General features: G+C 62.4%; 59 protein-coding genes and 1 tRNA gene (1 of these 60 cut by a window edge). 28 read left to right on the top strand and 32 right to left on the bottom strand.

What is annotated here, in order from left to right; all coding sequences use genetic code 11:
* Positions 1-930, bottom strand: the 5' portion of a protein-coding gene (locus tag AC0L3E_RS00300) for a hypothetical protein (RefSeq protein ID WP_473603861.1). Its footprint begins 765 nt before the window's first position; only the first 930 of its 1695 coding nucleotides appear in the window; it begins with the start codon at positions 928-930; its stop codon lies off the left edge, out of view.
* A 44-nt stretch (positions 931-974) separates the two neighbouring features.
* Positions 975-2030 (bottom strand): dsDNA nuclease domain-containing protein, encoded by a 1056-nt coding sequence (locus tag AC0L3E_RS00295; RefSeq protein ID WP_473604357.1) that lies wholly within the window; start codon positions 2028-2030, stop codon positions 975-977.
* A gap of 847 nt (positions 2031-2877) precedes the next feature.
* On the opposite strand from AC0L3E_RS00295, the gene AC0L3E_RS00290 reads away from it, so the two are divergent.
* The 3 genes from AC0L3E_RS00290 to AC0L3E_RS00280 all read left to right on the top strand — a co-directional run bounded on the left by AC0L3E_RS00290 (position 2878) and on the right by AC0L3E_RS00280 (position 4635).
* On the top strand, positions 2878-3129 hold the full coding sequence (locus AC0L3E_RS00290) for a helix-turn-helix transcriptional regulator (protein WP_473603860.1): 252 nt from the start codon (positions 2878-2880) through the stop codon (positions 3127-3129).
* Between the two features lie 65 nt (positions 3130-3194).
* Positions 3195-3452, top strand: coding sequence for a helix-turn-helix domain-containing protein (locus tag AC0L3E_RS00285; RefSeq protein WP_473603859.1), 258 nt, complete (start codon positions 3195-3197; stop codon positions 3450-3452).
* Positions 3445-4635 carry a tyrosine-type recombinase/integrase gene (locus AC0L3E_RS00280; protein WP_473603858.1) on the top strand — a complete coding sequence of 397 codons (1191 nt, stop codon included), beginning with the start codon at positions 3445-3447 and terminating at the stop codon, positions 4633-4635. The genes AC0L3E_RS00285 and AC0L3E_RS00280 overlap by 8 nt, the downstream gene beginning before the upstream one ends.
* Before the next feature lie 107 nt (positions 4636-4742).
* On the opposite strand, the gene AC0L3E_RS00275 is transcribed toward AC0L3E_RS00280, so the two are convergent.
* Positions 4743-4818 (bottom strand) — tRNA-Ile (locus AC0L3E_RS00275).
* 135 nt (positions 4819-4953) lie between these two features.
* Between AC0L3E_RS00275 and AC0L3E_RS00270 the strand changes: the two genes are divergently transcribed.
* Positions 4954-5664: an SIMPL domain-containing protein gene (locus AC0L3E_RS00270; protein ID WP_128307554.1), complete on the top strand. Its 711-nt coding sequence runs from the start codon at positions 4954-4956 to the stop codon at positions 5662-5664.
* A gap of 243 nt (positions 5665-5907) precedes the next feature.
* Here AC0L3E_RS00270 and AC0L3E_RS00265 read toward each other — a convergent pair whose 3' ends face one another.
* Entirely contained in the window at positions 5908-6264 is a 357-nt protein-coding gene (locus AC0L3E_RS00265) for a hypothetical protein (RefSeq protein ID WP_127326311.1), read from the bottom strand.
* A gap of 254 nt (positions 6265-6518) precedes the next feature.
* The gene (locus AC0L3E_RS00260; protein ID WP_127318366.1) at positions 6519-6965 is read right to left on the bottom strand and encodes a YcgN family cysteine cluster protein; all 447 of its coding nucleotides are present in this window, start codon (positions 6963-6965) and stop codon (positions 6519-6521) included.
* Positions 6966-7163: 198 nt separating this feature from the next.
* Between AC0L3E_RS00260 and AC0L3E_RS00255 the strand changes: the two genes are divergently transcribed.
* Positions 7164-9221, top strand: a complete 2058-nt coding sequence (locus AC0L3E_RS00255; RefSeq protein ID WP_473603857.1) for an OmpA family protein — start codon at positions 7164-7166, stop codon at positions 9219-9221.
* 305 nt (positions 9222-9526) lie between these two features.
* A complete protein-coding gene (locus AC0L3E_RS00250; protein ID WP_127269030.1) occupies positions 9527-10042 on the top strand; it encodes a TIGR00645 family protein in 516 nt (171 codons plus the stop codon).
* A gap of 125 nt (positions 10043-10167) precedes the next feature.
* Here the strand turns inward: AC0L3E_RS00250 and AC0L3E_RS00245 are convergent, their stop codons facing one another.
* From AC0L3E_RS00245 to AC0L3E_RS00235, 3 genes are all read right to left on the bottom strand, one after another.
* On the bottom strand, positions 10168-11034 hold the full coding sequence (locus AC0L3E_RS00245; RefSeq protein ID WP_127326308.1) for an SDR family oxidoreductase: 867 nt from the start codon (positions 11032-11034) through the stop codon (positions 10168-10170).
* A 110-nt stretch (positions 11035-11144) separates the two neighbouring features.
* Positions 11145-11780 (bottom strand): helix-turn-helix transcriptional regulator, encoded by a 636-nt coding sequence (locus AC0L3E_RS00240; RefSeq protein WP_128364826.1) that lies wholly within the window; start codon positions 11778-11780, stop codon positions 11145-11147.
* Positions 11781-11788: 8 nt separating this feature from the next.
* Positions 11789-12661, bottom strand: a complete 873-nt coding sequence (locus AC0L3E_RS00235) for a S1C family serine protease (RefSeq protein WP_473603856.1) — start codon at positions 12659-12661, stop codon at positions 11789-11791.
* A 168-nt stretch (positions 12662-12829) separates the two neighbouring features.
* On the opposite strand from AC0L3E_RS00235, the gene AC0L3E_RS00230 reads away from it, so the two are divergent.
* On the top strand, positions 12830-13777 hold the full coding sequence (locus tag AC0L3E_RS00230) for a S1C family serine protease (RefSeq protein ID WP_352582650.1): 948 nt from the start codon (positions 12830-12832) through the stop codon (positions 13775-13777).
* A 76-nt stretch (positions 13778-13853) separates the two neighbouring features.
* Here the strand turns inward: AC0L3E_RS00230 and AC0L3E_RS00225 are convergent, their stop codons facing one another.
* Positions 13854-14957 carry a helix-turn-helix transcriptional regulator gene (locus AC0L3E_RS00225; RefSeq protein ID WP_128307549.1) on the bottom strand — a complete coding sequence of 368 codons (1104 nt, stop codon included), beginning with the start codon at positions 14955-14957 and terminating at the stop codon, positions 13854-13856.
* 130 nt (positions 14958-15087) lie between these two features.
* Positions 15088-15513, bottom strand: a complete 426-nt coding sequence (locus tag AC0L3E_RS00220) for a VOC family protein (protein ID WP_127270139.1) — start codon at positions 15511-15513, stop codon at positions 15088-15090.
* A 66-nt stretch (positions 15514-15579) separates the two neighbouring features.
* On the opposite strand from AC0L3E_RS00220, the gene AC0L3E_RS00215 reads away from it, so the two are divergent.
* Entirely contained in the window at positions 15580-16200 is a 621-nt protein-coding gene (locus AC0L3E_RS00215; RefSeq protein WP_352582654.1) for a TetR/AcrR family transcriptional regulator, read from the top strand.
* Here the strand turns inward: AC0L3E_RS00215 and AC0L3E_RS00210 are convergent.
* Positions 16139-17089: a LysR family transcriptional regulator gene (locus AC0L3E_RS00210; RefSeq protein ID WP_127326301.1), complete on the bottom strand. Its 951-nt coding sequence runs from the start codon at positions 17087-17089 to the stop codon at positions 16139-16141. The two genes, AC0L3E_RS00215 and AC0L3E_RS00210, sit on opposite strands and share 62 nt — an antisense overlap.
* 111 nt (positions 17090-17200) lie before the next feature.
* Here AC0L3E_RS00210 and AC0L3E_RS00205 point away from each other — a divergent pair, with 111 nt between their 5' ends.
* The 3 genes from AC0L3E_RS00205 (at position 17201) to AC0L3E_RS00195 (ending at position 18543) form a co-directional block, all read left to right on the top strand.
* On the top strand, positions 17201-17836 hold the full coding sequence (locus AC0L3E_RS00205; protein WP_127268106.1) for an FMN-dependent NADH-azoreductase: 636 nt from the start codon (positions 17201-17203) through the stop codon (positions 17834-17836).
* 170 nt (positions 17837-18006) lie between these two features.
* A complete protein-coding gene (locus AC0L3E_RS00200) occupies positions 18007-18246 on the top strand; it encodes a CopG family ribbon-helix-helix protein (protein ID WP_127256140.1) in 240 nt (79 codons plus the stop codon).
* A gap of 3 nt (positions 18247-18249) precedes the next feature.
* Positions 18250-18543 (top strand): type II toxin-antitoxin system RelE/ParE family toxin, encoded by a 294-nt coding sequence (locus AC0L3E_RS00195; protein WP_127268105.1) that lies wholly within the window; start codon positions 18250-18252, stop codon positions 18541-18543.
* 20 nt (positions 18544-18563) lie between these two features.
* Here the strand turns inward: AC0L3E_RS00195 and AC0L3E_RS00190 are convergent, their stop codons facing one another.
* Both AC0L3E_RS00190 and AC0L3E_RS00185 read right to left on the bottom strand, forming a co-directional pair.
* Complete coding sequence (locus AC0L3E_RS00190) at positions 18564-18863, bottom strand: AzlD family protein (protein ID WP_127326299.1); 300 nt, start codon at positions 18861-18863, stop codon at positions 18564-18566.
* Positions 18860-19594, bottom strand: a complete 735-nt coding sequence (locus tag AC0L3E_RS00185) for an AzlC family ABC transporter permease (protein WP_127399415.1) — start codon at positions 19592-19594, stop codon at positions 18860-18862. Before AC0L3E_RS00185 ends, AC0L3E_RS00190 begins: the two co-directional genes overlap by 4 nt.
* Before the next feature lie 170 nt (positions 19595-19764).
* Between AC0L3E_RS00185 and AC0L3E_RS00180 the strand changes: the two genes are divergently transcribed.
* The 5 genes from AC0L3E_RS00180 to AC0L3E_RS00160 all read left to right on the top strand — a co-directional run bounded on the left by AC0L3E_RS00180 (position 19765) and on the right by AC0L3E_RS00160 (position 23118).
* On the top strand, positions 19765-20223 hold the full coding sequence (locus AC0L3E_RS00180) for an Lrp/AsnC family transcriptional regulator (protein WP_127268102.1): 459 nt from the start codon (positions 19765-19767) through the stop codon (positions 20221-20223).
* 126 nt (positions 20224-20349) lie between these two features.
* A complete protein-coding gene (locus AC0L3E_RS00175; RefSeq protein WP_127326297.1) occupies positions 20350-21552 on the top strand; it encodes an MFS transporter in 1203 nt (400 codons plus the stop codon).
* A gap of 296 nt (positions 21553-21848) precedes the next feature.
* Positions 21849-22112, top strand: a complete 264-nt coding sequence (locus tag AC0L3E_RS00170) for a YMGG-like glycine zipper-containing protein (RefSeq protein ID WP_127268100.1) — start codon at positions 21849-21851, stop codon at positions 22110-22112.
* Positions 22113-22162: 50 nt separating this feature from the next.
* On the top strand, positions 22163-22798 hold the full coding sequence (locus tag AC0L3E_RS00165) for an outer-membrane lipoprotein carrier protein LolA (protein ID WP_473603855.1): 636 nt from the start codon (positions 22163-22165) through the stop codon (positions 22796-22798).
* Positions 22799-22890: 92 nt separating this feature from the next.
* Positions 22891-23118, top strand: a complete 228-nt coding sequence (locus AC0L3E_RS00160) for a hypothetical protein (protein ID WP_473603854.1) — start codon at positions 22891-22893, stop codon at positions 23116-23118.
* Positions 23119-23179: 61 nt separating this feature from the next.
* On the opposite strand, the gene AC0L3E_RS00155 is transcribed toward AC0L3E_RS00160, so the two are convergent.
* Together AC0L3E_RS00155 and AC0L3E_RS00150 are read right to left on the bottom strand one after the other, a co-directional pair.
* Entirely contained in the window at positions 23180-23479 is a 300-nt protein-coding gene (locus tag AC0L3E_RS00155; protein ID WP_127268097.1) for an HlyU family transcriptional regulator, read from the bottom strand.
* A gap of 112 nt (positions 23480-23591) precedes the next feature.
* Entirely contained in the window at positions 23592-24281 is a 690-nt protein-coding gene (locus AC0L3E_RS00150) for a PadR family transcriptional regulator (RefSeq protein WP_473603852.1), read from the bottom strand.
* Positions 24282-24549: 268 nt separating this feature from the next.
* On the opposite strand from AC0L3E_RS00150, the gene AC0L3E_RS00145 reads away from it, so the two are divergent.
* Positions 24550-24807 carry a DUF2798 domain-containing protein gene (locus tag AC0L3E_RS00145; RefSeq protein ID WP_256747974.1) on the top strand — a complete coding sequence of 86 codons (258 nt, stop codon included), beginning with the start codon at positions 24550-24552 and terminating at the stop codon, positions 24805-24807.
* Positions 24808-24873: 66 nt separating this feature from the next.
* Here the strand turns inward: AC0L3E_RS00145 and AC0L3E_RS00140 are convergent, their stop codons facing one another.
* The 7 genes from AC0L3E_RS00140 to AC0L3E_RS00110 all read right to left on the bottom strand — a co-directional run bounded on the left by AC0L3E_RS00140 (position 24874) and on the right by AC0L3E_RS00110 (position 32079).
* On the bottom strand, positions 24874-25242 hold the full coding sequence (locus AC0L3E_RS00140) for a thiol-disulfide oxidoreductase DCC family protein (protein WP_127326291.1): 369 nt from the start codon (positions 25240-25242) through the stop codon (positions 24874-24876).
* Positions 25243-26307, bottom strand: coding sequence for a DMT family transporter (locus tag AC0L3E_RS00135; protein ID WP_256747976.1), 1065 nt, complete (start codon positions 26305-26307; stop codon positions 25243-25245).
* A 26-nt stretch (positions 26308-26333) separates the two neighbouring features.
* Entirely contained in the window at positions 26334-26603 is a 270-nt protein-coding gene (locus tag AC0L3E_RS00130) for a putative hemolysin (protein ID WP_127326289.1), read from the bottom strand.
* A gap of 106 nt (positions 26604-26709) precedes the next feature.
* Positions 26710-27003, bottom strand: a complete 294-nt coding sequence (locus tag AC0L3E_RS00125) for a GYD domain-containing protein (RefSeq protein ID WP_127396265.1) — start codon at positions 27001-27003, stop codon at positions 26710-26712.
* Between the two features lie 180 nt (positions 27004-27183).
* The gene (gene rpoD / locus AC0L3E_RS00120; RefSeq protein WP_013530149.1) at positions 27184-29205 is read right to left on the bottom strand and encodes an RNA polymerase sigma factor RpoD; all 2022 of its coding nucleotides are present in this window, start codon (positions 29203-29205) and stop codon (positions 27184-27186) included.
* Positions 29206-29627: 422 nt separating this feature from the next.
* Complete coding sequence (gene dnaG, locus AC0L3E_RS00115) at positions 29628-31562, bottom strand: DNA primase (RefSeq protein ID WP_292459983.1); 1935 nt, start codon at positions 31560-31562, stop codon at positions 29628-29630.
* Positions 31563-31698: 136 nt separating this feature from the next.
* A complete protein-coding gene (locus tag AC0L3E_RS00110) occupies positions 31699-32079 on the bottom strand; it encodes an RcnB family protein (RefSeq protein ID WP_127270906.1) in 381 nt (126 codons plus the stop codon).
* A 388-nt stretch (positions 32080-32467) separates the two neighbouring features.
* Between AC0L3E_RS00110 and AC0L3E_RS00105 the strand changes: the two genes are divergently transcribed.
* Together AC0L3E_RS00105 and AC0L3E_RS00100 are read left to right on the top strand one after the other, a co-directional pair.
* A complete protein-coding gene (locus AC0L3E_RS00105; RefSeq protein ID WP_127326288.1) occupies positions 32468-34132 on the top strand; it encodes a Na/Pi cotransporter family protein in 1665 nt (554 codons plus the stop codon).
* A gap of 146 nt (positions 34133-34278) precedes the next feature.
* Positions 34279-35463 carry an MFS transporter gene (locus AC0L3E_RS00100; protein ID WP_127321555.1) on the top strand — a complete coding sequence of 395 codons (1185 nt, stop codon included), beginning with the start codon at positions 34279-34281 and terminating at the stop codon, positions 35461-35463.
* Positions 35464-35469: 6 nt separating this feature from the next.
* Here AC0L3E_RS00100 and AC0L3E_RS00095 read toward each other — a convergent pair whose 3' ends face one another.
* Positions 35470-37656, bottom strand: a complete 2187-nt coding sequence (locus AC0L3E_RS00095; protein ID WP_473603850.1) for a heavy metal translocating P-type ATPase — start codon at positions 37654-37656, stop codon at positions 35470-35472.
* Positions 37657-37761: 105 nt separating this feature from the next.
* On the opposite strand from AC0L3E_RS00095, the gene AC0L3E_RS00090 reads away from it, so the two are divergent.
* Together AC0L3E_RS00090 and AC0L3E_RS00085 are read left to right on the top strand one after the other, a co-directional pair.
* The gene (locus AC0L3E_RS00090) at positions 37762-38178 is read left to right on the top strand and encodes a MerR family transcriptional regulator (protein WP_128308050.1); all 417 of its coding nucleotides are present in this window, start codon (positions 37762-37764) and stop codon (positions 38176-38178) included.
* Positions 38179-38350: 172 nt separating this feature from the next.
* Positions 38351-38593, top strand: coding sequence for a hypothetical protein (locus tag AC0L3E_RS00085; protein WP_164898572.1), 243 nt, complete (start codon positions 38351-38353; stop codon positions 38591-38593).
* A 44-nt stretch (positions 38594-38637) separates the two neighbouring features.
* On the opposite strand, the gene AC0L3E_RS00080 is transcribed toward AC0L3E_RS00085, so the two are convergent.
* Together AC0L3E_RS00080 and katG are read right to left on the bottom strand one after the other, a co-directional pair.
* On the bottom strand, positions 38638-39195 hold the full coding sequence (locus AC0L3E_RS00080; protein ID WP_473603849.1) for a GNAT family N-acetyltransferase: 558 nt from the start codon (positions 39193-39195) through the stop codon (positions 38638-38640).
* A gap of 183 nt (positions 39196-39378) precedes the next feature.
* A complete protein-coding gene (gene katG / locus AC0L3E_RS00075) occupies positions 39379-41574 on the bottom strand; it encodes a catalase/peroxidase HPI (protein ID WP_473603848.1) in 2196 nt (731 codons plus the stop codon).
* A gap of 263 nt (positions 41575-41837) precedes the next feature.
* Between katG and AC0L3E_RS00070 the strand changes: the two genes are divergently transcribed.
* Positions 41838-42791 carry a hydrogen peroxide-inducible genes activator gene (locus tag AC0L3E_RS00070; protein ID WP_292335141.1) on the top strand — a complete coding sequence of 318 codons (954 nt, stop codon included), beginning with the start codon at positions 41838-41840 and terminating at the stop codon, positions 42789-42791.
* Between the two features lie 19 nt (positions 42792-42810).
* Here AC0L3E_RS00070 and AC0L3E_RS00065 read toward each other — a convergent pair whose 3' ends face one another.
* A complete protein-coding gene (locus AC0L3E_RS00065; protein WP_473603847.1) occupies positions 42811-43524 on the bottom strand; it encodes a DNA helicase in 714 nt (237 codons plus the stop codon).
* Between the two features lie 280 nt (positions 43525-43804).
* Here AC0L3E_RS00065 and AC0L3E_RS00060 point away from each other — a divergent pair, with 280 nt between their 5' ends.
* The 3 genes from AC0L3E_RS00060 to AC0L3E_RS00050 all read left to right on the top strand — a co-directional run bounded on the left by AC0L3E_RS00060 (position 43805) and on the right by AC0L3E_RS00050 (position 47419).
* Complete coding sequence (locus tag AC0L3E_RS00060) at positions 43805-44599, top strand: GNAT family N-acetyltransferase (protein ID WP_473603846.1); 795 nt, start codon at positions 43805-43807, stop codon at positions 44597-44599.
* Between the two features lie 429 nt (positions 44600-45028).
* Positions 45029-46003: a hypothetical protein gene (locus AC0L3E_RS00055; protein WP_128308046.1), complete on the top strand. Its 975-nt coding sequence runs from the start codon at positions 45029-45031 to the stop codon at positions 46001-46003.
* Between the two features lie 498 nt (positions 46004-46501).
* Entirely contained in the window at positions 46502-47419 is a 918-nt protein-coding gene (locus tag AC0L3E_RS00050; protein ID WP_473603845.1) for an NADP-dependent oxidoreductase, read from the top strand.
* A gap of 34 nt (positions 47420-47453) precedes the next feature.
* Here the strand turns inward: AC0L3E_RS00050 and AC0L3E_RS00045 are convergent, their stop codons facing one another.
* On the bottom strand, positions 47454-48146 hold the full coding sequence (locus AC0L3E_RS00045; RefSeq protein WP_473603844.1) for a hypothetical protein: 693 nt from the start codon (positions 48144-48146) through the stop codon (positions 47454-47456).
* A 228-nt stretch (positions 48147-48374) separates the two neighbouring features.
* On the opposite strand from AC0L3E_RS00045, the gene AC0L3E_RS00040 reads away from it, so the two are divergent.
* On the top strand, positions 48375-48815 hold the full coding sequence (locus AC0L3E_RS00040; RefSeq protein ID WP_473604356.1) for a DUF2267 domain-containing protein: 441 nt from the start codon (positions 48375-48377) through the stop codon (positions 48813-48815).
* A 63-nt stretch (positions 48816-48878) separates the two neighbouring features.
* Here the strand turns inward: AC0L3E_RS00040 and AC0L3E_RS00035 are convergent, their stop codons facing one another.
* From AC0L3E_RS00035 to pcaD, 3 genes are all read right to left on the bottom strand, one after another.
* Complete coding sequence (locus AC0L3E_RS00035) at positions 48879-49094, bottom strand: hypothetical protein (RefSeq protein ID WP_292335136.1); 216 nt, start codon at positions 49092-49094, stop codon at positions 48879-48881.
* Between the two features lie 45 nt (positions 49095-49139).
* Positions 49140-49385, bottom strand: coding sequence for a hypothetical protein (locus tag AC0L3E_RS00030; protein ID WP_023809680.1), 246 nt, complete (start codon positions 49383-49385; stop codon positions 49140-49142).
* A gap of 278 nt (positions 49386-49663) precedes the next feature.
* The gene (gene pcaD, locus AC0L3E_RS00025) at positions 49664-50455 is read right to left on the bottom strand and encodes a 3-oxoadipate enol-lactonase (protein WP_127272595.1); all 792 of its coding nucleotides are present in this window, start codon (positions 50453-50455) and stop codon (positions 49664-49666) included.
* A 101-nt stretch (positions 50456-50556) separates the two neighbouring features.
* Here pcaD and AC0L3E_RS00020 point away from each other — a divergent pair, with 101 nt between their 5' ends.
* Positions 50557-51531, top strand: coding sequence for a LysR family transcriptional regulator (locus AC0L3E_RS00020; protein WP_473603843.1), 975 nt, complete (start codon positions 50557-50559; stop codon positions 51529-51531).
* A gap of 45 nt (positions 51532-51576) precedes the next feature.
* On the opposite strand, the gene AC0L3E_RS00015 is transcribed toward AC0L3E_RS00020, so the two are convergent.
* The gene (locus tag AC0L3E_RS00015) at positions 51577-51891 is read right to left on the bottom strand and encodes a hypothetical protein (RefSeq protein ID WP_127321387.1); all 315 of its coding nucleotides are present in this window, start codon (positions 51889-51891) and stop codon (positions 51577-51579) included.
* Between the two features lie 133 nt (positions 51892-52024).
* A complete protein-coding gene (locus AC0L3E_RS00010; protein ID WP_473603842.1) occupies positions 52025-52474 on the bottom strand; it encodes a GatB/YqeY domain-containing protein in 450 nt (149 codons plus the stop codon).
* Positions 52475-52750: 276 nt separating this feature from the next.
* On the opposite strand from AC0L3E_RS00010, the gene carA reads away from it, so the two are divergent.
* Positions 52751-53968, top strand: coding sequence for a glutamine-hydrolyzing carbamoyl-phosphate synthase small subunit (carA, locus tag AC0L3E_RS00005; protein WP_127380504.1), 1218 nt, complete (start codon positions 52751-52753; stop codon positions 53966-53968).
* Positions 53969-54223: the final 255 nt, after the last annotated feature.

Here is a 54223-nt window from a genome sequence, read left to right as displayed (position 1 = left end):
GATGGCAAATTTGTTGGCGAAATTGTTCTGGTGGACCGTACCGCAGGTCGGACACATTATCTCGCTGTCGTCCACTTTCGACACCCAGCGGAAATCCTCGTCGAATTCCTTCGCGGCGGCGGTTGCGATTTCCATTTGCTCGCGGACTATCGAGCGTTCGTCAACCAGGACGGTCAGCTCTGCGGCACGTCGCTGTCGTGCGTCCCTCAACGTCCGGAAGCGCAGGAGCAGTTGCTCGATGGAAGCCTCATGTTCGACTCTATTCAGTTCCAGACCCGTGAAATCAGGTTCCAGGCCAAGCTTTGCGATGGCGTTTTCGACGGCCTTCTTGTCGCGCCCGACCTCATCCCGTTCGATCATGGCCTTCCGCTTTTCGGCGGTCAGTTCGTAAAATTCGTTGGAGCGGATACCGGAATGGAACTCGACGACGCTTTTGCGGACGCCGGGGTATTGCTGGATGTTGTCGAACGATTCCAGCGTCTGGCCCCAGCCGTTGTCCTGATCGATGTAGAACGGCAGCAGGGCGAAGGCCGGAGGCGGCGTCCCTGACGAGCCATTCTTGTCGGTAAGGACCAGCCGGAAGTTCACCAATTCGGCAAAGGCGGGTCCCAGCTCTGAGGTGATGCTCGTGGTCGACAGCATCACCTTTGAGTCCTTATCGAACAGCGCGATCCTGGAACCGTCGCGGAGAATGAAATGACGGTTTCCGTCGACAGTGAAGGTCACGAGCGCCTTCACCTTCGCACTCTTCCAGGACGGGTGGGTCTTGGTCGATGCGCCGAACGCCCAATACAGGCTCTTTATGACCGAGGATTTGCCGACGTCATTCTCGCCGTTGATCACCGTCAACCGAGGGTGGAACTCCACCGTCTTCGCTCTCTTCTCGATCGTCGACAGGAGCTCTAACTTCTCGAAGCGCAAGTTTTTCATTCTGTCGCTTTCTCAGATTACGGACGAGGAGTCGGAACCTGGCACTATCCGACATAACAGTACTCGTAGAGCATGATCGCCCTCAGGTAGTCATTGGACAGGAGCCCGTCGCTTGACCAATGGGATGCGATCTTCCGGACCTCCGGAAGCGCGGCGTCGAGCATTTCCATCAGAGATCTGCCTGTATCCATATGCGGCACGACCAGCTTCTTCACGTCGCCTTGGAACTTCAGGGCAGACGCGCCAAGCCTGCTCTTGCGCTCGATATCGTAGGAGAAGAAGTGCGGCTTGATCGCTTGTGCCTCGGTGATGCTGGCAAACCAGCCCGAGACCTCAGACCATTGCACCCGGTTCTCATTCTTATCCTTCAATTCCTTGAGCCACTGCTCCATGTCCACCCGGGTCACGAACTTCGATTTCAGCAGCGCCGGAAGGTCGCTTATGTCCGAGAGCTGCCTCGACCGCCTGCGGCACTGGTCGACGAGCATGAGAGCGAACGCCCTCGGGCCGATGTTGTCGAGGCCCGTCTCATGGTGGATGAACGTGGTAACCTCGCCAAGTAGGGCCTTGTCGAAGCTCCCGAGGTTGAACGGCGAGTATGAGAAGCTGAAGAGGCTCAGATGCTCTTCCTTGAACGAGCCTTCTTCTGCCTGCAGTGACTTGAGGAAGGATTCGAGGTCCTTCTTGGGAGCGGCCGTGAAGGAATAGTCCTTGTGATCGTTCCCGAGCGCCGGACACGGCTGGTTGCTGACGAAAACCAGGCGTTGTGCGACCGCGCCAAACTTCTTCCGGTTCTCGAACATCCGCCATGCAAACGAAGGGGTGTGGACGCCCTTTACCTTCTTCCTCGCCGCGATCCTGTTCAGCGTCCAGTCTTTGGCCTTGTCGGTCTTGACCTGGTAGAAGGAAGCCTTGTCGGAGCTGTCTGAGCCCTTCAGCTCGACGATATCATCATGGAACTCGAATCCGACGGCGTATGGTTCACCGCCAGAGTGGAGCACCATCGCCCGCGATAGACCCCAGGCAGTCTGATAATCCAACCGCTCGATGGCGACCTTGCCGCCCCCTGCGGCGTCAGGGATCGTAAGTAACGACGTCACAACCGACAATGCATGCCCTCCGATTCAATCTTTGGATTGAACTGCCCCGAGCGGTTATAGATGTGCTCTTTAGATTCACACAAGTTGCTTCTTCGCTCTTGAGTCATTCCCATACAGAAAGTCGCTGCTAAAGAGTGTCATGAGCATAGCGCGGGTGCATCGGTTGGCGCCGGCTCGCTTACCTAACGCGAATTCAGGGAGGTCGGTTGGACAGAGCTGTCGCTTTCGGAGGTCGCGAATGCGACGTCTAAGACGAATCGTTCTGGGCTATTCCGTTTTCGTTCCGGCGTATGATTACGACATGGCCTGGCACTTCGCGGATGACGGCTCCAGTACAATTCCGGCGCCGATGAATGGAGCTCGTCATGCCGTCCGTCATTGGCCTGCGGGTCGCCAAAGGCGATCCCTGGAGCGTTCTCAATGTCTCCAGTCTTTTGGTCTGCCCGCCGAGCACGGTGCATAGAGCACACGTCGGCTTGTAGGGCAGGATTTTGGAGATCTCTACAACTTAGATGCAGTGCTTATTAGATGCAGTGCTTTTCTCATCTTGGCTCAGCGAAGCGGCTAGGCAGTTCTCGACCCCAAACGGACTCTGGTGGCTCTCTGATCGCCATTCCCGGCGAGGGGTGCACTGACCTGCAGCACAACCAGCTTCCCTCCCTTGATCCCTCCCTTGATCCACAGTTCCCACCGTTATTGCCAGTTTACGCCGCACGAACTAGTCAGGCCGCTTCCGCTTACCGAGGCTCTTCTTATTTTAAGCGCACGATCCCATAGCTGCGAAATGGCAACAAACTGTGTGCTTCGATACCTACAACCCAGGATTCTTAGGGCCGAGGCAGCGTCCATGAAGAGTGACGCAATCTCGTATGCCCCACGAGGGCTATCGCGCGAGGAAGCAGCTCGTTACGTCGGTGTCGGATCGACGCTTTTTGACGAGATGGTTGCCGATGGGCGGATGCCCAAGCCTAAGCGCATCAACAGCCGTGCCGTCTGGGATCGTATAGCTCTGGACATAGCTTTCACTTCTTTGCCGGACAAAGATAGCGGCCTTCAAGAGCTGTTGGAACGAAGCAAACGGGACCTAGAAAAAAGGTAGACACTACGCTCGTTGTCTGTACGCTGCAGGCGTAGTACAATGTTACTTTGTTCGGAAGGCATAGTGTGAACGAGAATGAGAAACTTGCGCAAGAAGTGAAAGCTTGGCGGGCCAAGGGCGCGGTCACTGCCGAAGCCGCGGCCAAGGCGCTGGGAATACCGAAGCGCACCTTGGAAGGCATAGAGCAAGGCAGAGGGTTCCCCTACCCGGTGCTCCTGCGCGTTGCCATCCAAAGTAAAACCCTTTCGCTACAAGCGATGCTGGAGAACTCCCCGCGAGTTGATCAGCGGCGGCAGAAGTCTGGAAGGAAAGTTGATGGCTAGGCCCTTCAAGGACGCGCGCTATCCTGGGCTCTCTTCGCGTCTCAAGAATGGCAAGGTGGTTTATCGCTACCGTGCAAAAGGCATGCCTGAAATCCACCTTCCCGGTAAGCCAGGAGATCCCGAGTTCGAGGTGGCTTACGAAAAGGCCACGCAGGGCCAACATAAGAATGCAGTTATTATAGATTTGCCCGGTCGGGCACTGCCAAAAACGTTTGGCCATGCCGCGCGTCGACTTGAGACCACGATGGAGTGGCTGGATTTTGATGAAGCAACGCAGCGGAAGAATGCGCGACTGATCGAGCGCTTTCTCAGCCTGCACGTCGATCCTGCCTATCCGCTGACGTGGCGCGAAACGCCAGTCGAACACCTCGACGCGGATCGGCTTCGCGCCATAATTGAAGGCATCTTCAGAACAAACCGTACGGTCGCCAAACACATGTTGGTGGCCATAAAGAAGCTTGTATGGGTCGCGACCGACATCGAAAAATGGATAAAGCCGCAGGATGATCCCTCGTTGTCCATCCGCGTGCGAGTGCCTAAGTCGACCAAGAACCCGGCTTGGCCAATCGCGATGCGCGAAAGGTTCGAGGAGCGGCATCCTATCGGCACCCCGGCACGCACTTGCTATGCACTCGGCTTCTGGCTTGGAAATCGTCGCGGCGATATCGCTGCGCTTGCGTGGGATGATCTTCTAACCGAAGAGATCGAGCTGTTCGACGGCTCGCTGGTGCTAATCGAGGCCTTTGATTTCCGACAGAAGAAGAACCGCAACCGCCACGGCGGGCGCGAGATGTTCATCCCAGTCGTAGACAAGCTAGCAGCGGTCTTGGAGCCGCTTGATCGATCGCAAGGCGGCACCGTCTTAAAAAACGCGTATAGCAGGTCATTTTCTGAAAAAAGCCTGACGGGCATGATGCAGCACTGGACCCGGCAGGCCGGAATCCCCAGCGGTTACACGCTTCATGGCCTGCGCCGTACCTTCGGCACTTACCTCGCTGAGTGCAACATCCAAGCACGCGCCATCATGGAGGCGATGGGCCACTCATCGATGGTCGTGACAGACGAATATGTCCGCGAGGCTAACAAGAAGCGGATTGCGGTCGATATTGCCCGTGCCATCAACGATCGCGAGACCAAACGCGACGCCATGAAACGGCGGGCAAACCTCCGCATCGTCAGATAATCAAATCGAGTCGGAACAAACCGGGACCGCGCTCTTTGCTTTGGGCCCATAATGGGCCCAAAAAGTTTTGGGCCCAGGGCAATTTTTGCCAATACAATCAAAGGTCATGGTGGGCCCGGAGGGACTCGAACCCCCAACCAAGCGGTTATGAGCCGCCGGCTCTAACCATTGAGCTACAGGCCCCACGCGGGCTGGATTAATGTTTTTCGCATCGCGGCACAAGGCTTTCCCGACGGGCTTCCGCAGATCGCCCAAATCAACCCATAATCGCGCTCTACGCGACCCCTTGCGACTTGATCGCAGACCAAGGAGATTTTCATGACCAGACATCTTTTGCCTCTCGCGCTCGCCACTGCAATCGCTTTTCCGGCGATGGCTGGAGCCACCGATCTGCCGACGCCGCCCCGCATCATCGTGTCGGGCGAAGGCGAAGCAACCGTAGCCCCTGATCTGGCGGTCCTGACGCTGAGCGTCATGCGCGAGGCCAAAACCGCGCGCGCCGCGCTCGATGCCAACAATGACGCCATGGCCGCCGTGATCGCGGCGATGAAGTCCGCCGGCATCAAGGACCGCGATCTGCAGACCGCTGGCATCCAGATCAACCCGCGCTACAACTACACCAACAAGCCGGACGGCAGTCAGGAAGCCGAACTCGTCGCCTACCAGGTGACCAACACGCTTTCGGTGCGGGTGCGCGACGTCGACAAGACAGGCGAGGTCCTCGACAAGGCGGTGTCGCTGGGCGTCAACCAGGGCGGCGGCATTGCCTTCACCAATGACAACCCGGCAGCCACGGTCACCGAGGCGCGCAAGAAGGCGGTCGCCGACGCCATGGCCAAGGCCAAGACGCTGGCCGAAGCCGCCGGCGTCAGCCTGGGCCGGGTGCTCGAGATCACAGACCAGAACATCAGGCCGGCGCCGATGCCGATCAATGCCAAAGCCTTCGATGCCGCGGCCGGCGCGGCTCCGGTACAGGCCGGTGAGAACGCCTACAATGTGCAGGTCACCGTCACCTTCGAACTGAAATAAGCGGCTCTGACGATCCGTGGCTGAGCCTGGCCACGGCAATCATCAACCAATAGCGTGCATGAAAAAACCCGCGGGATTGCTCCCGCGGGTTTTTTCGAGCCACACCCTTCAAACGGAAAGGGGCTCGGCTAGTCCAGACCAATCTTCGCAGAAGATTGTGTCTCCCGGCTGATCTTCGTAGAAGATCATGCCGCCGGCTGATCCTTGCAGAGGATCATGCCTCTTGATCGGCCAAACCCGAGCTTAGCGATAGATGACCGGGCAGCCGCGCTCATTGGCGAACACCACCACGACACGGTCGCCATCCTGGCGGCCCGCCACTTTTACCGTACGACGGTTGACGTCGACGATCCGGACGCGGTGGAGGCCCATGCGTTCGGCCTTGTCGAGGGCGCGGTCCGGCGAGCAGCCACGGCGCCAGTTGCCACGGCGCTCGTCACGGCGATGGCGATAACCGTCGTCACCGGTATAGACGCCGAAACGCGGGTCGTTGTTGTTGCCGAAGCCGAGATAGAGGCTGTCGGCGTGAGCGGGAACGGCCGCCAGCGTGCCGAGACCGACCAGGGCCGAAAGGGCTGCCGTCTTGATCGTGTTGAACATCGTCTTCTCTCCTTTTTGCGGGCCTTCGCCCGTCCTCGTGAACCGATGGTGGGAGAATGCGCCTGCCTGTCTGAACTCTTTACGAACCTGCCGTTCATCTCCGGTTCATATGGCGGGAAAAGGAAAGTTCCCGCCATTCGCCGTCGTCCCCAGCCCTCGGTGAAGGCCAGAACGCCTGACTCGGCGCCCGGTTCCGACCCCGCGGATTGGCCGAATGTCTTCAAACGCCAGGCTCTTGCTCACCGCCGCTGGTCCTACGGCTCCTCGTCCAGCACATAGTCAAAATAGTCTTCCGGCTCGGCAAGATCGGTTTCGCTCGCCTTGACCCGGCCGCGCATCGAGATGCCGGCTTCATGCACGGTCTCGGCGCTGCCCGACACCAGCCGGTGCCACCAGTAGAGGTCGCGGCCCTCGGCCACCAGCCGATAGGCACAGGTGCTGGGCAGCCAGCTGATGGTTCGCACATTCTGTGGCGTCAGCCCGACGCAGTCGGGAACGCGCGCCAGCCGGTTGACGTAGTCCGAACAGCGGCAGGTCTCGGCATCGAACAGCCGACAGCCGACGCTGGTCCAGTATATCTCGCCGGTGTCCTCGTCCTCAAGCTTCGAAAGGCAGCATTTACCGCAGCCGTCGCACAGCGATTCCCACTCGGCCGGGCTCATCGCCTCCAGCGCCTTGGTTTTCCAGAATGGCGTTTCCATTTCCGGGATGTGGCCCCAGCCGCGGGCAAGGTCAAGCGCGGCAATGGTCGCAAATTGCGGCTACCGCCAGGTGAATGACATGAAGTTGCCTTCAAAAGGTCGGTCAATCGCCCCGTACGGCCTCTATCCGTGCCAGACTGGAACCAATCGGCACAAGATCGGTTTCGGCAAGGATGGGACCCCACAAGGAGAATTTCGATGAAACGCCAACCACGGATTCTGGCAGGCACGGCACTCGGCCTGCTTATGGCATCCGCGCCGTTGGGCGCGTTCCCGCTTCAGGGAAGTGTCGCGTCCGGCCTTGCCCAGCGCACGGCAGCCCCATTCATCCTGGCGCAAGCAGCATGCGCCGAAGGCGAAGCCTGCGCACAACAGCAGCAGGCGGAACCCGAACAGAAGCGCGAGCGCAAGAAGGCCGAGCCTGAACAGCAGGCCGCGCCTGCCCAGAGCGAACAGCCCGCCGAGGAGCAGCAGCCACGCCGGAAGAAGCGCGACCAGCAGCAGCAGGCTGAGCAGGCGCCGGCCGAACAGGCCGCTCCGGCCGAGGAACAGCAGCCGCGCAGGAAGAAGCGCGACCAGCAGCAGCAAACCGAGCAGGCGCCGGCCGAACAGGCCGCGCCAGCCGAGGAACAGCAGCCGCGCAGGAAGAAGCGCGACCAGCAGCAGCAGACCGAGCAGGCGCCGGCCGAACAGGCAGCGCCAGCCGAGGAACAGCAGCCACGCAGGAAGAAGCGCGACCAGCAGCAGCAAACCGAGCAGGCGCCGGCCAACCAGGCGGAACCAGCCAACGACAACCAGCCCGGCGAGCAGACCAAGCCGCGCAAGAAGAACAGGCAGGACCAGCAGGCCCAACCTGAAGTCGCCCCGGCACCGAAAGAGGCTCCCGCTGGAGAGGCGACGGCCCCTGCCGGCGAACAGCCCGCGGCCCAGGGCGAGCAGCCCCAGGACACGACGAAGAAGCGTGTCAGGAAACCTGTTGGCGAGCAGCCGGCCACAGCCGAACAGCCAGCCACCGGCGAACAACCGGCCAATGGTGAGACGGCAGCACCGGCACAGGGCGAAAACCCGGTGCAAGGCGAAGCACCGGCCGATCCAAACGCCGCTCCCATCCTGGACAGCCAGAAGGACGCCGAGCGCAGAGGCGGCCGCAAGCAGGGCGACAAGATCGTCCCCCAGGATGGCGAGCAGCAGAATGGCGGGCAAAATGCCCAGCAAGGTGGCGATCAGGGCCGCAAGCCGGTGGCTGCTCCCATCGACCAAGGTCCGCCGCCCACCGACGACAGGGCCGCACAACAGGAGATCAAGCCCGAGAAGATCGCGCCGGTGACCGAGGAAAAGGGCACGCGCGTAGAGCGTGCGCCCGATGAGAACGTCCGTGACCGCCGGCGTCCGAAAGGCGTCGACGTCGTCAGGGAACTCGGCGACCGCGTCATCCTGCAGTTCAACAACCAGACATTCGTCGAGAGCAATGACGCCCCGCGCATGACCCGCGGCGCCAGGAACGTCTACTATGAGGATCTGTCGGGCGACCGCACCCGGGAAATCGTCGAGCGTGACAACGGTGTTCAGATCGTCACCATCCGCAACCGCTATGGCGACGTGATCCAGCGTTCGCGCATTGCGCCGGATGGACGCGAATATGTGCTGAGCTATGTCGATGAGCGGCACTATGAGGACGACAGCGACTGGCGCGATCCCGGCGATGATCTGCCGCCGATGCGGCTGACAATCCCGCGCGAGGAGTACATTCTGGACTCCGAGGATGTCGAAGATCCGGACGACTACTACACCTTCCTCGAACAGCCACCGGTGGAGAAGGTCCAGCGCCTCTACTCGATCGACGAGGTCAAACGTTCGGCACGCGTGCGCGACATTGCACGGCGCGTCGATCTCGACACGCTCAACTTCGAATTCGGCTCGGCCTCGATCTCCGACACCGAGGTGCAGAAGCTCGAGGGCGTCGCCACCGCAATGGAGAAGCTGTTGAAGAAGAACCCGGCCGAGACCTTCCTGATCGAAGGTCACACCGACGCCGTCGGCACACCGGAGGCTAACCTGGCTCTTTCCGATCGCCGCGCAGAATCGGTGGCCGAGGCCTTGACCAACGCCTTCGGCATCCCGCCGGAGAACCTGACGACACAGGGCTATGGCGAGGAGTATCTGAAGGTCAATACGTCGGCGCCGAACCGCGAGAACCGGCGCGTCGGCATTCGCCGCATCACCTCGCTGGTGGCACCTGTGGCCAGCAACAATTAGGTCATGATTTCAAAACCATGACCCGGTTTGTGGAATCGGCACGAGAAACATCCATCCCCGGCACCGCCGGGGATGGATGGATGTGACGGGTTCAACAAGAATTGTACGGGCATTAGACACGGCTCATTGAATCGCGGGCCCAGCCACCCCAGATTCGGGGCTGGGCGTTCCCTGCCCCGTCCCGACTCCAGCGGGACGCATTGAACCCCGCCGGACCTTGTTCGGCGGGGTTTTTTGTCTTGCAAACGGTGGCGGCCTGGCCGAATACGGCCATTGTCTGAGAGATAACCAGCCGGAATCATCCCATGAAGCGTCTCGAACTCGCCATCGAATCGATCATTCTCGCTTCACGCTGGTTGCTCGTCGTTTTCTATATCGGCCTGGCCCTGGCATTGGCCGTCTATGCGCTGTCATTCGGCAAGAAGCTTTATGAGTTCATTACCCTGGCGTTCACGCTCGGTGACACCGACACTATCCTCAAGATGCTCGGCCTGATCGATGCCGCACTGGTTGCCTCGCTGGTGGTGATGGTCATCATCTCGGGCTACGAGAACTTCGTCAGCCGCTTCGACGACCAGGAGGGTGGCGTGCACTGGCTGGGCACCATCGATGTCGGCTCGCTGAAGGTCAAGGTTGCCTCGACCATCGTCGCCATCTCGTCCATCCACCTTTTGCAGGTGTTTTTGAACTCGTCGACCTACACGACCGACCAGCTGATGTGGCTGACCATCATCCATCTCGCCTTCGTCGTCTCGGCCCTCATGCTCGCCTATATCGACCGGCTGATGGGCCTCGGCAAAGGCAAGAAGGATGAGGCGTAAGCAAGCGCCTGCCGGACCTTGAATCACCCCGGCAGGGTTTGCGCACTATCGCTTTGTTTGAACTAGGCTTTGCCGTGGCTCAGCCACGGCGGACGGCTTAGCTCGACGCTCACAATGACGCAGATCTAGTAGATGCTCTTGATCTTGCTGTCCGTGCGGGCAAACACCTCGTCAGGGACAAAAAAGTCACCGGCCAGAGGCCCTGTCGCACCTGGCGCATAGGCTGAAAAGTCGCTGACGCCCTCGGCGCGCAGCACCTCCTCGTCGATGTAGAAATTACCTGTTGTCTCGCGCGCCGGGCGCATGAAGATGGCATGCGCGGCGTCGGCCATGATGTCGGGCAAACGGCTCATCGCCGCCACCGTCGCGCCGCCGAGCAGATTGCGCACCGCCGCCGTGTCGATGGTCGAGATCGGCCACAGTGAATTGACGGCGATGCCGTCCTTGGCGAACTCCGCACTCATGCCCAGCGTGCACATCGACATGCCGAACTTGGCCATGGTGTAGGCGACGTGATTCCTGAACCACTTGGCCTTCATGTCGAGCGGCGGCGCCAGATTCAGGATGTGAGGATTTTGCGCCAACTTCAGGTGAGGAATGCACATTTTCGAGACCAGGAAGGTACCGCGCGTGTTGATCTGATGCATCAGATCGTAGCGTTTCATGTCGGTCTCGAGCGTGCCGGTGAGTTGGATGGCGCTGGCATTGTTGACGCAGATGTCGATGCCGCCGAATTTTTCCACGGTCCTGGCGACCGCCTCGGCCACCTGCGCCTCCTCGCGGATGTCGCACAAAACAGGCAGCGCCTTGCCGCCAGCCTGCTCGATCTCTTCGGCAGCGCTATAAATCGTGCCCGGCAGCTTCGGATGCGGTTCGGCGGTCTTGGCCGCGATCGTCACATTGGCGCCGTCGCGCGCCGCGCGCAGCGCGATCGCCAGCCCGATGCCGCGCGACCCGCCGGAGATGAACAGCGTCTTTCCCTTGAGCGACATTTCCTTGCGCCTCCCTTGCAACACAACAGGCGCAAACCTTTGCGCGGCAGGCGACCGCAGCGCAAGACCCGACACGCTGGACACCGCGTTACGCAGCGTAGGGTTTATGGCTAAACCAGCACCAGCCCTTGGCGCATCGCAATGGCAATCGCGTCGGTGCGGTTGGCGGCGCCGAGCTTGATCAGGATTGCGGCGACATGGAACTTCGCGGTGTGCACCGAAATGTTCAGCCGCCGCGCGATCACCTTGTTTGGGGCGCCCTCGGCCAGCAGCGCCAACACTTCCGCCTCGCGCGGCGACAGCGTTGGGCGGGCGGCATGCTCGTCGGAGGCCTCCTCCTCGAACGGCTCGCCATCGCCGGCACGGAAATCCTCATGGCGTCCGCTTCCGCGCTCGCCCGAGACGCGATAGCCGGCCGCGGCCAGCCGCGCCGCCGCGGCGATCAACAAATCCTCCGCGCCAGCGGACATCACGGCCAGCACCTCACCGGCGGGCCGCTCGCCGCCAGCGCGTCCGGTCAGCAGCACCCGTGGAATGAGGGCCGGCACGCCATCAGCAATGCTGTCGTCAACGATGGCGACGTCGGCTCTTCCACCGCCGGCCACGACCGGCAGCAGGTCATCGCTCGCGGCCAGCGAGGCCGCCAGGCGCTCGGCGCGTGACGCATCGCCAAGCGCAATCAGCACCACCAGCCGCCGCGAGACGGCACCGTCATGCATGATCCTGTCGCTGGTGAGCGTGTCCATGGATGCCCTCAGCTCAGCGGCTTTTCGCCGATTGTCAGCACGACATCGCGCTGTTCGCCGCCGCGCACGACACCGAGCGTCACCGAAGCGCCGGCACTGTCGGGTCCGAGCCTGCGGATCAGGTCCCGCGGGCCGTGCACCGCCTCACCGTTCCACGCCACGATGATATCGCCAAGAGAGAGACCGGCGGCCTTGGCGGGACCCTCGTCATCGAGGCTCATCACCATTGCGCCCTGCGCGTCGCGGTCGCGTACCGGATGCAGGCCGGCGCCGAGATAGCCGCGCGCGACATGGCCCTTTTCGCGCAAGGTCGCGACCGCCCGCTCGATCGTCTCGTAAGGCATGACCAGCGCCCGGTGGCGCGGTCCAAACAACAGCATGCCGATCAGCGCACCCTTGGCGTCGAGAACCGGGCCGCCCTCGAAACGGCCGCCGGCGCCGACGGCAAGATTGATGCGCCGGTCGATGGTGCCGCCGCGCATCGAGCGCCAGGCCGGACCGACTTCGCCCACCGAGCCCGAAACAGCCAAAGCCGAACCGTCACTGCTGCCGATGGCAATGGCGATGTTGCCCGGCCGCACCGCATCGGCCTTGGCCAACGGCGCGGCGCTGACGGCCTCCGCCGGCTTCAGCAGGGCAACACCGGTCGAAGGGTCGCGGCCAACCAGCTCGGCCTTCACCGTTACCCCCGAGGCCAACACCAGTTCGATCTCCTCGCCGGCCTCGACAGCCTCTTCAGCGGTGACGAAATAGCCGTCACGCCAGTGGAAGGCGCTTGCCGTGCGGTGATGATGCGTAGCGAATCCAGCCGTTGCCGGCGCGGCCTTGGCGGCGAGATCGGCGACGGCTTGCGAAAACGCGCTCAGATTGAAATCGCTCATAATGGTCTCCTGGGTTCATCCATGCCCCAGATATCGCTCGACAGCGCGTCCGCGGGTACTCGCCTGACGGCTAGTTGCCGGTTTGACTGGCCATCTGGTCAGGTCGCTGCGGTTCCAGCCGCTCCGCACATATAGTCACGATCAAGCCTGAACACACGGAGCCCTCCCATGGCCCTCGCCGCCGCCAAATTCCAAACCGATGATACGCTGCTCGACGCCTATTCGACGACGGTTGCCGACGCGGTCGACCGCATTGGTCCGGCCGTCTGCCGCATCGAGCGCGTTGGCGGTCAGGGCGGCCATGGCTCCGGCTTCGTCATTGCGCCGGACGGGCTGGTGGTCACCAACTTCCATGTCGTCGGCGATGCCAGGACAGTGCGCGTCTCGATGCCGGACGGCGCCTCGAGAGAGGGTCGTGTTCTTGGCCGCGATCCCGACACCGACATCGCGCTGGTGCGCGCCGACGGCAGCTTTGCCGACGTCGCACCGCTGGGCGATTCCAAGCGGCTGCGGCGCGGCCAGATCGCCATTGCAATCGGCAACCCGCTCGGTTTCGAATGGACCGTCACCTCCGGCGTCGTCTCCGCGCTCGGCCGCTCGATGCGCGCCTCCACCGGCCGGCTGATCGACGACGTCATCCAGACCGACGCAGCGCTCAATCCCGGCAATTCCGGCGGACCGCTGGTATCGTCGGCCGGCGAGGTCATCGGCGTCAACACCGCCATGATCCATGGCGCACAAGGCATCGCCTTCGCGGTTGCCTCCAACACCGCCAATTTCGTCATTTCCGAGATCATCCGCTTCGGCCGCGTGCGCCGGGCCTTCATCGGCGTCTCGGCCGACACCGTCAATCTGCCGCGACGCGCCGCGCTCCTGTCGCAAGTGTCGACCAATACCGCGGTGCGGCTGCGCAGCGTCGAGAAGGATGGCCCGGCGGCCAAGGCCGGCTTGAAGGAGGGCGACATCATCGCCGCAATAGACGGCCGCCCGGTCACCGGCGTCGACGACCTGGTGCGCGTGCTCGACGCCGAGCGCATCGGCCGCGAGACACAATGCACCGTGGTGCGCCGCACCGGCGTCAGCCAGGTGACGGTGATGCCGGTTGCGCGAAGCTAGTGCAGTCACCCAGAAGTGTGCCGCGGTTCTGGGACAACGACATGTATCAAGACAAAGACTTTAAGGCCGCCGTTGCTCACTCTCCCTTCGAGGGAGCAACGGGGACATAGGCTCCCTTCAGGAGAGCCACGAGTTGCGCCTGATGATGCGTGCCTGTCTTGTCGAAGATACGACCAAGATACGTGCTGGCCGTGCGATAGGTGATGTTGGCGCTTGTCGCCGCCACACCAAGGCTATCTCCCGATGCCAATGCCGCTGCCAATCGCGCCTCGGCCGGCGAGAGGTCGAAAAGGCCCGTCAGGATGGTCGGCGAAGGCACCAGATTCGTCGGGTTGAGAGCCGTGGCTGCGATCAGTATGTCGGCGCCTGAGAGAAGTTCGTGCGCCAGACGGCGAAGAGGGATGAGGTGAACGATCATGGCCTCGCTATTCTCGCTTGGCGCTATGGGCACGGAGCGACCCGACGCAGCGTCACCAGTCCCGCTTGCAATCGCCTGCTGAAACAACTTGTTTGCCTTGGCATCGGCAAGGGCGAGCCCATCACGGGCCGTCGGCACGAACACAAGGGGCAGAGCGTCAAGCAGTTGATTGGTCGCCAGAACGCGTCCCCTGCTCGTCATCACCGCGGCCGGCAGGCCGATCGCCGCAAGCGCCGTAGTCGTAGCGCGCGCTCGTTCCAGCCGCAGGCGCGCACCAATCAGGCCGGCGCGCGCCAGATGTGGCCTCATGCGGTTGAGCTGGTCCAATTCGTCTCGGGATGGCCGATCATTGGTCAGCCAACGCTCCATCGTAAACAACAGAACTTCGCCTGTAGGCAGGGATATGAACGTACCGACTTCGCCACCGATTCCCAATGGCAGCGTCCGGTCGAGCCGCGTCCGATTGTTCTCGAGCGCCTCCTTGGGGAAGTAATCCGCGTCGTAGACGAATTCCGAGGGTGGGGGCAGCGTCAGCAGGAGTTGGGAGACACTGCTGCTCTTGAACCCGCCTTCCGCAGAGATGCCCTCCAGTATCGGCCGGACCAGGTCCGACGCGATGAGCATCGGGTCCAGCCGATCATCGAATAAACCCATACCGCCTCCGGCCGAGTTCGACAGTTCGCTCAACCTGTCGAAGACGTCTGGCCATAAATCGGGGACGAACGCCGCTTCATAAATTCGATCGACAAGATCTTCGGTCATTCAATGGTCCGCTCGCCACCTGCACTCGCATGATTGCATCGCACATCTGCTCAGAAATCAAACCTTTCTCGGCTTGGCATTACCGGATGATCATAAATTGCGTAGGAAACAGCCAACACGAAAACATCGTTCAGGTGCCCACCGCCCCCTCCGCGTACTGCGCCAGAAACGCCTCGCTCGGCGGAATCGGCTTGATCACGTCGATCAGCACGCCATTGGGATCCCGGGTGATGAAATGGCGCTGGCCGAAGGGTTCGTCGCGTAGAGAGCGCAGGATCGGCAGCCCGGCCGCGACGATCCGTTCATAGACCGCATCGGGGTCCCTCACCTCGAAGTTGATCAGGAGGCCCGACGCGCGGCCGCGCCCCTCTTCCGGGATCGTTTCATGGTCGCCCTGGACGATGCCGAGATTGACTCTTCTGTCCTCCACCGATTGCAGATGCACATACCAGTCGCTTTCGAATAGCGGCTGGAAGCGAAAATGCTCGATATAGAACGCCGTCGTGCCGGCGACGTCGCCGGTCATCAGCACCGGGTAATAGCTCGTCGTCTTCATCTTTCCTTCTCCCGTCGATTAACATACAGTCTGCATGTAACTTCAATTAACATACAGGCTGCATGTATGCAACGCGATTCCGCGCGTCGTTCCAACCGTGACCGCACCGAGGCGACGCGCGCCGACCTGATTGCCGCGGCACGAAAGCTGTTCACCGAAAAATCCTATGCCGAGACCAGCACGCCGGAGATCGTCGCTGCCGCCGGCGTGACGCGCGGCGCGCTCTATCATCACTTCGCCGACAAGCAGGCGCTGTTTGCCGCCGTGGTCGAGCAGGAGGCGATGGCGGTGGCTGAGGAGATCGAGCGCGCTTCGCCGCCATCGCTCAATGCCCGCGACGCACTCATTGCCGGTTCCGACGCCTACCTCGCCGCCATGCGCGCGCCCGGCCGCACGCGGCTGCTGCTGCTCGACGGCCCGGCCGTGCTTGGCCGCGCTGCCATGGACGCGATCGACAACCGCCACGGCAACCGTTCGCTGCGCGAAGGGCTGGTCGCGGCGATGCGGGCGCAGACGATGACGAGATTGCCGGCCGACGCGCTGACCGCACTGCTCGGCTCCGCCTTCGATCGTGCCGCCTTGGCCATTGAGGCCGGTGCGTCAGTTCAGGACTACCGCGCCGTGCTCATGGCACTGATCGATGGCCTGTCTCTTCCTCAGGCACCTCGCCCGGTTCGAACTCGTTGAAGCAGCCGAGCTGGCGCTTGAACTGGTCGATCAGCCAGGCCGCCGCGGGCTTCGGGCTGCGATCGTTGCGGTGCATGGCAAACAGCGGCGAACTCACCTCCCTGAAGGATTCGAGGTCGATTTCGACCAGCCGGCCACTCGCCAGGTCGTCTGCTATCAGCCAGCGCGGCAGCCCGCCCCAACCCAGCCCCTCGCGCATCAGCATATGCTTGGTGCGCACATCCGTCAGCCGCCAGGTGCGGTAGGCGAAGACGCCGAAGTCGCGCCCCTTGGTGCGCTCCGACTGGTCGGTGACGACAAGCTGCGTGTGTTCGCGCGCATCCTCGATCGCCACCGGCTTCGGCAGCAGGGCCAGCGGATGGCTGGGCGCGGCGGCCAGCACGATCGACATGAAGCCGATGCGCACGAGATGCACATCGACATCGCCCAGCAGGCCGCCAATGCCAAGGTCGGCCTGCCCGCTGACGACATGATCGGGGATCAGGCCGAGCGTACCGATATGCAGGCGCAGCATCACGGTCGGAAACTGCGCCTCGAACGCCTTCAGCACCCGCACCAGCACCGGCGACGGCAACGCTGCGTCGACCGACAGCGCGACTTCAGCCTCGAGCCCTTGATGATGGCCGTCGACGCGCGAGCGGATGCGCTGCAGCACACCGATCATGCGCCGCGCATCCTCCAGCATCGCCCGGCCGATCTCGGTCAGTTGCGGCTCGCGGGTACCCTCGCGCTCGAACAGTTTCAGCCCCAGCTGCGCCTCGAGATTGGCTATGCCGTAGCTGATGACGGACTGTGCCCGGTTGAGCCTGCGGCCGGCGGCCGAGAAGCTGCCGGCTTCGGCGACTGTCACAAAGATCTGAAGTTGATCGAGCGTCGGATTGGGCTGCATCGTGATATCTAACTTATAGATGGATCGTATAGAAAGTATACCAGTTTATTGAATGGATCGAAAGTCCCATATCTGGCGGGACAAATCATTCCAACCGCTGGAGAGCCCAAAATGTCCATTCTTCTCATCACTTCGAGCCCGCGCGGCGCCGCCTCCCATTCGACCCGCATCGCTACCGAATTCGCTGAAAAGCTCGTCGCCGCCGATCCGTCGAACACGCTCGTCGTGCGCGACCTCGTCGCCAATCCGCTCCCTCATATCGACGCCGACTACGCGAGCGGCATCTACGTGCCGGCGGAAGCGCGCACTGCGCGCCAGGCTGAGGTCGTCGGCGTCTCCGATGTCGTGCTCGACGAGCTGTTTGCCGCCGACACCGTGATCCTGGCCACAGGCTTCATCAACTTCAACATCTCCTCGACGCTGAAGTCCTGGGTCGATCATATCTCTCGTTCCGGCAAGAGCTTTTCCTATGGCGAGAACGGCCCCAAGGGTCTCGTCACCGGCAAGAAGGTCTATATCGTGCTGGCTTCGGGCGGCATCTATTCCGAAGGTGCGGCCGTGCAGTTCGATCACGCCATTCCCTACCTGCGCGGCGTGCTCGGCTTCCTCGGCATGACCGATGTCGATGTCATCCGTATCGAAGGCGTCGGCATGGGTCCTGACGCGGTGACCGCAGCGCTCGCCAAGGCGACCGCCAAGGTCGATGCCGTGGTGGCAGCCAGCCAGGGTGTCGCGGCTGCCGCATAGGGAAAAGACTTAAATTGGAGGGCAGGCGCTTGGCGCCCGCCCTTTTTCGATGCGCTCCCCGCTTGTTTTCCTGACAGTAAACAGCGCGAAGCGACCAGAGTCCTTTGGGTGTGACTTGACGATCCACCTTGGTTCACTCACAATCACAATGAACCAAGTGGATCGAAACCATGACGGCTTTCACCGTACGCCTCCCCGACGACACGACAAACAGGCTCGACCAACTTGCCGAAAAGCTCGATCGCTCGCGCTCTTATGTGGCCGCCAAGGCCATCGAAGACTTTGTAGCTCGTCAAGAGTGGCAACTCGCTGAGATAGAGGCCGGATTGGCCGAGGCCGAGCGCGGTGAGTTCGCCAGCGAACAAGAGTTGGCCGCCGTGATCGGGAAATACGTCAAGCCCGCCGGCTGATCCATGAGCCGCAAGACAATCCGTTGGACCAAGCGGGCTTTGCGTCGGCTTGGCGAAATCGGCGCGCATATCGAGAAAGACAGTCCCGAAGCTGCCGCCCGTGTCATTGGGCGCATCTTGTCCGCAGCGGAGTTGCTTACCGAACAGCCGGCTATGGGTCGCGTTGGACGCATCAAGGCGACGCGAGAACTCGTTTTGGCCGATATCCCATATATCGTCCCCTATCGCGTAAGCGAAGATGCCGTCGAAATACTTACCGTCATACATGCCGCCCAACAGTGGCCAAAGAGCCTCTGAGCCAACTGGCCGCTGCCTTTCTAGCCGATGAAATGCCTGAGCAACCCCGCCGAAGCGACTCCGATCAGCACAGTCGGCAGCATGGAAAGCCGCGTGGCGGCCACCAGCGTAACAGCCAGCGCCAGAATATCCGCCGGGGACTTCGACACGAAGGCCGGTGCGATGACCGCAATCAGCACGCAACCGGGCGCAGCTTCCATCACAGCCGTGGCACGCCCGCTGAGCGTACGGTTGCGCAGCACGACATAGCCGCCGATACGCGTGAGATAAGTGACGCCGGCCATCAGCACGATGGTGAAAAAGGTCGTTGCATCGATCATGCATCACTCGCCATCAGCCAGGCCGCGACCAGACCCGACATGGCGCCCGCGGCGACATACCAGGCGCCGGGAACGAAGAGATAGACCAGTGCCGCCACGACCAGGCTGACCAGCCAGGGTCGCGCCGCCGCCATCCCCGTCCACATGCCGCGCATCAGCACCAGGAAGACAGCCGGGAACGCCATGTCGAAACCATAGGCCCCGACGTCGCCGAGCATCGGACCGAGCAAGGCACCCAGCGTGGTGAAGACCACCCAGGTGAGATACATCGCCAGCGCCGCGCCCATATAGTAGCGCGGGCTGAAGGCCGGCATGATGCCGGCAGCAGTGCGCTGTCTGGCATCGGCCAGGCCCAGCGCCCAGCTCTCGTCGCACATAAAGAAAAGCGCCGGAAACACCTTGCGCCGCGGCAGGTGGCGCAGGAACGGCGCCAGTGCCGCACCCATCAGCAAATGACGGCTGTTGACCAGGAAGGTGATGGCGACGATGAGCACGATGTGCGGCGGCGACGTCCACAATTGGATCGCCGCGAATTCCGAACCGCCGGCGAAATTCAGCCCTGTCATCGCGGACAGTTCGACCGTGCTCAGCCCTTTTTGCGTGGCCTGGGCGCCGAGCACCAGCGCATAGGGTATGGTGCCGAACAGCACCGGCGCGCAGGACGCCACGCCACGGCGGAATTCGGATCGCGAACCATTGCCCGCCGCCTCGACTGCCTGTGAAATGCTCATGTGTCTCCACTGGCGCGCCTCGCGGCCGCCGCTGCCCTGCGTTTGAACTCTCATGATACTGGCGGCAAACATACCCACAATTCTCCGCAATATGGTTGCGAATATTGTTGTACTTCAACTAGGTTCGGCATTGAGTGCCATTAATTTCAAAATAGATGGAATCTAGAGCCATGAAGCTGGATGAGATCGACAAGCGGATCCTGCGGGCGCTGCAGCGCGACGGCCGCATGGCCAACAACGATCTGGCCAAAGAGGTCGGCCTGTCGCCCTCGCCTTGCCTGCGGCGCGTGAAGCTGCTGGAGGAAGCCGGCATCATCGATCGCTACGTCGCAGTGCTGAACCCCGGCAGCATCGGCAAGGGCCTCACCTTCTTCACCCGCATCTGGCTGAAAACGCAGGATGAGGACACGATCGAGCATTTCGCCACCGAAGTCGCCAAGCTGCCGCAGGTGATGGAGTGCTATTTGATGCTCGGCGATTGCGACGCCATGGTGCGCGTGGTGGCGGCCGGTATCGACGATTACCGCCGCTTCCAGTCGGAGCATCTGAGCCGCATCAAGGGCGTGCAGAACGTCAAGACCGACGTCCCCAGCCAGACGATCAAATACACGTCGGAACTGCCGATCTGAGCTGCCGAAAACGGCGTCACGTAAAACTGGATAAAAAATGCAACCGGATTGTAGGATCGAACCCGGTGCCGGCGTCCTTCGGGTGCAAGCAGCGCGCAGCGCTGCCTTTAGGCATGGGAGATTTGAATGAGCCTTTCCTATCGTTGGGTCATCGTCGCCGCTGGCGCGCTGATGTCCTGCGTCGCCATCGGGACGATGTTTTCGCTGGCGATATTCCTGGAGCCGATGGCGATCGACACCAACTGGTCGCGCGCCGGCATTTCCAGCGCCATGACGCTCAACTTCCTGGTGATGGGCCTTGGTGGCTTCGCCTGGGGCGCGATATCGGACCGTTTTGGCGCCCGCATCGTCGTGATGATCGGCGCGGTGCTGCTCGGGTTGGCGCTGGTGCTGGCCAGCCGCGCCGGTTCGCTGCTGAGTTTCCAGATCACCTATGGCGTGCTGGTCGGTCTCGCGGCAAGCGCCTTTTTTGCGCCGATGATCGCGCTGACCACAGGCTGGTTCGACACCAACCGCAGCCTTGCCGTCTCACTGGTCTCGGCCGGCATGGGCGTGGCGCCGATGACGATCTCGCCCTTCGCCCGCTGGTTGATCTCCGCCTATGACTGGCGCACCGCCATGTTCGACATCGGCATTGCCGCCTGGGTGCTGCTGTTGCCGGCGGTGCTGCTGGTGCGCCAGCCGCCGAAGCCCGTCTTGGTCGACACCGGCTCCGCGCCGGTTGCCGAAGGTGCCGGCCTGACAGTCGGCCAGGCGCTGCGCTCGCCGCAATTCATCGTGCTCGGGCTGACCTTCTTTGCCTGCTGCGCGGCGCATTCCGGACCGATCTTCCATATGGTCAGCTATGCCATGCTGTGCGGCGTCGCCCCCATGGCAGCGGTCTCGATCTACAGTGTCGAAGGCCTGGCAGGCCTTGGCGGCCGGCTCTTCTACGGCGTACTGGCCGACCGGCTGGGCGTCAAGCCGGTGCTGATCGCGGGCCTGGCGATCCAGGCGATCGTCATTGCCGCCTATCTGTCGATCAGCCAGCTTGAGCAGTTCTACATGCTGGCCGTTATCTTCGGTGCCACCTATGGCGGCGTCATGCCGCTCTATGCGGTGCTGGCGCGCGAATATTTCGGCCAGCGCATCCTCGGCACCGTGTTCGGCGCCGCCACCATGCTGTCCAGCCTCGGCATGGCGCTGGGACCGCTTGCCGGCGGCATGGTGTTCGATGCCTACGCCAACTATTCCTGGCTGTTCATCGGCTCTGCTCTTATCGGGCTCGGCGCGGTCGGCATCGCCATCGCGTTCCCGCCACTGCCACGCAGGGAACTGCAGCCGGCTTAGTCCGGGTCGACTTCCAAACCTTGCTGGCCAGGCGCGCAATCAGCCTGGCCCGTTCGGTCCGCCGCGGATCCTGTCCCCTGTTTCATCCGTTCCCCCTTGTGCGAGTGCGGAAGTCCACGGCCACGTTTGCACCAAGCGACGACTTCGCGCACCCGTCCACCAGTGAGGGTACGATTTTGAGCCGAAGGCGCGCGGCTCCGCCACGGCCAGGCTTGAATGGCAGGCAACGGTCGATGGATCGAAAAGCTCTCTTAAGCATTTAAGCTTTGGCTAATAGTAGCCTCAGGAGAGAAACGATGAAAAAGACGCTGCTCATTTTGAGCCTGCTCATCCCGCTCTCGGCGTGCTCCCGTACCGAACAAGGCGCCGCCGTCGGCGGCTTGGGAGGCGCGGCCGTAGGCGCCGCGGTGGCCGGAGACCCTGTGGAAGGGGCGGTTGTCGGCGGTGCGGTCGGAGCGATAGCAGGGGCCGTCATCGGCCACGCCAGCGAAGCCGGCCAGTGCAGATATCGCGATCGGTACGGCCGGGTTTACGTTGCCCGGTGCCCGGACGGTTACTGATCTCAAGACGCGTGATCTCCTTCGATCACGCGTCTGCCAGGAGTAGTCGAATGGCCTATCGGATCAAAAAGCTGCCGGGTTTCTTGTTTGCCGCTGTCGGCGCTGCCGCGGTGAATATCGCGTCCACGATTGCGATTTCGGCCGCGCCGGTTGATGCGAAGACCATTGCCGATCACTTCTCATCGGTGAAATCCATGTCAGGGGATTTCGTTCAGTCAGGCCCGAAAGCGGAAAGAAAACATGGCAGGTTTTTTCTCCAACGCCCGGGCAAGATCCGGTTCAACTATGCAGGCCAATCTGGGATCAGCGTGATTGCAGATGGTAAATCCCTGGTGGTTTACAACAGGAAACTGAAGACATCGCGGCTCTATGCTCTCTCGAAGACGCCGCTCAAGCTGTTGCTCGACAACAAGGTCGACTTCTCCGGCAGTCGCCTCAAGAGCATCAGGGACGACGGCGCCCAAGTTACCGTCAAGCTGGCCGACAGATCGGCTTTCGGCAACTCGAACATCTCCATAGTGTTCGACAGAAAATCGCTCGATCTGCGCAGATGGAGCCTCACCGACGAGAAGGGACTTACCACAACGGTGACTATATCAAATGTGAAGCAGGGCGTTCGCGCTCCCGAGGGCACCTTCGTCATCGATTATGCGGCGAACCGTGAATTCAACACCACAACGAAATAGGGGCGGCCGCAGAATGGTCACAGCACCGGAACCAATATGATCAGCGGCGGTTTAATCCGTGAAGGGACCGGAACCGCAAAGGACGCGGCACAATGATTGAAATTCACAGCATCGAAGCGGCCAACGCCAGACTGCGCATAAGGAGAGCTGAGCACTCTCTGAAGCGCGCGAATGACTTGCTCGACGAGGAAGGCGGCGTCGCTCTTAATCTGGCATTGTGCGGCCGGATAAGGGCCGCGAGAAGGCATCTGATCGAGGCCAGGACCCGCCTGATGACGATCGATCCTCGCCAGGACGAGTTGATCCGCCGGCGGTCGTAGGTCAACCCGGACCGAGAGGTCCATCGTGGCGCAAAGGCCCGCATGGACCTGCTGGCGTGATCTACCCAAAAATCCGGTCGCCCTGCTCATCAACCAGTTGGATGCCCTTCTTGATCGAGATGTCGACGGCGTCGTCGAGCCCGGCGAAACGGTCGGCACGGATAAATTTGTGTTCCTTCACCACACCGTCGATCTCCTTGGAGACGACGCCGCACGTCTGGTATTGGCCATCCGCCTTGTAGGGCGTGGCGCTGATCAGGAAGCCCTTGTGCTCGACCTGCTTAGCTGGCGCTGCACTTGTTGGTCCAGCCGTTTCGGCTCCGCTGGCGCCACCGCCGAAAAGACGCTTCAGAAAAGACATCGGGCTTCCTCCAACAGCATTCATCCCGCACCATGTAGAGTGACGCGGGATGAATTTCACTATCGGTCCTTGGCCCAGCGGGCAAGGGCTGCGTCCGGTCGGCTGGACGAGCTTACTTGCGCGACAGCGCTTCCAGCGCCTCGGCGGCGGCTTCGAGGATGGCGATCGCCTCGGCCTGCTTGTCGGCCGGGGCGTCGACGAAGTCACCCAGAGCCGCGCGCAGTCGGTGGCGGACTGCGCGGAATTCGTCGCGCGCTTCCGAACGATCCCCGCGGCTACCCCGGCCGCCACGACGCCCGCCCTCTTCACTCTCGTCGTTCCAGCCGAACCAGTCGCGCGCCTTGGCCATTTTGCGGCCGAAGCGCTCGAGATGGTCGAGCACGCCATCGATCATCTCGCGGTTGTCGGCGAGATGCGCCTGGCCAGCTTCGGTGATCGAAAACACCTTCTTGTTGCCGTCGGCGGCGGAGGCGGCATAGCCGGCCTCTTCCAGGAAGGTCAGCGTCGGGTAGACCACGCCCGGGCTCGGGCTGTAGATGCCGCTGGTGCGCTCTTCCAGGGCCTTGATGATGTCGTAGCCGTGGCGCGGCGCCTCGGCCAGCAGCGACAGCGTGATCAGCTTGAGGTCGCCGTCGGCCAGCATGCGCCCGGCGCGGAACATGTCGCCCGGGCCGCCGCGCCCGCCACCGCGACCGCCGTGTCCGAACGGGCCAAAGCCGCCGCCCCCTCTGCCACCGAATTTGCCGGCCATGTGCACGAACATGCGCTCGCCGAAATGACTGTTCCCAAAATGTTTGTGCATTGATTGCTCCTTGAGTTGTATCTTACGATATATCTTAATTAGGCAAACCAATCGATGGAGTCAAGATATATCTTACGATGTATCTGAATGAGGCGCCAGAGGCTTGCTTTCACCGGAACGTGCCGCTAGAAGGCCGGCGAGCGCCTCGGCTGCTCCGTAAGCGTCTGACGTCAAGCAACGCATCCAACCCGGTCTTCCGGGCAATTTTGCCGGCCACGGCGAATGGATGCCAATGCGACGGACCGGACACTTTCAGGGAACACCCGAAATGAATGCAAGATATCAGCGCAGGAAACTGCCTGCGCGCTATGCCGCTGTTCTCAGCCCGCTGGTGCTGTCGCTGTTGATGACCTTCATCGTCTCGTTGATCTCGACGTTGAAAAGCCTTGGCTTCCACCCCGAGCTGCCGTCCATCTGGCTGACCGCCTGGGGTCTGTCGTGGTTGGTGGCGTTTCCGACGCTGCTGCTGGTGCTGCCGATAGTGCGCCGCATCGTCGGCGCGCTGTGCAAGCCGGCCAGCCGATAGCGCGCACGAAAAAGGTCCGGAGATGTCCTCCGGACCTTTTGCCCTGCGGTCATCAATGACGAACCGCTACCAGCGACCCTTGCGGCGGTTCCAGGCATAGAGAAGATCGGCGAAGCGGTCGTAGGCAAAGCGTGTCACCGGCAAGGCAACCGGATTGCCGAACACCATCGCCAGCCAGCCTTCGCCCGGCGTGACCTTCCACACGGCGATGGCAACGTCGGCGCCGACCAGCAGCCTGCCCGCCGCATCGGTGGCGTGAAGCCGGCGGCGGATGTCCTCAAGCGACGCGCCATGTCCGGCAAGCGCTGCCGGTTCAAGATTGATGTCTCGGAACTCGATCCGCCCGGCCTTGACCGCCTCGATCAGCCGCCGCTTCTGCCTGCTGATACCGGCATCGCAGACCGGGCAGCGCGTGTTGTACCAGACGGTCAGCATCTATCCGTGGCCATGCCTGTGGTGCAGGTCGGGATAATGCGGATGCCGGTGGCGCATCGGGGCATGCCGGTGCCAGTGCGAATGCGGCTCGCTCACCGGCCCGTCATGATGGTGCTGGTGGTGCTCGTCATGCACATGGCTGTGCTCGTGTTCCAGTTCCTCATGGTCGTGCTCATGCTCATGGCGTTCCGACAAATGCAGCCATAGGCCAACGCCCATCAGAACTCCGGCGGCCGCAAGCTTGAGCGTGACGGCGTCACCCAGGATGGCGATTGCCAGCAACGCGCCGATGAAGGGAGCGAGCGAGTAATAGGCCCCTGTCCGGGCGGTGCCCAGATGACGCAGCGCCACGATGAACATCACCAGGCTGACCCCAATGCCGAAGAAACCGACTGCGGCGGTCGCTGCAATGACCGACGCCGGGGGAAACAAGGCCCCGCCGGCAAGCGCCAGCCCGACATTGACGACACCCGCCACCAGCCCTTTGAGCATGGCGATCACCACCGGGTCGGTGGCGGAGATCCTGCGCGTGAAATTGTTGTCGATCCCCCAGGCCAGACAAGCCCCCGCCACCATCAGGGCGCCACGGTTGAAGGCGACGCCCTCACCTTGCCACGACAGAAGAATGGCACCCGCCAGAATGGCGAAGGCGCCAAAAAGCAGGCGCCGGTCGACATTCTCGCGATAGACGAGCCAGGCGATCGCCATCGTCGCCAGCCCTTCCAGGTTGAGCAGCAGCGCCGAACTGGAAGCCGTGTTGAGGGTCAAGCCGAACATCAGCAGCACCGGCGCGATAACGCCGCCCATGCCGATCGCCAGCGCCAGCCAGGGAATATCCCCAGCGGTCAGTTGCGCCTCCCCGGCCGCGGCCTGCCTGCCCCGAAGCAGGCGGTACAGAGCGAGGCCAAGACCGGCACCGAGATAGAGCAGCCCGGCCAGCATGAAGGGATTGACGCCATTGAGCAGCAGCTTGCTGAGCGGTGGCGTCGCCCCGAACAGGACGGCCGAGCCAAGCGCGAGCGGCACGCCGGGCCACAGATGCGAATGGGAATGCGGTTCGGACATGATCTCACCCTATGATGGCAGGTGTGTCACTTGCGGCGCATGGCCACCTTCGGCCCGACGCACTTGTTGTCGCGAAACAGCGCCCACTCCTCGCAAAGGCGCCCATTGGGCAAGCCGCAGAATCCATATTCATTACCGGCCTTGTCCTTCCTGATCACCAGGCGCCCGCCGATATCGCCACAATGGACGGATGCCGGATTGGCCATGCCGACCGGTTTTTGCGCACTGGCGCCGGCGGAAAACGGCAGCGACGACAAAGCGGCAAAGCTCGCGACCAATATCGAAACCTTCTTCATCGCGATCTCCCCGGCCGCATTCTATCACGGCGAAGCGCCCCGTCTTGCGGCAAAGCGCCACCAGGCCGGCACCAACCAGCGACTTCGAGAAACCCTGCCGATTCCTTTATCCGAGCGAGGTGATGATCTCGCGGTAGGCTAATTCGGGAAAGGCCTTCAGCGTCCGCGTCCTGACATTGCCCGCTGCCGCCAGCATCAGCGAGAAGCGCGCCAGCACGGCGTCGTCGGGCGCTTCGACCACAGCCACCATATCGTATTCGCCCATGGTCAGGTAGAACGTCTTGAACGATCCGCCCATGTCTCCCAGTTGCCTTCTGGCGGCGTCGAGCCGCTTCGGTGACTCGCGTATGTTCCTGGCACCTTGCTCCGTCCAGTTCATCAGCACGATGTAGCTTGTCATGGCACACCTCCCTCCGGGGCCACGGAGCACGGCGGCTTCGCCGGGGCGGGCATCCGGGTTGTCGCCCAGAAAATGCATCCGACACCGAATTATCCTCCCGAAGGGTCTCGCCCGCAAGAGTGCGTCGCACAACAAAAAAGGGCGCCATCGGCGCCCTTGAACTCTTTGCATCGGTAAGTCTCAGCTATCCAGGAAGCTGCGCAGCTTGCGCGACCTGCTCGGGTGCTTGAGCTTGCGCAGCGCCTTGGCTTCGATCTGGCGGATACGCTCGCGGGTGACCGAGAACTGCTGGCCGACTTCTTCCAGCGTGTGGTCGGTGTTCATGCCGATACCGAAGCGCATTCTGAGCACGCGCTCCTCGCGCGGCGTCAGCGAGGCCAGCACGCGCGTGGTGGTCTCGCGCAGATTGGCCTGGATCGCCGCGTCGATCGGCAGGATCGCCATCTTGTCTTCGATGAAATCGCCCAGATGCGAATCCTCCTCGTCGCCGACCGGCGTTTCGAGCGAGATCGGCTCCTTGGCGATCTTCAGGACCTTGCGCACCTTTTCGAGCGGCATGGCGAGCTTTTCGGCCAGTTCTTCCGGCGTCGGTTCACGGCCGATCTCGTGCAGCATCTGGCGCGAGGTGCGCACGATCTTGTTGATCGTCTCGATCATGTGCACCGGAATACGGATGGTGCGCGCCTGATCGGCGATCGAACGCGTGATCGCCTGCCGGATCCACCACGTCGCATAGGTCGAGAACTTGTAGCCGCGGCGGTATTCGAATTTGTCGACCGCCTTCATCAGGCCGATATTGCCTTCCTGGATCAGGTCGAGGAACTGCAGGCCGCGATTGGTGTATTTCTTGGCGATGGAGATGACGAGGCGCAGATTGGCTTCGACCATTTCCTTCTTGGCGATCGCCGCTTCGCGCTCGCCTTTCTGCACCTGATTGACGATCTTGCGGAATTCCAGGATCGAGATCGCCGTTTCGGTGGCGAGGTTCTGGATCTCGGCGCGCAGGTCCTTGATCGCATCCTTCTCGTTCTTGGTGAATTCCTTCCAGCCGCGCGAGGTCAGATTGCCGATCGAGCGCGTCCAGTTCGGGTCGAGCTCGGAACCCTGATATTCCTTCAGGAACTCTTCGCGGCGCACGCCGTAGCTTTCGGCCAGCCTGAGCAGCTTGCCTTCGTTCTGCACCAGGCGCTTGTTGATGTCGTAGAGTTGCTCGACCAGCGCCTCGATGCGCGCCGTGTTGAGCGACAGCGACTTCACCGCCTTGATCAGCTGGTCCTTGAGCTCCTTCAGCCGGCGGTCCTGGCTGGGCGACAGCGTGCCGGCGGCGGCCAGACGGTTCTCGACCTGCTGGTCCTGCAGCTTGCGCAGCTTTTTGTAGGTGTCGGCGATAACGTCGAGCGTCTCCATCACCTGCGGGCGGAGTTCCGCTTCCATCGCGGCCAGCGACAGGCTCGCTTCGTCCTCGTCTTCGTCGTCGTCATCCGTCAGCCCACGCGTATCGGCGCCGACATTGGTGATGTCGTCTTCGTCGTCGCGCGAACGGCGCGGCTTGTCCTCGACCTTGGCTTCCTCGACGCGCTCGACCACCGGCGCCTGCTTGGCCTCGGGGCCGGCATAGGTGGCTTCGAGATCGATGATCTCACGCAGCAGGATCTTGGATTCGTTGAGTTCGTCGCGCCAGATGATGATGGCCTGGAAGGTCAGCGGGCTTTCGCACAGACCCGCGATCATCGTCTCGCGGCCGGCCTCGATGCGCTTGGCGATGGCAATTTCGCCCTCGCGCGACAACAGCTCGACCGAGCCCATCTCGCGCAGATACATGCGCACCGGATCGTCGGTGCGATCGGTCGGTTCTTTCTTGGTGGTGGTGGCGGCGACCGCGGTGCCGGTCTGCTCAGCCAACTCGTTGGCGTCTTCCTCGGCATCGGCCGCGGTGTCGGCGGCCTCGGGCTCCTCGCCCTGCTCGTCGTCCTCGACCACGTTGATGCCCATGTCGGACAGCATCGCCATCGTGTCCTCGATCTGCTCGGAGGTCACTTCCTCTGAGGGCAGCACCGAATTCAGCTCGTCCATGGTGACATAGCCGCGCTTCTTGGCGGCCTTGATCATCTTCTTGACAGCATCATCGGAAAGGTCGAGCAGAGGGCCATCGGTGGCGCCTTCGCGTTCGGTTTCGACCTCTTCCTTTTCCTTTGTCGCCATAGTCTTTATCTTCTCCTAGCGGCCGAACTTCAAAGCCGCGTAAGCTGTCGGACCAGTCAAATCGGATGCGCTCGCTTATGAAACGCGCTTCACCGGGCCAGTAACTGCATCAACTCGTTTCGTTTGGTGTATGTCGTTGCCCAAATCGGTTTCCCCTTTTGGGCGACATGCATTAAGTCCAGATTAACCCTGATATCTGTGGCAGGCGGGCTGCCTGTCCAGTGACCAGTACCTCACATCGCTTATTTCCCGTCGACGCGGGTTCGGGTTAACGTTTCGAATCGTCCTGATTCCGCCAATCTGCCAGAAGGTCAAGCGCCTCTCGCATGATTCGCATGAAAAAAGCGAATCAATTACCCGACTTAGCCCGTTACGCGCCATTTGGACGCGCAACGACGCTTTCTCAATTCACTCGCTTCCAACTAAGCTCGCCCAGCCCTGCCCGAGGAGACGCCAAACCCTTCGATCAGCGCTTCCGTGGCCTGCACATCCTGGAATTGCGCCTGAATTTCGATCAGATGCCGGTAGTTTTCGTCTGTGGGATCGGTGGCGAGCGCCGCTTCCGCCTGTTTCAGCTCCTTATGTAAGGTGCGCGCGCTGCGCTGCAAGTGCAGCGCCTGGCTGAAAGCATCGCGGGCATCTTCAAGGGCGGCGGTCTCCAGCGCCGGCCATTGCCGCATCCGCCGGATCAGCCCGACGGCCCGCTCCCAGATCTCGGCGCAGCCGGCGCGTTCGATCGTCGCAATCACCGCCTGACGGTCATTGGCCATGTCATGCGCCATCGCATCGAGGATTGCCGCATGCAGCCGCCTCAGGTCGGAGTTGGCGAGATCGAGGAACTCGATATGGGCGAAATTCTCGTCGATCAGCGCCGGATGGTTGATCAACGCCACGATGATCGTCGCCTCGCGCACCGACATCCCCTCGCCGCCGCGTTTGACCAAAGCCGACTGGCCGAGGCTTTCGGTGATCGCAATGCGGCCGCCACCGCCTTTGGCGAACTGCCCGCCGGGCGCGGCCGTCTTGCCCTGGCCCTGTTTCCAGTCCTGCCGACCTTGACGCCCACTGCGCTGCGAGCCGAAGAAGCTCAGCACACGCTCGCGCATCTCCTGCTGGTAGTGGTAGCGCAGGCTTTCGTCGCGGATGCGGCTGGTCAGTTCGCGCAGCGTCTTCTCGAGTTCGGCCCGCCGCTCCGGCGTATCGAAGACGCCGCCCGCCGTCTCACGCATCCACAAAAGGTCGACCAGCGGCCGCGCCTCGGCCAGAACCCGACGAAACGCATCCGGTCCTTCGGCCTTGACCAGATCGTCGGGATCCTTGCCTTCCGGCAGCAGCGCGAAGCGCGCCGAACGGCCGGCCTGCACAGATGGCAGCGCCATATCGGCGGCCCGCCACGCTGCCTTAAGCCCGGCCTTGTCGCCGTCGAAGCACAGCATCGGCTCCGGCGCCATGCGCCAGAGCAGTTCGAGCTGGTTCTCGGTAAGCGCGGTGCCGAGCGGCGCCACGACATTCTCGAAGCCGGCCTGCGCCAGCGCGATCACGTCCATATAGCCTTCGACGGCGATGACCGTGCCGCCCTTGGCCAAGGCCTTGCGGGCGCGGGCGAAATTATAGAGTACGTTGCCCTTGTGGAAGAGCTCGGTGTCAGGCGAGTTCATGTATTTGGCCAGCGCGTCCGGCTGCAAAGCACGGCCGCCGAAGGCGATGATCTTGCCCCGGGAATCCGGAATCGGGAACATGATGCGGTCACGGAACCAGTCATAGGAAACCGGGATGTCGTCACCGTGGCGCACCAGTCCACAAGCCTCGATGTCGGCCTTGGGCACGCCCTTGGCGGCGAGATGCTCCTTCAGCGCATTGCGGCTGTCGGGCGCAAAACCGAGCCGGAACGATTGCTGCGTCGCCGGCGTCAGTCCGCGGTCGCGCAGATAGGCACGCGCCTTGGCGCCTTCCGGCCCCTGCAGCCGTTCCTGGAAGAAGGTGGTGGCCATCTCCATGACGTCTGTCAGGCTGGCGCGTTCCTTTTCGCGCCGCTCCTCCTGCGCATCGCGAACCGGCATCGGCACACCGGCCATGTCGGCGATCTTTTCGACCGCTTCGGGAAAGCTCATCCCGTCGAGTTCGGTGAGGAACTTGAAATGATCGCCCGAAACCGAACAGCCGAAACAGTGGTAGCGGCCCTTTTTGTCCTCGCAGTGGAAGGACGGGCTCTTCTCGCCGTGGAACGGACAACAGGCCCAATAGTCGCCGCGCGGCGCGTTGGTTTTCTTCCTGTCCCACGCAACGCGCTGGCCGATCACCGATGAAATCGGCACGCGGTCGCGTATCTCGTCGAGGAAGGCGGGTGGAAAGCGCATCGGGGAACTCGTTTCCCGATTATATAATCATACCCGCGAAATCCGACGACCCTTAATGCGGGCCATACCCGGTTTCCACAGGCAAAAGAGGCGGCCGTTGCGGGCCGCCTCTTTCCAATATCCGCCTGGGGAGCGATCAGTGCGCGGCAAGCGCGCCGAAAATGACGCCGGAGAGCACACCGACCAACACATAGTCGTTGCCGACGCGGATCCATTCCTGGCCGCGGCCGGGACGATGCAGGCCGTAGCGGCCGTAGTCGCGGATCGGCTGGTGCTGTCTCCAGCCTGAATATTTGTGCCCGTTGCGCCAGTTGTTGCGCTTCACGATGACCTTCTTATGGATGACGCGCTTCTGGATGAAGCGCTTCTTGACATCCCTATTGGTGGGCTTTTGCCAGTCGACCTGGCTGTAGTTCGACTGCGGAGCGTTCGGTGCGTTCAGCGGTGCGGCTTGGCCGGTGAGCGACGTAGCGGCCAGCATCGAGAAAGCGAGTGCGGAAAGGACAATGCGTTTCAAGAGAAGTCTCCTTGGTTGTCGATGCCAGAGGAATAGCGGGCCACCGATGAACCGAAACTGAACGCCTGCATTACAATTGCGTAATGAATTCCTTGATTTACCCGATAGAGCTGAACATAATCGCAAAGGTCAGGAGTCTGTCGCGCTGCTAACTCGGCCTATCCGTTGCTTCGCGCCCGCCCCGCAATGCAACCATTTGCGCGTCCGTCCATTTTCCGACACCGCCCGTCGCGCTGCAACGGCCCTTGAAATCGACAAGATTTTATTATCCGGCTAAAATATTCGAGCTATTATAAGCCACCGCCATGAACATGATTCGTACCCTCGTTTTCCCTTCTGATCGCCACGCCAAACAGGACGCGCATCCTGTTTGCATGCGGGGGACGAAATGAGCGGGTCCGTCGTCCTTCTGCATCTGGCCGGCGCCGTGGCGCTGATGCTGTTTGCCACCCGCATGGTGAAGACCGGCGTCGAACGCGCCTATGGCGACGTGCTGCGCCATCGCCTGCGCGCCACCATGCGCAATCCGATCATGGCGGTGCTGGCCGGCACCGGCCTTGCCATCGCCCTGCAAAGCTCCACCGCCGTCACGCTGCTGGTCGGCTCCTTCGCCGGCTCTGGCATCGTCTCGGGCGCCGCGGGCCAATTGGCAGTGCGCGGCGCCGAGATCGGCTCTGCGCTGGTGGTCAAGCTGCTGACCTTCGACCTCACCTTGCTGGTGCCGCTGTGCCTGATCACCGGCACGGTCATGTTCATGGCCACCGAGCGGCGCGACTGGCGCCAGACCGGCCGCATTCTGGTCGGCATCGGCCTTTTGATCCTGTCGCTGGAGATGATCGGACAGGCGTCTGAGCCGCTGCGCAACAGCCAGCTCATGCCGGTCATCATCAACTACTTCTCGACCGATTCCATCACCGCCTATCTGCTGGCGGCGCTGATCACCTGGCTGTTCCAGTCGAGCATCGCGGCGGTGCTGTTGATGGCGACGCTGGCGGGCCGCGGCCTGATCACGCCTGAACTCGGCGTTGTTCTTATCCTCGGCGTCAATCTCGGCTCCTCGATCATCGCGCCGATGCTGACCCGCTCGTCGAGCCCCGAGGTGCGCGTCGTGCCGATCGGCAACCTCCTGATGCGCGGGCTTGGTTCGCTTGTCATCCTGATCCTGGTCATGATCTTCAGGCCGCACTTCGCCTTTCTCGGTTCGACGGCGGCGGACCAGATCGTCAATGCCCACATCCTGTTCAATGTGCTGATCCTGCTCGCCGGCCTGCCGCTGGCAGGGTTTGTCTACCGCGCTTCGGAGAAGATCGTCGCACTTGGCACCAAGCCCGTGCCGGCCGCCTCGCTTGACGTCGTCGAGCTGTCCGCGCTCAACGAAAGCGCGCTCGACGTGCCGAGCCAGGCGCTTGCCAATGCCACCCGCGAGGTGGTGCGGGTCTGCGAGACGATCGAGATCATGCTCAAGCGCATCATCGAACTCTATGAAAGCGCCGACGCCGACAAGATTAAAGCGCTGGCCGCACTCGACGACCGCGTCGACCGCAAGCACGCCGCGATCAAGCTCTACCTCGCCAAGTTGACCAGGAACGCGCTGACCGAGGACGAGGCGCTGCGCTGCCAGGAGCTGATCGGCGCCTGCGTCAAGCTGGAGCAGGTCGGCGACATCATCGTGCGCAACATGCTGGTGCATGTGAAAAAGAAGTTCGAGCGCGGACTGGAATTCACCGACGAGGGCTGGGCCGAGCTGTGCGCCTTCCATAGCTCGGTGCTGGCCAATGCGCGGCTTGCCTTCAACGTTCTGGTGTCGCGCGATCCCGAGACCGCCCGCCAGTTGGTGCTGGAAAAAGACCGGCTTCGCGACCGCGAAAAAGAAACCAGCGCCAGCCATTTCGTGCGCCTGCGCGACGGCACTGCCAAGAGCGTCGAGACCAGCTCGATCCATCTCGACACCATCCGCGACCTGAAGCAGATCAATTCGCTGCTGGCCTCGATGGCCTATCCGGTGCTCGAAGAGCGCGGTCTGCTGACTGGATCCAGGTTGAAGGCGAGCTGAGAAGCAGCCGATCTCCCCTCGTGAGGGAGATTGGCGCTTCATCGCCTCGCGCCCCCACTGAAGAAAACCTAAACTCGCGACAAAAATTTCTGGATTGCCCGCGACGCTCATCCGTGGTTTGAGGCCGTTCCAGCTAAGGCTTCCCCATGTCGCTTCCGCTCATTGCGCTGTTCATCGCCGCCTTTGCCTTCGGCACCACTGAATTCGTCATTGCCGGCGTGCTGCCGCAAGTGGCGGAGGGGCTCGGTGTCTCGGTTCCCTCGGCCGGCTATCTCGTCTCCGGCTATGCCTGCGGCATCGCCATCGGCGGTCCACTGCTGGCGCTCGCCACCAAGTCGCTGTCGCGCAAGAGCCTGCTGCTCGGCCTCGCCATCGCCTTCACCATCGGCCAGGCGGCTTGCGCGCTGGCGCCCGACTTCACCTCGATGCTACTGTTGCGCATTGCCGTGGCGGTCGCGCATGGCGCCTATTTCGGCGTCGCCATGGTCGTCGCCGTCGGTCTCGTGCGCGAGGACCAGCGCGGCATGGCTGTCGCCGTCATCCTGTCTGGCCTCACCGTCTCCAACGTCATCGGCGTGCCGGCCGGCACCGCGATCGGCAACATCTGGGGCTGGCGCGCCACCTTCTGGGTGATGTGCGCGCTCGGCGTGGCGGCGACGCTTGCCATGGCAGCCCTGTTGCCGCGCACCACCGGCTCATCGGCCAGGCCCGCCGGTTTCGCCCGCGAGGTCCGTGTGCTGGCCCGCCAGCAGGTCTGGACTTCGCTGATCCTGATGCTGATGCTGATGATCGGCCAGTTCGGCCTGTTCACCTACATCACCCCGACACTGCTGGAGGTCACCGGGCTCGACGAGAACCTGGTGCCGTGGGTGCTGCTGCTCAACGGCGTCGGCGCCACGCTCGGCGTCTTCCTCGGCGGCAAGCTGTCCGACTGGAAGCTGATGCCGTCATTGATCACCATGCTGGCCCTGCAGGCGGTGACGCTGGCCGTCATCTACGCCGTCAGCCCCTATCCCCTGCCGATGGTTGTGGCGATCGTCGTCTGGGGCGGCCTCAACTTCGCCATCGGCACACCGATCCAGACCCGCATCCTGGCCTGGACGGCGGACGCCTCGAACCTCGCCTCGTCGCTCATTCCGTCCGGCTTCAATGTCGGCATCGCGCTGGCCGCGTCGTTGGGCGCCGCGATGCTGAACAGCGGCTATGGCTACCGCAGCCTGCCGCTGCTGGGCGCCATAGCCATGCTGGTCGCCGTCGCGGTGGCGCTGGCATCCTATGTCTGGGAAGGGCGCAGCCACGCCACGCCGCCGCTGACGGCTCCGGCGGAATAGACCACTTCACCCGCGCCAGCGCAGCAGGCGCATGGCGTTGGCGGTGACCAGCACCGTGGCGCCGGTATCGGCCAGGATCGCCGGCCACAGGCCGGTGATGCCCAAAATGGTGGTGACCAGGAACACCGCCTTCAGCCCGAGCGCAACGCTGATGTTCTGGCCGATATTGGCCATCACCGCCCGCGACAGTCTTACCATGCGCGCGACATCCATGACGCGGCCATGCAGGATCGCCGCGTCCGCCGTCTCCAGCGCCACATCGGTGCCGCCGCCCATGGCGATTCCGATGTCGGCGGCGGCGATCGCCGGTGCGTCGTTGATGCCATCGCCGACCTTGGCGACCTTCAGCCCTTCGCGCTGCAATTCACCGATGATGCGCTGCTTGTCCTGAGGCAACAGCTCCGCCCGAGCCTCGATGCCGAGCGAAGCGGCGATGGCTTGCGCCGTGCGGCGATTGTCGCCGGTCAGCATGATCGTGCGGATGCCTTCGGCCTTAAGCGCCGCAATGCCGGCCGCCGCATCCGGTCGCGGCTCGTCGCGCATGGCGATCAGCCCTGCCACCACGCCGTCGGCGACCAGCACTGACACGGTCTTGCCCTGCCCGTTGAGGCTGTCGACGGCGAGGCGCTGCACTTGCGTCATGTCGGCGCGTTCGCCCGCCGCCGGACCGGAGCCGAGGAAGACGGCGACGCCACCGACGCTGCCCTCGACACCTTTGCCCGAGATCGCCTTCGCCGCCAGGGCCGGCGGCACCGGCGCCTTGTCGGTCTTGGCTCTCTCCAGGATAGCCATGGCCAACGGATGGCTGGAGCCCTGCTCGAGCGCTGCCGCCAGCGCCAGCACGGTGCGTTCATCGCGGCCATACGCCACGACGTCGGTGACGACAGGCCTGCCCGCGGTCAGCGTGCCCGTCTTGTCGAAAGCCACCGCCGTGACCCGGCGAAAGCCTTCCAATACAGCGCCACCTTTCATCAGCAGTCCGCGCCGGGCGCCGGTCGCAAGACCTGCGGCTATCGCCGCCGGCGTCGAGATGACGAGCGCGCAGGGGCAACCGATCAGCAGGATCGCCAGGCCCTTGTAGATCCATTCGTTCCAGTCGCCGCCAATGAGCAGTGGCGGCAACAGCGCAACCAGCGCGCCGACCGCCAGCACCGCCGGGGTGTAGGTGCGCGAGAAGCGGTCAATGAAGCGCTCGGTCGGCGCCTTGGCCTCCTGCGCTTCCTCCACCAGCCGCACGATGCGGGCGATGGTGTTGTCGGACGCGGCCGCCGTCACCCGCACCTTGAGCACGCCGTCGGTGCTGATCGTGCCGGCAAAGACGGCGTCCGCGACGCCCTTGCGCTTGGGCGTGCTCTCGCCGGTCACCGGCGCCTCGTCGATATCGCTCGATCCCTCGATGATCTCGCCATCGGCCGGGATGCGGTCGCCCGGCCGCACTAGGATGATGTCGCCGACGCCGAGCCGTTCGGCAGGAACTTCCGATGTGCCGCCCGCCCGCTCGACCAGTGCCGTCTTCGGCACCAGATCGGCAAGCCCCTGGATGCTCGCTCGCGCGCGGCCGGCGGCGACACCTTCCAGAAGTTCGCCAATCAGGAACAGCACCACCACGGCGGCTGCCTCTTCCGTGGCGCCTATCATCACGGCGCCTATCGCCGCGATGGTCATCAGCATCTCGATCGAAAACGGTGTGCCGGCCAATGCCGCCATCAGCGCGCGCCGCCCGATCGGCACCAGGCCGACCAGCAGGGCGGCAAGGAAGACCCAGCGCTCCGCCACTGGGAACAGATGGCCGATGCCATAGGCGGCGAGAAGCGCTGCCGCGCAGGCCAGCGTCAACACCGCCCGGCGGGAACGCCACCACGCCTGCCCCGGCTCGGCATGGCCATGATCGTGGCCTTCATGGTCATTGGGGACGTGATCGGCGTGCGCCCTGTCTGAGATCGGCGATACCTGCGCCTCGGCCTTGACGATGCCATAGCCGAGCCTTGCCACCTGTTGCAGCACCTTGTCTTCCGGCAGCGCGCCGCCGTGGCTGACCGTCATGCTGGCGCCGGTCACCGAAACCGAGACATCGGCGACGCCGTCGAGGCGACGCACCGCCGTATCGATCTTGGCCGCGCAGGAGGCGCAGTCCATGCCGCCGATCTTGAACCGTGTCTGCCTGATTGTTTCCTGCTTGAGGAGCGTCGTCATCACATCACCTGCCTGTCTTGCCCGCGCGGCGTCGCCGTATGGTCTTGAATGCTGATGTCAGGCATTGTAATTGCTCTAGTGACTAGAGCTTCAAGAGGCAAATTCATGTTTTCCATCGGTGATCTCTCGCGCCGCACCGGGGTCAAGGTGCCGACCATCCGCTATTACGAGCAGATGGGCCTTGTTGCCGCACCCGAGCGTTCGGAAGGCAACCAGCGCCGCTATTCCAGGCAGGAGCTGGAGCGGTTGGCCTTCATCCGCCACGCCCGCGACCTCGGCTTCGCCGTCGACGACATCCGCTCGCTGATCGAATTGAGCAGCCACCCCGAGCAGCCCTGCGGCCACGCCGACCGGATCGCCGAAGAACAATTGATCTCGGTGCGGGAGAAGATCACTCAGCTGAAGCGGCTTGAAGCCGAACTCGAGCGCATCGCTTCTTGCTGCGACGGCAAGACGGTCGGCGACTGCTACGTCATCCGCGCGCTGTCCGACCACGCGCTGTGCGCTGACGAACATGGGTGAGGCAAGGAGCGACGCGGCGCAGCCTTATGGGTTCCGTGCAACGACCTTAGAGAGTCGCAGCGCTGCAGAACCACCGGCACTGGGCGACGTAAAACGAGCATATTTCTGCTTTGACTTTTCGCAGACATGCTAACGTTAAAGTGGTTGATCCAGTACAATCACTGACGGCAAAATGTATAAAATCGGAGGCCAACCACGCGATGGACAATTTGCTTCATTTTCTTGGGGACATATTGGGAAACGCGATATCGGGCAACCCCTCGAAGTCGAAGCTGATGCGGTGGGTGGAACGCATTTTCATCGCGCTCGTGGTGATGCTCATCGCCATGGTATTGTATCGGATTTACTCGACGTGATGGCCGCTATTGGCGGACGGACTCCGATGACGGCGCATGTGCAGACCTACAATTACTAATGCTGCAGAACTAACCACCCCTCCGGCCGCGGCGCCCCGCGCCCCTACAACTCGATCCTGAACCGCAAACTTTCCGCCCCGCCGTAGGCAGCATCCTCGAAGAAGCGTTCGACGAGCTTGCCGCCATTGGCCAGTATCACCTTGTGCGAGGCCGGATTGCCCGGCTTGGCGGTGATCTCGACATAGGGCAGGCCGACCGCCCTCGCCTCGTCCAGCATCAGCCGCAGCGCCTCGGTGGCGTAGCCGCGTCGCCGCTTCCATGGCATCACCGCATAGCCGATATGGCCGAGCACATGCGGCGGCAGAGCGGCCGTGCCAGGTTGCCAGCGGAAGCCGATCGAGCCCGACGCCTCGCCGTCCCAGATCCAGCGGCGGAAGCCCGGCAGGCGCGGCACTTGCTTGCCGCCGGGCAAGGTGATCGGATCACCCTTGGCCTGGGGATCATCGAGGTCGGCGAGAAAGGCCACTGGATCCTTTTCGATTGCCGCAAGCTGCTCGCGCGTCGCTTCTTCGAGCCGCACATTGTCCGGCGACCAGCCGCGCTCGAGCGCCGCCTTGTAGGACGGCAGATGTTCAAGCGCGGGTTTGACGATTTCGACCATATTCCACCGGTGGGAGACGCTACGCCGGTAAAATAGCATCCTTGCCCGGGAAGGCACGGTCCACCAAAGCGCAGTCTCTTACGACAAGGGCCGCGTTCCCATCGCTGGAAACGCGGCCCCGATCTCATGTCCTTGGGAGGATTGGCACTCCGGCGCGGCTGCGCCGGAGTGCCTTATGCGAGTTCAGGCAATGTCGAAGCGGTCGGCGTTCATCACCTTGGTCCACGCAGCGACGAAATCCCTGGTGAATTTCGCCTTGGCGTCCGCCGACCCGTAGACCTCGGCAAGCGCGCGGAGCTGGGCGTGCGAGCCGAAGATCAGGTCGGCACGGGTGCCGGTCCACTTGACCGCCTTGGTCTTGCGGTCACGCGCCTCGTAGACTTCGTCGGAGCCGGCCGCCGGATCCCAGACCGTGTTCATGCTGAGCAGATTGACGAAGAAGTCGTTGGTCAACGTACCCGGCCGGTCGGTGAGCACGCCGTGCTTCGACTTGGCCGTGTTGGCGCCGAGCACGCGCAGACCGCCGACCAGAACCGTCATCTCGGGCGCGGTCAGCGACAGCAATTGCGCCCGGTCGACCAGCATGGCCTCGACCGACATCGGCTGCTTGCCCCTGACATAGTTGCGGAAGCCGTCGACTTTCGGCTCGAGCGCGGCAAAGGAATGGACATCGGTCTGTTCCTGTGAAGCATCCATGCGGCCCGGCGTGAACGGCACCTTGGTTTCGTGGCCGCCGTCCTTCGCCGCCTTCTCGACCGCAGCGACGCCGCCGAGCACGATAAGGTCGGCCAGCGAGATCTTTTTTGCGCCGGTCTGTGCCGCGTTGAACTCCGTCTGGATGGCTTCCAGCTTCGCCAGCACCTTCGACAGTTCCGCCGGCTGGTTGACGTCCCAATCCTTTTGCGGTGCCAGTCGGATACGTGCCCCGTTGGCACCACCGCGCTTGTCGGAATTGCGGAACGTCGAGGCCGAGGCCCACGCAGTCGAGAGCAATTCGGAGACCGACAGGCCCGATGCCAGGATATTCGCCTTCAGCGACGCAATGTCCTGCTCGCCGACCAGTTCATGGTCGACCGCCGGGATCGGATCCTGCCAGATCAGCTCTTCCTTCGGCACGAGCGGGCCGAGATAACGAACGACCGGACCCATGTCGCGATGGGTCAGCTTGTACCAGGCGCGGGCAAACGCGTCGGCGAACTGGTCCGGATGCTCATGGAAGCGCCGCGAGATTTTCTCGTAGGCCGGATCGACTTTCAGTGCGAGATCGGTGGTCAGCATGGCAGGCGCGCGGCGCTTGGACGGATCGTGGGCATCCGGAACGGTTCCGGCGCCGGCGCCGCCCTTCGGCGTCCACTGATGCGCGCCCGCCGGGCTCGTGGTCAGTTCCCATTCGAAGTTGAACAGATTGTCGAAGAAGTTGTTGCTCCACTTGGTCGGCGTCGTGGTCCAGGTCACCTCGAGGCCCGAGGTGATGGCGTCGCCGGCAATGCCCGTGGCATGCTTGCTCGACCAGCCGAGTCCCTGCGCCTCGATGCCGGCGCCTTCCGGCTCCGCACCCACCAGCGAGGCATCGCCGGCGCCGTGCGTCTTGCCGAAGGTGTGGCCGCCGGCGATCAGCGCCACGGTCTCCTCGTCGTTCATGGCCATGCGCGCGAAGGTCTCGCGGATGTCGCGTGCCGAGGCCAGCGGATCCGGCTTGCCGTTCGGCCCTTCCGGATTGACGTAGATCAGTCCCATCTGGACGGCGCCGAGATGGCCCTGGAGTTCGCGGTCGCCGGAGTAGCGCTTGTCGTCGAGCCACTTGGTTTCCGAACCCCAATCGACGTCCTGTTCGGGTTCCCAGACGTCGGCACGGCCGCCAGCAAAACCGAAGGTCTTGAAGCCCATCGATTCCAGCGCGACGTTGCCGGTGAGGATCAGCAGGTCGGCCCAGGAGATCTTGCGGCCATATTTCTGCTTGACCGGCCACAGCAGCCGGCGCGCCTTGTCGAGATTGGCATTGTCCGGCCAACTGTTGAGCGGAGCAAAACGCTGCTGGCCGGCCCCGGCGCCGCCACGGCCATCGCCGATGCGGTAGGTGCCGGCACTGTGCCAGGCCATGCGGATGAACAGCGGCCCATAATGGCCGAAGTCGGCCGGCCACCACTCCTGCGAATCCGTCATCACCTGGTGCAGGTCCTTGATCACCGCATCGAGATCGAGCGACTTGAATTCCTCGGCATAGTCGAACTCTTCGCCCATCGGATCCGAAAGGTTCGATTGCTGATGGAGAACGCCGAGATCGAGTTGGTTGGGCCACCAGTCACGGTTGCTCCTGCTGGAGGATCCGTGTGCAACGGGGCATTTGCCGGCGCTGGGATCATCGGTCTGTGCGTCCATGTTCTTCTCCGATCGTGGCTGTGTTGAGCTGTTCAACTGCTGCGTGAACAGGGACGTTGGATGTCCCTGGAGGCGGTCCGTTTCATGGCTGGCGCGATGACCATATGCCCGATACGCGACCGAATATGTTGGATGTCCCGTTGCCGCGGGCATGCGCCTCACCAGGCGGTCCCGGCTGCTCCTCATCTTTGTTGCGACTCGTATAGCAAAGCCAATTGATTAATTTAAGTTGGATTTCCTGATTACAGCGATAAGATGACATTATGACAAACCTGACGCTGAAGCAGTTGCGTTATTTCGAGGCACTGGCGCGGCACAATCATTTCGGCCGTGCCGCCGATGCCTGCGCGATCTCGCAGCCCGCCATCTCGGTGCAGATCCGGGAGTTGGAGGAAACGCTTGGCACGGAGCTTTTCCAAAGAGGCCCACGCCAGGTCCGGCTGACCAATTTCGGCGAGGAATTCGCCTTGCGCGTTCGCGACATCCTGCGCTCGGTGGATGAGCTGACGGATCTGGCCCGCGCCTCGCGCGACCGGCTGGTGGGACGGTTGCGCATCGGGGTAATCCCGACGATCGCACCCTACCTTCTGCCTGCCATCATCGGCAACCTCGCCCGCATGCATGACGGGCTCGATATCCATGTGCGCGAAACGCAGACGCAGAAGCTGATCCAGGAACTGGCCGACGGCCGGCTCGATGCCGCCATCGTCGCCTTGCCGGTATCGGAAGCGTCGCTGACGGAAATCGTGCTGTTTGCCGAGAACTTCGTGCTGGTCCGGCCCGGCGAGGATGAGGGAAAGCCGGTGCCCAACCGCGAAATGCTGCGCGAGATGCGGCTGCTCCTGCTCGAGGAAGGCCATTGTTTTCGCGACCAGGCGCTGTCGTTCTGCAACATGCATTCGGTGCGCCCAAGGGAGTTGCTGGACGGCAGCTCGCTGTCGACCCTGGTGCAGATGGTCGGCGCCGGCGTCGGCGTCACCTTGATCCCCGAAATGGCCGTGCCGGTGGAGACGCGCTCGGCGGCGGTCTCTATCGCCCATTTCGCCAACCCCCAACCGTCGCGGACGATCGGCATGATCTGGCGCAAGACAAGCCCGATCGCCAAACAGCTGCTGCTTATATCCGAAGTGGTTCGCCAGGCCGCCGAAGCATTGCGCGCGCAGCACGGTTCGGCATCGGTTGCGCAGCCTCTGAATCTGCCGGCAGCGGCCCAATGAAGGCAGGCTGACCTGATCGTCAGCCTGCCGCCTGGAACCGGATTTCGCCCTTGTTCAGGAAGCAGGTCTTGTCGAACAGCGACAGGTCCAGAGGGTTCGGTAACCGCACATCGCTGATATCGGGACATGGCTTCTTCGCCGGATCGTATGACCGATCGATCTGCGAGATGAAGACGAGGATCAGTCCCCTGTCGCGGGCAAAGGCCTTCAGCGTGCGAACCTGCGCCATCAGGTCCGGGTTTTCCCGCTTCTGATCGAGCTGTTGCAGATAATCGATCACCACCAGCGTGCCGCGCGGCGCCGAACCCAATGCCTTGACGATGTAGGCGGCACTGATGGCGTCGGAATTATCGAATGTGAACTGGTCGTTGAACTGCACCGGGTCCGCCCCGATGGCGCGAAACCGGTCCAGCACATCCCTTTGCGTATATTCGAGCGTAAAGAACACACCGCGATGGCCTGATTTCATGGCTTCGACCGCGAGTTCGAGGCTCATCAGCGTCTTGCCGTGTCCGGGTCGCGCACCGACCAGAACCAGGTCGCCGGGCGCAAGTTGCGCGAACAGTCTGCCGGCGGGCGCCGCCTCGGCTGCCTTGGCGGCAAGCAGGCTCCAGCTGGTGAACCCTTCCTGTGCTGCAACACGGTCGAGCGCTTCGTGCAGCGCAATCTTGCCCTCGCGAGACAAAAGCCTGGCTTGACGCTTGAGATGGTAGATGGGCGCGGACAACTTCATCGCAAAACCTCCTGGTGCGAGCCGTTTTTGCAACCCCTCCTTATGCCAAGTGCTCGAACAGTCGGTTCGGTGATTGGATAGCGCCCTGCATGAACGATGCTTTCCCGACGGAGGGAGGTGGCGTGGACCGCGCCAGAATCAGATGGTAGCTCAATCCCTGCGGATCGAAAATCGCGTACTGACGCTTGGCAGCCAAGCACGTAGGGCGGCTCTGGATGTATGAGGCTGTTGGCGTGACGCCCTGAGCTGGCTAGAGTGCTCTCTATACGGGGGACATCCTATGGTAGGTTACTTCGGTACGGAGATGCAGCAGCACCTGCAGGCACAGGCCGAGGCAAGCGCCGACTTCATCAATTCGACGCCCGGCGCGTGCCAGAACGGACGCATGATGGGCTGCGATGACCCAGACCGGCTCGGGTGGAAGATGATCGACGCGTTTCTGAGCCGTGATCGGGCCTGCGGCTTTCGCCTCATTCCAAGCGAGAAAGTGGATGAGATCAGGTCTCGCCTGTCTGAGCGAGATTGTCGTTTCGACACATGGAATGTCTTCCTCGCTGACCGCGTGACCGCTCTTGCTGCTTCCGAAGCTATCCTTTCCCGACCGCTGCCCGATGGCCTGGCCGAACTGGAACAACCGGACGATCCAGAAGGTGAGCCTATGAAGCACCTCCAGGCGCTTATGGCGGCGGCCGGGATTGTTCCATTCTCCGGCTCGCTGCTGCTCGGAGCTTGCGGGCCGGCAACCACCGTCGCTATCGGAGACGAAAAAGGAACCGTCGTGGCCGCCGCACACGGCTATCTGCCGCACAATGTGTACAGTTGTTATCACCGCTATGCCTGGGGCGGACTTGTTGCGGTAGCAGAAGAGCAGCGAGGCAAGGGGCTTGGCAGCTACATCAACGCCCGCATCATCGTCAGCGTGTTCCGCGATCTGGGTGCGACGCACATCTACGAACTTGTTTCGGCGACGAATATTCCCTCCCGGCGAATGGTCGAGACCTGCGGACTTCGCCCCGAGCCAGCGCTCGTGTGCGGGGCGGCAACGCCGAACGGAAGCGCACGCTACACCCGGTAATCTGAATCTGGCCATACGGTGCCGATACCAAGCGTCAGCCATTCACCACCGGGGTGCCCAACTTGGTGTGGAGGCCGGTATGTATCTATTTATTTTTTCGGCCCTTGCGGGCTTTATTTTGTGCTCGGTCGGACTGGCTATGCTCATAAGAATACGAGGAGAGAAAGCAGACCACGGTATTCCACGTTCGTCGTATTGGTTTGCTGCGGCGGCGGCCGTCGTGTTCGTCGGCGCCGTTCCTTTTTTTCGATGTAAATTCACTCTCTGTTGGCACCCCGAGTTCGGCTTCGGGTCGAAAGCAGCCCCATATGTGCCGCCTTCCTTTTGGGTGCGCTAAACAAGATGTGTTTCGCCTGATAATGCGAGACCCTCTACGGTCGATTCCTGGTGGCAACATCACAAAACGCTTCGACAAGGAGAATTGATCCGGTGCGGTTGAGATCTGTTTCTCTGGGTGTCGTCGCCAGCCTTCTCGTCGTCATCGCCGTGGCGGTATCGGCCCGATCCTTTGCCGCACCATCTGCCGTTCCAGCCTGGCTGCAGGCTCATGTCGGCGACAGCGACGGCCAGATCTCGCAAATTGTCCTCGAACGAGCTCGCGCGCTTTACCGGAAGAAGGTCGCGCAAGGCGCTGTCAAGAACCCCTGCTACTTCGCCATGGATGCGACACGCCCCAGCGATCTGGGCAATGGCGTGCTCGGCCGCCGCTACTACGTCATCTGCGAAGCCAGCCAATCATTTCGCGCGATTTCGTCAGGCCACGGCAGCGGCCGGAATTTGAAAGGCGTCGTCGATTTTTCAAACGGCAAACGGTGCGCGAAGAACTTCGGCAATGCGATGGATTCATCGTTGACGGCCGGCGGCGCCTATATGACCAGCGAGGCCAAAACCTCGTTCAAGGGCTATTACCGCACCGGCGCGAAGCAGGACGCGGTTTTCCAGCGCACCTTCATCCAGTTCGACGGCGAAGGCGAAGCCGCGAACGCCAGGCAGCGGGCGATCGGCGGTCACGCCGCCCAGGTGCTGCATGGCATGTGCCTGCGCAAAAACCCGAACAGCTCGCACGCCGACCATGACGGCTTCGTGCCGTTCGGCAAGCTGGTGGACTATGCCGGCGGTCGCAGCAATGGCTGCACCAGCTGGTCGCCGGCGGATGCCAAGCGGATCATCCCGATGGTCAAGGACAATCCGACGACGCTCTACATCTACCCGGAATCGCGCGACATCACCGCGGTCGCAGCCGACCGTTCACAGCCGGGCGCCTACTGGAACGCGTCCTGCCTGAAGGAAATCGGCACACCGAAATTCTGGCCGAGAAAGACCCTTGAGCCGATCATCGCCCAATACAGGAAGGATCATCCGGCACCGCCGCCACAGCCGCTGCCGATCTGCGAAGCGTCTTGAAGTCCGCATAGCGCCGCCGCGTTGATTAAGACCGTGCTGCTTTATGTTCGTCGTGCGAACGCATTGATCGGCGGCCCTGCGACCCACCAGCAATGATTCAATCCGATCTCCAAGGTCAGCGCGCCAGCAGCTTCGGCCCCGCCTCTCTCCTCGGCGTCGCTACTCAAACAGCTGTGTGCATAAGGGCCGGATGGATCAGACTGGTTGAATGCTCTGGCCGAGGAGAGAATTTCCGGCACCACGTTCAGCCGATTGCGGTGGTTGGAACCAACGGCCTGCTACCCAGTTAGAAAGCCAGCAAGTCTGGTTGTAGCCTTGCCGCCATGTGAATCAAAACCCGCCGACGCTTTCTACGGCCTAGCAGGAGTGGCGACCTTGCAGCGGCGGTGGCCCGCTGGAAAACCGGCGTGCCTGCCTTCGCAATCTGGGCTGCACAGCCGCTGACGACAGCCCAGCAGACACTGTCGCCGACAGCCAAACAACAGGAGATATGCCGACATGAAAGCAGCCCGCATCCATGCTTTTGGCGGACCTGAGGTTGTTTCGATCGATCAAGTCCCCTTGCCTCAACCGCTTGACGACGAGGTTGTGCTCAGGGTTCGCGCCGCGAGCGTCAATCCGATCGACTACAAGATCCGCGAAGGTTCGACGAGCGAAACCCTGCCGGTCACGCTCGGGCGCGACGTGTCCGGCACGGTGGAAATCTGCGGCACGCGGGCGCATACGTTGAAGAAGGGCGACCCATTATTCGCGATGCTTGGTCATGACCGGGGCGGCAATGCCGAATTTGTCGTGGTCAAGGCGACGGAGGCGGCTGCGAAACCGGATCGTCTAAGCCATGTCGAAGCCGCGGCGGTGCCGCTTGCCGGCATCACTGCATGGCAGGGCCTGTTCGACCATGGCGGCCTCAAATCCGGGCAACGGGTTCTCATCCATGGCGGCGCCGGCGGCGTCGGTCATCTGGCGATCCAGTTCGCCAAGGCCGCGGGCGCGTTCGTCGCGACAACCGTTTCCGCCGAGGACGTGGTTTTCGTCCGTGAGCTCGGCGCCGATCAGACGGTCGACTACAAGAACCAGCGTTTCGAAGAGGTCGTCGATGCGGTCGACCTGGTGTTCGACCTTGTCGCGGGCGACACGCAGGACCGCTCCTGGGATGTGCTCAAGCCAGGCGGAACACTCGTTTCCACTCTTTCCGAACCGTCGCAGGAAAAGGCAAACTTGCGCCGGGCGCGTGGCGTCTCCTATCTGGCCGAACCGAATGCGGCGCATCTTGCCGAGATCGGCCGCCTCATCGAGGCCGGCAAGGTCACCCCCTTCGTGCAAGCCACCTACCCTCTTGGAGAGGTCGCCAAGGCGGAAGAACGGCTGGAAAATGAGCATGTGCGTGGCAAGATCGTGCTTGAGGTCTCCGCCTAGCGAGCTGGTGCTTCTGCCGTCCCTCTGGAACGGGCTATCCGATCCGCGCGTCGCCGTCGCTGTCCGGCACGTTCGGAAACAGCACCTTCAGCTTGTGTTCCGCGCTTGCCCAACTGCGCCTGTGATGTTGCCAGAGGCACCAATTGCTCACCGCAAAGGCTAGAATGCCGACAGTCACGGCGAGACTGACTGTCGAGCCAATGACAACCTTGAGCATCACCCCGGCAAAGACACCGGCGATGGCACCGTTGACGACATTCACCATCCCTGCGGTTCCGGCGAACGCTTGCCAGGGCCTTGGCTTGAGGCCGACATCGGCCAGCAGAGCCGTTTGGTTGTCATGAGAGGAGTGAACCAGATAACGCGCCATCGAGGGAGTAAGCTCGGTGTAGTAGTGCCTGATGCGTGCCATGCCGCGGGCGTGGACCATGTCTTCGATGGCCACCTGCACAGCCCTGACGAATGTCACCAGCCCGATGAAGTAGAGGCATGGCAACAGGATCAGGCTGAACAGCATGAAAGGAAGCCCCATCCTTGTCACCTGGGCGACGAAGGCAAGGGCGATCGTGGCGCTGGATACCGAAGTCAGGAACAAATTTGCGCGCTGATTCGCCTCCTGAATCGTCGCCGCTCTGGCGGTCCCGAGCACCAAATGCTCCGTGGTCATCATCTGCAGGAGTTGCTGCCGGTTCTCGCCTTCATCGGTTTTTGTCTTCCTTGCAGGCATCGCAAAAAAACCTGTTGCGGGACGCGCTCCCCCACCCAACCAACTCCTCAAAGCCGCCCACTCAAGGAACGAACTGCTTCGGAAGGGGTTCCAGCGCAACCAAGAGCCATTCCGTGATCCTGGAGCAGAGCCGGATCACAGACCGAGCCAATTTTGTCGACAGATAGCGAAACGATTGTCCCCGAGCATCGTTTCGAAACCAGACATGAATTTGATGAGGAGGCGATGATGAGCGCTACCGGTTTGGATGTTTTTGACAGGACGCTGCAGACGACCAACATCTGGCTCGACGAGATCATGGACGATCATGGTCCGGATCGGCGGATTGCATGGCACATATTGGGCGCGGTCTTGCGGACCGTAAGGGACAGGCTACAGATCGGGCTTGCGGCCAAACTTGGGGCGGAACTGCCGCTCCTGGTGCGCGGCGCTTATTACGAGCACTACCGGCCCGCAGCCGAGCCGGACAAAACGCGCTCCCTTGAAAACTTCTCGCAGCACATCGGCGAGGAATTGAAATCGATCCGCCCCGTCGATCCCGAGGAGGCGGCACGCCCGGTGTTCCGAGTTCTTGCACGGCATATTGATCTTGGCCAATCGGCCAAGGTGCGCGATGCCCTGCCGAAAGAAATCCAGGCGCTTTGGCCCGAAAGCCTCGGAGTCAAATAGCGTCGGCATCGAATCTGACGGCTCCCTGGGCAGCCGTGCCGAGGCTGGCGCCCGTGTCAACCGTCAGTCCCGCAAACGGTTGGCGGCATGATCCTGGTGCTGCTCAGTCGCGACCTGTTTGGAGTCCAAACCGCGTTCTTTGGAATGCTGCGCCTTGTCGCGATTGGACAGAACCTGGTTTTCTTCGAGCTTGTCCTTTGGCGTTACGGTCATGGCGCCTGTGCCAGAACCCTTTCCCTGTGAACCTGCTCCGATGTGTTTCTTGCTCCCGCGTGCCATGGGCTGCCTCCAATCTATGACAAATGTTCCAGGATCGGTGCTCATCTAGTCGTCAGGACGATTTTTGTGATGGACGCTTTCCTGATTTTTGCCGCGAAGGATGTTGCGGTCGTCCGGATCGACGAGGTCAGGTGTGTCGGTTCTCATGTCCGATCCTTTGCGCAGCGCTTCGCGTTCCGCCGCTGATCGTTTCAGATCCGCCTCTGAATCGAAATCCTTGCCGGCATTCTTTGTGTTTTCTCGCTCTTCAATGATGCGAATTTGTTGGTCATGGGTTTTGCGTCCAGTCATCGCTTCCTCCGGTGTGTTCGTGTTGGCGCTCGAAAGTCATCGGCCGCCTCTAAGGTCGGGTCACGGCGCTTGCCTGTCCGAGCCGGCTCTCGTGCTGATAATGGCAAGGTGACGCGATCGTTCCGAAGGCGTTGAATAAGCTTTTCGCCAGATGGCTCGGTTTCGCCTAGGCGCTCACGTTGACCGAGGCCGCCGCCCCGCCTTCTGAACCAGTACGTCCTTTGAACGTTTCGGCGACCGCCGGACTGGTGCCGGACGCCTTTCCGTCGCGCTCCAGCTCAGCGCAGGAAATCGACCACAGCCTGGATGAACTCTGCCGGATATTCGATGTTCGACAGATGGACCGCGGGCAGCACTATCAGCTTCGCGCCGGGCACCGCCGCGGCAATCATCTCACCGTGGCTGGCTGCTGTCACCGTGTCGTGCCGACCGGCGATCACCAGCGTCGGCCGCGGTATCAGTGCTACGGTGCGGCGAAGATCGGCGTCGCGAACCGCTGCGAACAGACCCGCCAGACCTTGCCGGTCGATAGCCAGCAGCATGGTGCGAAACTCTTCGACCACGGGCTCGTTGGCGGCAACCATCGACGTGGGGAACCAGTTGCTCAGGAACGTCTCGGCGGTTTCCGACATGTCCGGTGCCTGCCGCACCGCGGCAATCCGCTCGTCGAAATAGCTTGCCGGCGAGAGATGGGACGAGGTGTTGCTCAGGATCAGCCGGTCGATCCGCTCGGGCGCGTGGATGCCGAGCCACTGCGCGACGAACCCGCCGAGCGACAGGCCAAGGAAATGTACGCGTTGCAGGTCGAGCGCGTCGAGCAGCTCGATGACGTCGCGGCCAAGCCGGTCGAGCGAGTAGGCGCCGACGGGAACGCTCGATCCGCCATGGCCGCGAAAATCGTAGCGCAGGACACGGAAATGCTTCGACAATTCGCCGATCTGCCTGTCCCACATGTGCAGCGTGGTGCCGATGGAATTCGACAGCACCAGCACCGGCTTGCTTGCCTCGCCATCGAAGCGGTAGGCGATGCGCGTGCCGTCGCCCGTTGTGACGAAATTCAGCTCATTCATGATGAAGATTCCTTCTGGAACGTTGAACGAGACAGAGCCTAGCCGTGGAGCGATTTTGTTGATATTACAAAGATAGGACAATCTCTGTAATAAAAACTGATATGGCCGAATTCACTCTGCACGACCTGCAATGCTTCGATGCAGTGGTCCGCACCGGCGGTTTTCAACCTGCGGCGGCCATGCTGTATCGCTCGCACCCGGCGGTGTTCGCCGCCGTCGCCAAGCTGGAACGACAGCTCGGCCTCATCCTTTTGGACCGCAGCGGCTATCGCGTGCGTCCGACCGAGGCCGGGCTTTCGTTCCACCGCCGAGCGCTATCGCTGCTGCGCGAGTTGGACGGTTTGCGCGTCCATGCCGCCCAGTTGGCGATGGGTGAGGAAAGCGAGATCCACGTGGTGATAGGCGACCTGTGCCCGCGCCCGCATGTGCTGGGCATGCTCGGGCGGTTCTTCGCACAGTACCCAGGCACGCGCCTGCATCTGCATTTCGAAGCGGTGGGCGGCCCATGGGAGCGTCTATTCGATGACGAAGCCGATCTGATCCTGCACTGGGTCGACAAGGGCGATGCGCGGGTGGAATGGGTTGATCTGTGCAAGGTGTCCTTCATTCCCGTGGTGGCGCCGGGCTTTCTGCCCGGGCGTATCGAGCAGCCGATCACTCTGGACCAGATGCAGGCACTCACCCAATGCGTCATGCGCGACAGCGCCCGCCATTCGCCACAGCAAAACTATTCGCTGATCGAAGGCGCGCCGCAATGCCTCGTCGCCGACCAGGGCATGAAGAAGGAGATCATCCTGCAGGGCCTTGGCTGGGGCCACCTGCCCCGCTTCCTGATCGAGGAAGAACTGCATGACGGGCGCCTGCAATCCATTGCCGGCCGCCATCTGCCGGGCCGCACCGACGAACTGGTGGTGGCGAGGCGCCGCGACCGGCCGCATGGGCCGATCGCCAACCGGCTGTGGGATCATATCCAGCAGGAAGCGCCGGCATTGCGCCGCGCATTGGAGCCGAGGAGGCCCGCCGGACAGATACCGACCAACCTGTCGCGAAAGGCGCAAGTGGAAACCGGTCGCTGATGACCGGCCGTGCAATGCCAGGACCTCTCGGGTCCCGTCCAGCGATCACTTCTTGACATACGCTCCAGGCTGGCGGCCGCTCTTCGGAGCCTTGGCGTCCTTTGAACGCTCCGCGATAGCGGGGCCGGCGCCGGACGTCTTTTCGGTTGCGGCGCTCGGCGTGACTTGCCTTGGCGGGTTTTGTCCCTCCGATTGGCGGGTGCGGTCTTCTACTTCATCCTTCCTGCGGGTGAGCCCCATTCCGCTGGCGGGCTTCTTGTTGGCGGCCGCATCCTGGGAGAATTCATCGGAAGCGTCGGCATCGGTCTTTGCCGGATATTTCGTCGCACCGGTTTCATAGCGGGTTTCGTTCTCAGTCATGACATCTCTCCAGTTGCATGACGGATAAACATCTCGGCGCTATCCGGGTTCCAATTCCTGGACTTGGATTCCGGACGGACCTGGATTCGGAGAGCGCCCGGTCGGCCAACCAAGCGACGAGATGAGCAGCACCCTACTGCAGCAGGCCCTTGACGATGCCGCTCGCCTTGCCGAAATCCATCTGGCCGGCATATTTCTGCTTCAGTGCGGCAATCACCTTGCCCATGTCCTTCTGGCTGGCCGCACCGGTCGCGACGATCGCCTCGCGCGCCGCAGCCGTCACCGCCGCATCGTCCAACTGCGTCGGCAGGAAGGTGCGGATGATCTCCATCTCGCCGCGCTCCTGCGCGGCGAGTTCGGGCCGCTTGCCGTCGTCGAAGGCTTTGGCCGATTCCTCGCGCTGCTTCACCATCTTGGCCAGGATCTGCAGGATCTCCTCGTCGCTGGCCGGCTCCTTGCCCGAACCGCGATTGGCGATGTCGCGGTCGTGAATAGCCGCCTGGATCAGCCGCAATGTCGGCAGCCGGTGCTTGTCCTGCGCCTTCATCGCGCTCTTCAGGGATTCGGCGATTTTGCCGCGCATGGTGCATTCTCCTTCGATCGGCGCGGACAATAGCGCCGCGGGCGGGCCAAGGCAAACCCTGATGTGCCGGAGCAAGCCACTGATTTTGCTACGCGAAATAAAACATGGCGGCATTTCGCATGATCATTGACCGCCCTGCCCCCTTCCCCTATGTACTGGGCCTTGCATGAACGGAAATTTGACTGCGTGGGAGCCGCGAAATCGCCGCTTCGCGCCGTTTGCCGCGCAGATGGCCTCCCGGGGCGGTTGCAGCGCGCGGCCTGATAGGAGTGCCGCATGGCCGAGATGACGCCCGCCTTGACCCCCGCATGGGCCACTGAAAAGCCGACCGCCCTTCTGGTGCTGGCCGACGGCACCGTCATCGAAGGTCGCGGTCTCGGCGCCACCGGCTCCGCCGTCGCCGAAGTCTGCTTCAACACGGCGCTGACCGGCTACCAGGAAATCCTCACAGACCCTTCCTATGCCGGCCAGATCGTCACCTTCACCTTCCCGCATATCGGCAACATCGGCACCAATGACGAGGACATCGAGGACCTCAATCCCGCCGCCCGCGCCGGTGCCGTCGGCGCCGTGTTCAAGGCCGATGTCACCAACCCTTCCAACTATCGCGCCGGCACCGGTCTCGACCAATGGCTGAAGAAGCGCGGCATCGTCGCCCTGTCGGGCATCGACACGCGCGCTCTGACCGCGCTGATCCGCGAAAAGGGCATGCCCAACGCCGTGATCGCGCACGCGCCCGACGGCGTGTTCGATCTCGACGATCTGAAGCGGCGCGCCGCCGCATGGTCGGGCCTGATCGGCCTCGACCTCGCCAAGGATGTCACCTCGGGCCAGTCCTCGGTCTGGCGCGAGACGCCCTGGGTGTGGAACGAAGGCTTTGGCGAACAGACCGAACCGACAATGCATGTCGTCGCCATCGATTATGGCGTCAAACGCAACATATTGCGCCTGCTCGCCGGCCTCGGCGCCAAGGTCACGGTGGTGCCGGCCAAGACCGGCGCCGAAGAAATCCTTGCCATGCAGCCGGACGGCATTTTTCTCTCCAATGGCCCCGGCGACCCGGAAGCCACCGGTGACTATGCCGTGCCGGTCATCCGGGATCTGTTGAAGACCGACATCCCGGTGTTCGGCATCTGCCTCGGCCACCAGATGCTGGCACTGGCGCTGGGCGGCAAGACCGCCAAGATGCACCAGGGCCATCACGGCGCCAACCATCCGGTCAAGGATCACACCACCGGCAAGGTCGAGATCGTCTCGATGAACCACGGCTTTGCCGTCGATGCCGACTCGCTGCCATCGGGCGTCGAGGAAACCCACGTCTCGCTGTTCGATGGTTCGAACTGCGGCATCACGCTGACCGGCCGGCCGGTGTTCTCGGTCCAGCATCACCCGGAGGCTTCGCCCGGCCCGCAGGATTCGCACTATCTGTTCCGTCGCTTCGTCAATCTAATCCGCGAGAAGCGCGGCGAGGAATTGCTGGCCGAACGGGCTTAGCGCGATCCGCTTGCGCCGCCCCTCATCTGCCTGCCGGCATCTTCTCCCCGTATAGTGACGGGGAGAAGGAAGCTGGCCGCACTCTTGGCGTTCTTCTCGCAACATTGATAATTGGTGAAACCATCGGACAACAGCATCTTTCTCCCCGTCACTATACGGGGAGAAATGCCCGGCAGGGCAATGAGCGACTATCTGTGGTGTCAAGTTGCATTGGCGAACTCCATGCGCGCATCGCGTGCTTTTGCATTGAGAATG

This window comes from Mesorhizobium sp. WSM4822 (genome assembly GCF_055811155.1).
The sequence above is the reverse complement of the archived record's forward strand: the minus strand, read 5'-3'. Positions and strand labels throughout refer to the sequence as shown.

What these genes read in the sequence shown, in the direction of transcription:
- AC0L3E_RS00290 (WP_473603860.1), top strand. Translation starts at nt 2,878, where the DNA reads ATGAAGAGTGACGCAATCTCGTATGCCCCACGAGGGCTATCGCGCGAG.
- AC0L3E_RS00280 (WP_473603858.1), top strand. Translation starts at nt 3,445, where the DNA reads ATGGCTAGGCCCTTCAAGGACGCGCGCTATCCTGGGCTCTCTTCGCGT.
- AC0L3E_RS00270 (WP_128307554.1), top strand. Translation starts at nt 4,954, where the DNA reads ATGACCAGACATCTTTTGCCTCTCGCGCTCGCCACTGCAATCGCTTTT.
- AC0L3E_RS00265 (WP_127326311.1), bottom strand. Translation starts at nt 6,264, where the DNA reads ATGTTCAACACGATCAAGACGGCAGCCCTTTCGGCCCTGGTCGGTCTC.
- AC0L3E_RS00260 (WP_127318366.1), bottom strand. Translation starts at nt 6,965, where the DNA reads ATGGAAACGCCATTCTGGAAAACCAAGGCGCTGGAGGCGATGAGCCCG.
- AC0L3E_RS00255 (WP_473603857.1), top strand. Translation starts at nt 7,164, where the DNA reads ATGAAACGCCAACCACGGATTCTGGCAGGCACGGCACTCGGCCTGCTT.
- AC0L3E_RS00250 (WP_127269030.1), top strand. Translation starts at nt 9,527, where the DNA reads ATGAAGCGTCTCGAACTCGCCATCGAATCGATCATTCTCGCTTCACGC.
- AC0L3E_RS00245 (WP_127326308.1), bottom strand. Translation starts at nt 11,034, where the DNA reads ATGTCGCTCAAGGGAAAGACGCTGTTCATCTCCGGCGGGTCGCGCGGC.
- AC0L3E_RS00240 (WP_128364826.1), bottom strand. Translation starts at nt 11,780, where the DNA reads ATGGACACGCTCACCAGCGACAGGATCATGCATGACGGTGCCGTCTCG.
- AC0L3E_RS00235 (WP_473603856.1), bottom strand. Translation starts at nt 12,661, where the DNA reads ATGAGCGATTTCAATCTGAGCGCGTTTTCGCAAGCCGTCGCCGATCTC.
- AC0L3E_RS00230 (WP_352582650.1), top strand. Translation starts at nt 12,830, where the DNA reads ATGGCCCTCGCCGCCGCCAAATTCCAAACCGATGATACGCTGCTCGAC.
- AC0L3E_RS00225 (WP_128307549.1), bottom strand. Translation starts at nt 14,957, where the DNA reads ATGACCGAAGATCTTGTCGATCGAATTTATGAAGCGGCGTTCGTCCCC.
- AC0L3E_RS00220 (WP_127270139.1), bottom strand. Translation starts at nt 15,513, where the DNA reads ATGAAGACGACGAGCTATTACCCGGTGCTGATGACCGGCGACGTCGCC.
- AC0L3E_RS00215 (WP_352582654.1), top strand. Translation starts at nt 15,580, where the DNA reads ATGCAACGCGATTCCGCGCGTCGTTCCAACCGTGACCGCACCGAGGCG.
- AC0L3E_RS00210 (WP_127326301.1), bottom strand. Translation starts at nt 17,089, where the DNA reads ATGCAGCCCAATCCGACGCTCGATCAACTTCAGATCTTTGTGACAGTC.
- AC0L3E_RS00205 (WP_127268106.1), top strand. Translation starts at nt 17,201, where the DNA reads ATGTCCATTCTTCTCATCACTTCGAGCCCGCGCGGCGCCGCCTCCCAT.
- AC0L3E_RS00200 (WP_127256140.1), top strand. Translation starts at nt 18,007, where the DNA reads ATGACGGCTTTCACCGTACGCCTCCCCGACGACACGACAAACAGGCTC.
- AC0L3E_RS00195 (WP_127268105.1), top strand. Translation starts at nt 18,250, where the DNA reads ATGAGCCGCAAGACAATCCGTTGGACCAAGCGGGCTTTGCGTCGGCTT.
- AC0L3E_RS00190 (WP_127326299.1), bottom strand. Translation starts at nt 18,863, where the DNA reads ATGATCGATGCAACGACCTTTTTCACCATCGTGCTGATGGCCGGCGTC.
- AC0L3E_RS00185 (WP_127399415.1), bottom strand. Translation starts at nt 19,594, where the DNA reads ATGAGCATTTCACAGGCAGTCGAGGCGGCGGGCAATGGTTCGCGATCC.
- AC0L3E_RS00180 (WP_127268102.1), top strand. Translation starts at nt 19,765, where the DNA reads ATGAAGCTGGATGAGATCGACAAGCGGATCCTGCGGGCGCTGCAGCGC.
- AC0L3E_RS00175 (WP_127326297.1), top strand. Translation starts at nt 20,350, where the DNA reads ATGAGCCTTTCCTATCGTTGGGTCATCGTCGCCGCTGGCGCGCTGATG.
- AC0L3E_RS00170 (WP_127268100.1), top strand. Translation starts at nt 21,849, where the DNA reads ATGAAAAAGACGCTGCTCATTTTGAGCCTGCTCATCCCGCTCTCGGCG.
- AC0L3E_RS00165 (WP_473603855.1), top strand. Translation starts at nt 22,163, where the DNA reads ATGGCCTATCGGATCAAAAAGCTGCCGGGTTTCTTGTTTGCCGCTGTC.
- AC0L3E_RS00160 (WP_473603854.1), top strand. Translation starts at nt 22,891, where the DNA reads ATGATTGAAATTCACAGCATCGAAGCGGCCAACGCCAGACTGCGCATA.
- AC0L3E_RS00155 (WP_127268097.1), bottom strand. Translation starts at nt 23,479, where the DNA reads ATGTCTTTTCTGAAGCGTCTTTTCGGCGGTGGCGCCAGCGGAGCCGAA.
- AC0L3E_RS00150 (WP_473603852.1), bottom strand. Translation starts at nt 24,281, where the DNA reads ATGCACAAACATTTTGGGAACAGTCATTTCGGCGAGCGCATGTTCGTG.
- AC0L3E_RS00145 (WP_256747974.1), top strand. Translation starts at nt 24,550, where the DNA reads ATGAATGCAAGATATCAGCGCAGGAAACTGCCTGCGCGCTATGCCGCT.
- AC0L3E_RS00140 (WP_127326291.1), bottom strand. Translation starts at nt 25,242, where the DNA reads ATGCTGACCGTCTGGTACAACACGCGCTGCCCGGTCTGCGATGCCGGT.
- AC0L3E_RS00135 (WP_256747976.1), bottom strand. Translation starts at nt 26,307, where the DNA reads ATGTCCGAACCGCATTCCCATTCGCATCTGTGGCCCGGCGTGCCGCTC.
- AC0L3E_RS00130 (WP_127326289.1), bottom strand. Translation starts at nt 26,603, where the DNA reads ATGAAGAAGGTTTCGATATTGGTCGCGAGCTTTGCCGCTTTGTCGTCG.
- AC0L3E_RS00125 (WP_127396265.1), bottom strand. Translation starts at nt 27,003, where the DNA reads ATGACAAGCTACATCGTGCTGATGAACTGGACGGAGCAAGGTGCCAGG.
- rpoD (WP_013530149.1), bottom strand. Translation starts at nt 29,205, where the DNA reads ATGGCGACAAAGGAAAAGGAAGAGGTCGAAACCGAACGCGAAGGCGCC.
- dnaG (WP_292459983.1), bottom strand. Translation starts at nt 31,562, where the DNA reads ATGCGCTTTCCACCCGCCTTCCTCGACGAGATACGCGACCGCGTGCCG.
- AC0L3E_RS00105 (WP_127326288.1), top strand. Translation starts at nt 32,468, where the DNA reads ATGAGCGGGTCCGTCGTCCTTCTGCATCTGGCCGGCGCCGTGGCGCTG.
- AC0L3E_RS00100 (WP_127321555.1), top strand. Translation starts at nt 34,279, where the DNA reads ATGTCGCTTCCGCTCATTGCGCTGTTCATCGCCGCCTTTGCCTTCGGC.
- AC0L3E_RS00095 (WP_473603850.1), bottom strand. Translation starts at nt 37,656, where the DNA reads ATGACGACGCTCCTCAAGCAGGAAACAATCAGGCAGACACGGTTCAAG.
- AC0L3E_RS00090 (WP_128308050.1), top strand. Translation starts at nt 37,762, where the DNA reads ATGTTTTCCATCGGTGATCTCTCGCGCCGCACCGGGGTCAAGGTGCCG.
- AC0L3E_RS00085 (WP_164898572.1), top strand. Translation starts at nt 38,351, where the DNA reads ATGTATAAAATCGGAGGCCAACCACGCGATGGACAATTTGCTTCATTT.
- AC0L3E_RS00080 (WP_473603849.1), bottom strand. Translation starts at nt 39,195, where the DNA reads ATGGTCGAAATCGTCAAACCCGCGCTTGAACATCTGCCGTCCTACAAG.
- katG (WP_473603848.1), bottom strand. Translation starts at nt 41,574, where the DNA reads ATGGACGCACAGACCGATGATCCCAGCGCCGGCAAATGCCCCGTTGCA.
- AC0L3E_RS00070 (WP_292335141.1), top strand. Translation starts at nt 41,838, where the DNA reads ATGACAAACCTGACGCTGAAGCAGTTGCGTTATTTCGAGGCACTGGCG.
- AC0L3E_RS00065 (WP_473603847.1), bottom strand. Translation starts at nt 43,524, where the DNA reads ATGAAGTTGTCCGCGCCCATCTACCATCTCAAGCGTCAAGCCAGGCTT.
- AC0L3E_RS00060 (WP_473603846.1), top strand. Translation starts at nt 43,805, where the DNA reads ATGGTAGGTTACTTCGGTACGGAGATGCAGCAGCACCTGCAGGCACAG.
- AC0L3E_RS00050 (WP_473603845.1), top strand. Translation starts at nt 46,502, where the DNA reads ATGAAAGCAGCCCGCATCCATGCTTTTGGCGGACCTGAGGTTGTTTCG.
- AC0L3E_RS00045 (WP_473603844.1), bottom strand. Translation starts at nt 48,146, where the DNA reads ATGCCTGCAAGGAAGACAAAAACCGATGAAGGCGAGAACCGGCAGCAA.
- AC0L3E_RS00040 (WP_473604356.1), top strand. Translation starts at nt 48,375, where the DNA reads ATGAGCGCTACCGGTTTGGATGTTTTTGACAGGACGCTGCAGACGACC.
- AC0L3E_RS00035 (WP_292335136.1), bottom strand. Translation starts at nt 49,094, where the DNA reads ATGGCACGCGGGAGCAAGAAACACATCGGAGCAGGTTCACAGGGAAAG.
- AC0L3E_RS00030 (WP_023809680.1), bottom strand. Translation starts at nt 49,385, where the DNA reads ATGACTGGACGCAAAACCCATGACCAACAAATTCGCATCATTGAAGAG.
- pcaD (WP_127272595.1), bottom strand. Translation starts at nt 50,455, where the DNA reads ATGAATGAGCTGAATTTCGTCACAACGGGCGACGGCACGCGCATCGCC.
- AC0L3E_RS00020 (WP_473603843.1), top strand. Translation starts at nt 50,557, where the DNA reads ATGGCCGAATTCACTCTGCACGACCTGCAATGCTTCGATGCAGTGGTC.
- AC0L3E_RS00015 (WP_127321387.1), bottom strand. Translation starts at nt 51,891, where the DNA reads ATGACTGAGAACGAAACCCGCTATGAAACCGGTGCGACGAAATATCCG.
- AC0L3E_RS00010 (WP_473603842.1), bottom strand. Translation starts at nt 52,474, where the DNA reads ATGCGCGGCAAAATCGCCGAATCCCTGAAGAGCGCGATGAAGGCGCAG.
- carA (WP_127380504.1), top strand. Translation starts at nt 52,751, where the DNA reads ATGGCCGAGATGACGCCCGCCTTGACCCCCGCATGGGCCACTGAAAAG.